Source organism: Mycobacterium sp. NGS54 (assembly GCF_059812465.1).
Genome location: NZ_JCALCS010000004.1, coordinates 228653 through 283126, shown reverse-complemented (window position 1 = coordinate 283126; position 54474 = coordinate 228653). Strand labels below are relative to the sequence as shown.

At 68.9% G+C, this 54474-nt stretch carries 58 protein-coding genes, 2 pseudogenes and 1 riboswitch (2 of these 61 only partly in view); of the genes and pseudogenes, 34 read left to right on the top strand and 26 right to left on the bottom strand.

Translation table 11 applies throughout. The features are described from left to right. The 4 genes in view from AC5Y5E_RS13760 to AC5Y5E_RS13745 are tightly spaced (at most 10 nt apart) and all read left to right on the top strand, a layout consistent with a single transcriptional unit that may run on beyond the window. Positions 1-787: the 3' portion of an Rv1363c family protein gene (locus AC5Y5E_RS13760; protein WP_499903538.1), read on the top strand. Its footprint begins 86 nt before the window's first position; 787 of the gene's 873 nt are visible here — the last part of the coding sequence; its start codon lies off the left edge, out of view; it ends in the stop codon at positions 785-787. Next, positions 784-1443 carry a twin-arginine translocation pathway signal gene (locus AC5Y5E_RS13755; protein WP_499903537.1) on the top strand — a complete coding sequence of 220 codons (660 nt, stop codon included), beginning with the start codon at positions 784-786 and terminating at the stop codon, positions 1441-1443. The genes AC5Y5E_RS13760 and AC5Y5E_RS13755 overlap by 4 nt, the downstream gene beginning before the upstream one ends. Positions 1444-1453: 10 nt before the next feature. After that, on the top strand, positions 1454-2080 hold the full coding sequence (locus AC5Y5E_RS13750) for a fatty-acid--CoA ligase (protein ID WP_499903536.1): 627 nt from the start codon (positions 1454-1456) through the stop codon (positions 2078-2080). A gap of 9 nt (positions 2081-2089) precedes the next feature. After that, positions 2090-2275: a (2Fe-2S)-binding protein gene (locus AC5Y5E_RS13745; RefSeq protein WP_499903535.1), complete on the top strand. Its 186-nt coding sequence runs from the start codon at positions 2090-2092 to the stop codon at positions 2273-2275. On the opposite strand, the gene AC5Y5E_RS13740 is transcribed toward AC5Y5E_RS13745, so the two are convergent. Next, a complete protein-coding gene (locus AC5Y5E_RS13740) occupies positions 2272-3972 on the bottom strand; it encodes an alpha-keto acid decarboxylase family protein (RefSeq protein WP_499903924.1) in 1701 nt (566 codons plus the stop codon). The two genes, AC5Y5E_RS13745 and AC5Y5E_RS13740, sit on opposite strands and share 4 nt — an antisense overlap. A 35-nt stretch (positions 3973-4007) precedes the next feature. Here AC5Y5E_RS13740 and AC5Y5E_RS13735 point away from each other — a divergent pair, with 35 nt between their 5' ends. The 4 genes from AC5Y5E_RS13735 to AC5Y5E_RS13720 are packed head-to-tail and all read left to right on the top strand — an operon-like array spanning position 4008 to position 6507. Continuing rightward, positions 4008-4451, top strand: coding sequence for an SRPBCC family protein (locus AC5Y5E_RS13735; protein WP_499903534.1), 444 nt, complete (start codon positions 4008-4010; stop codon positions 4449-4451). A 5-nt stretch (positions 4452-4456) separates the two neighbouring features. After that, entirely contained in the window at positions 4457-5536 is a 1080-nt protein-coding gene (locus AC5Y5E_RS13730; protein ID WP_499903533.1) for a CaiB/BaiF CoA transferase family protein, read from the top strand. A 59-nt stretch (positions 5537-5595) separates the two neighbouring features. Further along, positions 5596-6051 carry an SRPBCC family protein gene (locus AC5Y5E_RS13725; RefSeq protein ID WP_499903532.1) on the top strand — a complete coding sequence of 152 codons (456 nt, stop codon included), beginning with the start codon at positions 5596-5598 and terminating at the stop codon, positions 6049-6051. Positions 6052-6054: 3 nt separating this feature from the next. Next, positions 6055-6507 carry an SRPBCC family protein gene (locus tag AC5Y5E_RS13720; RefSeq protein ID WP_499903531.1) on the top strand — a complete coding sequence of 151 codons (453 nt, stop codon included), beginning with the start codon at positions 6055-6057 and terminating at the stop codon, positions 6505-6507. On the opposite strand, the gene AC5Y5E_RS13715 is transcribed toward AC5Y5E_RS13720, so the two are convergent. Next, positions 6476-7657 carry a pyridoxal phosphate-dependent aminotransferase gene (locus tag AC5Y5E_RS13715; RefSeq protein ID WP_499903530.1) on the bottom strand — a complete coding sequence of 394 codons (1182 nt, stop codon included), beginning with the start codon at positions 7655-7657 and terminating at the stop codon, positions 6476-6478. The genes AC5Y5E_RS13720 and AC5Y5E_RS13715 overlap by 32 nt on opposite strands. Before the next feature lie 176 nt (positions 7658-7833). On the opposite strand from AC5Y5E_RS13715, the gene AC5Y5E_RS13710 reads away from it, so the two are divergent. Together AC5Y5E_RS13710 and AC5Y5E_RS13705 are read left to right on the top strand one after the other, a co-directional pair. After that, positions 7834-9045: an acetyl-CoA C-acetyltransferase gene (locus AC5Y5E_RS13710; protein ID WP_499903529.1), complete on the top strand. Its 1212-nt coding sequence runs from the start codon at positions 7834-7836 to the stop codon at positions 9043-9045. 4 nt (positions 9046-9049) lie between these two features. Continuing rightward, positions 9050-11194: a 3-hydroxyacyl-CoA dehydrogenase NAD-binding domain-containing protein gene (locus AC5Y5E_RS13705; RefSeq protein WP_499903528.1), complete on the top strand. Its 2145-nt coding sequence runs from the start codon at positions 9050-9052 to the stop codon at positions 11192-11194. Positions 11195-11261: 67 nt separating this feature from the next. On the opposite strand, the gene AC5Y5E_RS13700 is transcribed toward AC5Y5E_RS13705, so the two are convergent. Genes AC5Y5E_RS13700 through AC5Y5E_RS13690 form a run of 3 tightly spaced genes read right to left on the bottom strand, consistent with a single transcriptional unit; the run spans position 11262 to position 13629 of the window. Continuing rightward, the gene (locus AC5Y5E_RS13700) at positions 11262-12119 is read right to left on the bottom strand and encodes an LLM class F420-dependent oxidoreductase (RefSeq protein WP_499903527.1); all 858 of its coding nucleotides are present in this window, start codon (positions 12117-12119) and stop codon (positions 11262-11264) included. Positions 12120-12139: 20 nt separating this feature from the next. Then, positions 12140-13348 (bottom strand): FAD-dependent monooxygenase, encoded by a 1209-nt coding sequence (locus AC5Y5E_RS13695; protein WP_499903526.1) that lies wholly within the window; start codon positions 13346-13348, stop codon positions 12140-12142. 41 nt (positions 13349-13389) lie between these two features. Then, on the bottom strand, positions 13390-13629 hold the full coding sequence (locus AC5Y5E_RS13690) for a hypothetical protein (protein WP_499903525.1): 240 nt from the start codon (positions 13627-13629) through the stop codon (positions 13390-13392). Positions 13630-13767: 138 nt separating this feature from the next. Between AC5Y5E_RS13690 and AC5Y5E_RS13685 the strand changes: the two genes are divergently transcribed. Continuing rightward, the gene (locus tag AC5Y5E_RS13685; protein WP_499903524.1) at positions 13768-14757 is read left to right on the top strand and encodes an LLM class F420-dependent oxidoreductase; all 990 of its coding nucleotides are present in this window, start codon (positions 13768-13770) and stop codon (positions 14755-14757) included. Here the strand turns inward: AC5Y5E_RS13685 and AC5Y5E_RS13680 are convergent. Continuing rightward, positions 14754-15047: a putative quinol monooxygenase gene (locus AC5Y5E_RS13680; protein ID WP_499903523.1), complete on the bottom strand. Its 294-nt coding sequence runs from the start codon at positions 15045-15047 to the stop codon at positions 14754-14756. The two genes, AC5Y5E_RS13685 and AC5Y5E_RS13680, sit on opposite strands and share 4 nt — an antisense overlap. A 170-nt stretch (positions 15048-15217) precedes the next feature. On the opposite strand from AC5Y5E_RS13680, the gene AC5Y5E_RS13675 reads away from it, so the two are divergent. Together AC5Y5E_RS13675 and AC5Y5E_RS13670 are read left to right on the top strand one after the other, a co-directional pair. Then, positions 15218-15643 (top strand): Zn-ribbon domain-containing OB-fold protein, encoded by a 426-nt coding sequence (locus AC5Y5E_RS13675; RefSeq protein WP_499903522.1) that lies wholly within the window; start codon positions 15218-15220, stop codon positions 15641-15643. A 1-nt stretch (position 15644) separates the two neighbouring features. Beyond that, positions 15645-16790 carry a thiolase family protein gene (locus AC5Y5E_RS13670; RefSeq protein ID WP_499903521.1) on the top strand — a complete coding sequence of 382 codons (1146 nt, stop codon included), beginning with the start codon at positions 15645-15647 and terminating at the stop codon, positions 16788-16790. A 20-nt stretch (positions 16791-16810) separates the two neighbouring features. Here AC5Y5E_RS13670 and AC5Y5E_RS13665 read toward each other — a convergent pair whose 3' ends face one another. Both AC5Y5E_RS13665 and AC5Y5E_RS13660 read right to left on the bottom strand, forming a co-directional pair. After that, positions 16811-18460: a DNA repair helicase XPB gene (locus tag AC5Y5E_RS13665; RefSeq protein WP_499882919.1), complete on the bottom strand. Its 1650-nt coding sequence runs from the start codon at positions 18458-18460 to the stop codon at positions 16811-16813. 11 nt (positions 18461-18471) lie between these two features. Further along, positions 18472-20721 (bottom strand): helicase-associated domain-containing protein, encoded by a 2250-nt coding sequence (locus AC5Y5E_RS13660; RefSeq protein WP_499903520.1) that lies wholly within the window; start codon positions 20719-20721, stop codon positions 18472-18474. Between the two features lie 105 nt (positions 20722-20826). Here AC5Y5E_RS13660 and AC5Y5E_RS13655 point away from each other — a divergent pair, with 105 nt between their 5' ends. From AC5Y5E_RS13655 to AC5Y5E_RS13640, 4 genes are read left to right on the top strand one after another with little or no spacing between them, the layout of a single operon-like run. Then, entirely contained in the window at positions 20827-21027 is a 201-nt protein-coding gene (locus tag AC5Y5E_RS13655; protein WP_173817347.1) for a hypothetical protein, read from the top strand. 3 nt (positions 21028-21030) lie between these two features. Next, positions 21031-21531: a cyclic pyranopterin monophosphate synthase MoaC gene (gene moaC / locus AC5Y5E_RS13650; RefSeq protein WP_499903519.1), complete on the top strand. Its 501-nt coding sequence runs from the start codon at positions 21031-21033 to the stop codon at positions 21529-21531. Continuing rightward, positions 21531-22013 (top strand): MogA/MoaB family molybdenum cofactor biosynthesis protein, encoded by a 483-nt coding sequence (locus tag AC5Y5E_RS13645; protein WP_499903518.1) that lies wholly within the window; start codon positions 21531-21533, stop codon positions 22011-22013. The genes moaC and AC5Y5E_RS13645 overlap by 1 nt, the downstream gene beginning before the upstream one ends. Beyond that, a complete protein-coding gene (locus tag AC5Y5E_RS13640) occupies positions 22010-22435 on the top strand; it encodes a molybdenum cofactor biosynthesis protein MoaE (protein ID WP_499882924.1) in 426 nt (141 codons plus the stop codon). Before AC5Y5E_RS13645 ends, AC5Y5E_RS13640 begins: the two co-directional genes overlap by 4 nt. Positions 22436-22472: 37 nt before the next feature. Here the strand turns inward: AC5Y5E_RS13640 and AC5Y5E_RS13635 are convergent, their stop codons facing one another. The 3 genes from AC5Y5E_RS13635 to moaA all read right to left on the bottom strand — a co-directional run bounded on the left by AC5Y5E_RS13635 (position 22473) and on the right by moaA (position 25063). Next, positions 22473-23270 (bottom strand): transglycosylase family protein, encoded by a 798-nt coding sequence (locus AC5Y5E_RS13635; RefSeq protein WP_499903517.1) that lies wholly within the window; start codon positions 23268-23270, stop codon positions 22473-22475. Positions 23271-23281: 11 nt separating this feature from the next. Next, a riboswitch (cyclic di-AMP (ydaO/yuaA leader) is annotated at positions 23282-23491 on the bottom strand. A gap of 209 nt (positions 23492-23700) precedes the next feature. After that, on the bottom strand, positions 23701-23991 hold the full coding sequence (locus tag AC5Y5E_RS13630; protein ID WP_499903516.1) for a MoaD/ThiS family protein: 291 nt from the start codon (positions 23989-23991) through the stop codon (positions 23701-23703). Next, on the bottom strand, positions 23984-25063 hold the full coding sequence (moaA, locus tag AC5Y5E_RS13625; protein ID WP_499903515.1) for a GTP 3',8-cyclase MoaA: 1080 nt from the start codon (positions 25061-25063) through the stop codon (positions 23984-23986). The genes AC5Y5E_RS13630 and moaA overlap by 8 nt, the downstream gene beginning before the upstream one ends. Before the next feature lie 263 nt (positions 25064-25326). On the opposite strand from moaA, the gene AC5Y5E_RS13620 reads away from it, so the two are divergent. From AC5Y5E_RS13620 to AC5Y5E_RS13610, 3 genes are all read left to right on the top strand, one after another. Then, a complete protein-coding gene (locus tag AC5Y5E_RS13620) occupies positions 25327-25737 on the top strand; it encodes a cold-shock protein (RefSeq protein ID WP_499903514.1) in 411 nt (136 codons plus the stop codon). 133 nt (positions 25738-25870) lie between these two features. After that, a complete protein-coding gene (locus tag AC5Y5E_RS13615; RefSeq protein ID WP_499903513.1) occupies positions 25871-27832 on the top strand; it encodes an acyl-CoA dehydrogenase family protein in 1962 nt (653 codons plus the stop codon). A gap of 32 nt (positions 27833-27864) precedes the next feature. Further along, positions 27865-28869 (top strand): glutathione S-transferase family protein, encoded by a 1005-nt coding sequence (locus tag AC5Y5E_RS13610; RefSeq protein ID WP_499903512.1) that lies wholly within the window; start codon positions 27865-27867, stop codon positions 28867-28869. A 71-nt stretch (positions 28870-28940) separates the two neighbouring features. Here AC5Y5E_RS13610 and AC5Y5E_RS13605 read toward each other — a convergent pair whose 3' ends face one another. The 3 genes from AC5Y5E_RS13605 to AC5Y5E_RS13595 form a co-directional block, all read right to left on the bottom strand. Beyond that, entirely contained in the window at positions 28941-29807 is an 867-nt protein-coding gene (locus AC5Y5E_RS13605; RefSeq protein ID WP_499903923.1) for an endonuclease domain-containing protein, read from the bottom strand. 99 nt (positions 29808-29906) lie between these two features. After that, positions 29907-30407, bottom strand: a complete 501-nt coding sequence (locus AC5Y5E_RS13600) for a DUF2771 domain-containing protein (protein ID WP_499903511.1) — start codon at positions 30405-30407, stop codon at positions 29907-29909. Further along, entirely contained in the window at positions 30404-32068 is a 1665-nt protein-coding gene (locus AC5Y5E_RS13595) for an MFS transporter (RefSeq protein WP_499903922.1), read from the bottom strand. The genes AC5Y5E_RS13600 and AC5Y5E_RS13595 overlap by 4 nt, the downstream gene beginning before the upstream one ends. 131 nt (positions 32069-32199) lie before the next feature. Between AC5Y5E_RS13595 and AC5Y5E_RS13590 the strand changes: the two genes are divergently transcribed. After that, positions 32200-33117: a DUF3027 domain-containing protein gene (locus AC5Y5E_RS13590; protein WP_499903510.1), complete on the top strand. Its 918-nt coding sequence runs from the start codon at positions 32200-32202 to the stop codon at positions 33115-33117. Here AC5Y5E_RS13590 and AC5Y5E_RS13585 read toward each other — a convergent pair. Further along, positions 33114-33569, bottom strand: a complete 456-nt coding sequence (locus AC5Y5E_RS13585) for an SRPBCC family protein (protein WP_499903509.1) — start codon at positions 33567-33569, stop codon at positions 33114-33116. The two genes, AC5Y5E_RS13590 and AC5Y5E_RS13585, sit on opposite strands and share 4 nt — an antisense overlap. Before the next feature lie 22 nt (positions 33570-33591). Continuing rightward, a complete protein-coding gene (locus AC5Y5E_RS13580; protein WP_499903508.1) occupies positions 33592-33867 on the bottom strand; it encodes a DUF2530 domain-containing protein in 276 nt (91 codons plus the stop codon). A gap of 122 nt (positions 33868-33989) precedes the next feature. Between AC5Y5E_RS13580 and AC5Y5E_RS13575 the strand changes: the two genes are divergently transcribed. From AC5Y5E_RS13575 to AC5Y5E_RS13565, 3 genes are read left to right on the top strand one after another with little or no spacing between them, the layout of a single operon-like run. Next, on the top strand, positions 33990-34421 hold the full coding sequence (locus tag AC5Y5E_RS13575; protein WP_499882196.1) for an Rv0880 family HTH-type transcriptional regulator: 432 nt from the start codon (positions 33990-33992) through the stop codon (positions 34419-34421). Further along, entirely contained in the window at positions 34418-35242 is an 825-nt protein-coding gene (locus AC5Y5E_RS13570) for a TrmH family RNA methyltransferase (protein WP_499903507.1), read from the top strand. The genes AC5Y5E_RS13575 and AC5Y5E_RS13570 overlap by 4 nt, the downstream gene beginning before the upstream one ends. Beyond that, positions 35239-35511: a DUF2537 domain-containing protein gene (locus AC5Y5E_RS13565; RefSeq protein WP_499903506.1), complete on the top strand. Its 273-nt coding sequence runs from the start codon at positions 35239-35241 to the stop codon at positions 35509-35511. Before AC5Y5E_RS13570 ends, AC5Y5E_RS13565 begins: the two co-directional genes overlap by 4 nt. 152 nt (positions 35512-35663) lie before the next feature. Here the strand turns inward: AC5Y5E_RS13565 and sepH are convergent, their stop codons facing one another. Beyond that, a complete protein-coding gene (gene sepH / locus AC5Y5E_RS13560) occupies positions 35664-36419 on the bottom strand; it encodes a septation protein SepH (RefSeq protein WP_499903505.1) in 756 nt (251 codons plus the stop codon). A gap of 121 nt (positions 36420-36540) precedes the next feature. Next, positions 36541-37659: a phosphoserine transaminase gene (gene serC / locus AC5Y5E_RS13555; RefSeq protein ID WP_499903504.1), complete on the bottom strand. Its 1119-nt coding sequence runs from the start codon at positions 37657-37659 to the stop codon at positions 36541-36543. Positions 37660-37868: 209 nt separating this feature from the next. On the opposite strand from serC, the gene AC5Y5E_RS13550 reads away from it, so the two are divergent. Both AC5Y5E_RS13550 and AC5Y5E_RS13545 read left to right on the top strand, forming a co-directional pair. Then, on the top strand, positions 37869-38894 hold the full coding sequence (locus tag AC5Y5E_RS13550; RefSeq protein ID WP_499903503.1) for an AurF N-oxygenase family protein: 1026 nt from the start codon (positions 37869-37871) through the stop codon (positions 38892-38894). 16 nt (positions 38895-38910) lie between these two features. Further along, entirely contained in the window at positions 38911-40599 is a 1689-nt protein-coding gene (locus AC5Y5E_RS13545) for an FAD-dependent oxidoreductase (RefSeq protein WP_499903502.1), read from the top strand. On the opposite strand, the gene AC5Y5E_RS13540 is transcribed toward AC5Y5E_RS13545, so the two are convergent. Then, positions 40596-41054, bottom strand: coding sequence for a VOC family protein (locus AC5Y5E_RS13540; protein WP_499903501.1), 459 nt, complete (start codon positions 41052-41054; stop codon positions 40596-40598). The genes AC5Y5E_RS13545 and AC5Y5E_RS13540 overlap by 4 nt on opposite strands. 141 nt (positions 41055-41195) lie before the next feature. Beyond that, positions 41196-42317, bottom strand: a complete 1122-nt coding sequence (locus AC5Y5E_RS13535) for a citrate synthase 2 (RefSeq protein ID WP_499903500.1) — start codon at positions 42315-42317, stop codon at positions 41196-41198. A 72-nt stretch (positions 42318-42389) separates the two neighbouring features. On the opposite strand from AC5Y5E_RS13535, the gene pdxH reads away from it, so the two are divergent. Continuing rightward, complete coding sequence (gene pdxH / locus AC5Y5E_RS13530; protein WP_499903499.1) at positions 42390-43049, top strand: pyridoxamine 5'-phosphate oxidase; 660 nt, start codon at positions 42390-42392, stop codon at positions 43047-43049. A 177-nt stretch (positions 43050-43226) separates the two neighbouring features. Continuing rightward, positions 43227-44522, top strand: a complete 1296-nt coding sequence (locus tag AC5Y5E_RS13525; protein WP_499903498.1) for a citrate synthase — start codon at positions 43227-43229, stop codon at positions 44520-44522. Here the strand turns inward: AC5Y5E_RS13525 and AC5Y5E_RS13520 are convergent. After that, the gene (locus tag AC5Y5E_RS13520; protein WP_499903497.1) at positions 44519-46090 is read right to left on the bottom strand and encodes a phytoene desaturase family protein; all 1572 of its coding nucleotides are present in this window, start codon (positions 46088-46090) and stop codon (positions 44519-44521) included. The two genes, AC5Y5E_RS13525 and AC5Y5E_RS13520, sit on opposite strands and share 4 nt — an antisense overlap. A 2-nt stretch (positions 46091-46092) precedes the next feature. Further along, on the bottom strand, positions 46093-46356 hold the full coding sequence (locus tag AC5Y5E_RS13515) for a DUF2630 family protein (RefSeq protein ID WP_499903496.1): 264 nt from the start codon (positions 46354-46356) through the stop codon (positions 46093-46095). A 107-nt stretch (positions 46357-46463) separates the two neighbouring features. Here AC5Y5E_RS13515 and arfA point away from each other — a divergent pair, with 107 nt between their 5' ends. From arfA to arfC (AC5Y5E_RS13495), 4 genes and pseudogenes are all read left to right on the top strand, one after another. After that, complete coding sequence (gene arfA / locus AC5Y5E_RS13510; protein WP_499903495.1) at positions 46464-47426, top strand: channel-forming protein ArfA/OmpATb; 963 nt, start codon at positions 46464-46466, stop codon at positions 47424-47426. An 11-nt stretch (positions 47427-47437) separates the two neighbouring features. Next, the gene (gene arfB, locus AC5Y5E_RS13505) at positions 47438-47590 is read left to right on the top strand and encodes a channel accessory protein ArfB (protein ID WP_499903494.1); all 153 of its coding nucleotides are present in this window, start codon (positions 47438-47440) and stop codon (positions 47588-47590) included. Next, positions 47587-47670, top strand: a pseudogene (gene arfC, locus AC5Y5E_RS13500) (channel accessory protein ArfC); the annotation flags it as partial. The gene arfB and the pseudogene arfC (AC5Y5E_RS13500), both read left to right, overlap by 4 nt. A 747-nt stretch (positions 47671-48417) precedes the next feature. Further along, positions 48418-48861: pseudogene (arfC, locus tag AC5Y5E_RS13495) on the top strand (channel accessory protein ArfC, sunset domain variant); the annotation flags it as partial. 4 nt (positions 48862-48865) lie between these two features. Here arfC (AC5Y5E_RS13495) and AC5Y5E_RS13490 read toward each other — a convergent pair. The 3 genes from AC5Y5E_RS13490 to AC5Y5E_RS13480 are packed head-to-tail and all read right to left on the bottom strand — an operon-like array spanning position 48866 to position 52141. Beyond that, positions 48866-50206: a HAMP domain-containing sensor histidine kinase gene (locus AC5Y5E_RS13490; protein WP_499903493.1), complete on the bottom strand. Its 1341-nt coding sequence runs from the start codon at positions 50204-50206 to the stop codon at positions 48866-48868. A 26-nt stretch (positions 50207-50232) separates the two neighbouring features. Continuing rightward, positions 50233-50943 (bottom strand): two-component system response regulator PrrA, encoded by a 711-nt coding sequence (gene prrA / locus AC5Y5E_RS13485; protein WP_142276448.1) that lies wholly within the window; start codon positions 50941-50943, stop codon positions 50233-50235. Positions 50944-51001: 58 nt separating this feature from the next. Next, positions 51002-52141 (bottom strand): FAD-dependent monooxygenase, encoded by a 1140-nt coding sequence (locus AC5Y5E_RS13480; protein ID WP_499903492.1) that lies wholly within the window; start codon positions 52139-52141, stop codon positions 51002-51004. A 101-nt stretch (positions 52142-52242) separates the two neighbouring features. On the opposite strand from AC5Y5E_RS13480, the gene AC5Y5E_RS13475 reads away from it, so the two are divergent. Beyond that, positions 52243-52803 (top strand): TetR/AcrR family transcriptional regulator, encoded by a 561-nt coding sequence (locus AC5Y5E_RS13475; RefSeq protein ID WP_499903491.1) that lies wholly within the window; start codon positions 52243-52245, stop codon positions 52801-52803. Positions 52804-52840: 37 nt separating this feature from the next. Here the strand turns inward: AC5Y5E_RS13475 and AC5Y5E_RS13470 are convergent, their stop codons facing one another. Next, positions 52841-54337: a carboxyl transferase domain-containing protein gene (locus tag AC5Y5E_RS13470; protein WP_499903490.1), complete on the bottom strand. Its 1497-nt coding sequence runs from the start codon at positions 54335-54337 to the stop codon at positions 52841-52843. 26 nt (positions 54338-54363) lie between these two features. Between AC5Y5E_RS13470 and AC5Y5E_RS13465 the strand changes: the two genes are divergently transcribed. Beyond that, positions 54364-54474: the start of an enoyl-CoA hydratase gene (locus tag AC5Y5E_RS13465; protein ID WP_499903489.1), read on the top strand. Its footprint extends 624 nt past the window's final position; the window shows 111 of its 735 coding nt (coding positions 1-111); its start codon is at positions 54364-54366; its stop codon lies beyond the right edge, outside the window.

Sequence of the window (54474 nt, the reverse complement as noted above, 5' to 3'; positions counted from 1 at the left end):
CCTTGCTGCCGCCGCCCGCGCCCGGGCGCGCGCCATTCAGTTGCGCCGCGAGGCCCAGCTCGCCGCAGCCAAGCAACAAGCCTCCGAAGAAGCCGTCGCGGCAGAAGACGAAGCGGAGGCAACGGAATCCGCGGAGACCGAGGCGGCCGACTCGGCGCCCGAGGTCACGGCGGACGAGACGGAAGCCGTGGAAGACGCGGAGGCCGAAGAGCTGGCCGCCGAAACTGACGCCGCCGGCGACGAGGCCGAGGCGCCGAAGCCGGCCGGCCGGCTCCGCCTTGCCGGGCGGCTTCGCCGCCCGAAGTGGTCCACGCTCGCCGCCGCCCTGGCGATCATCGTTACCGTCCTCGCGCTGGGCGGCAGCGGCTACATGATCAAGGAACATCGCGATGCGGTCCAGCAGCGACAGCGCGCCGCCGAGTTCGTCGCCGCGGCACGCCAGGGTGTCATCACGTTGACGTCGCTGGACTTCAACAACGCCAAGCAGGGCGTGCAGCGCATCGTGGAGAACTCCACGGGCAGCTTCAAGGACGACTTCCTCAAGATGGCCGACGATTTCACCAAGGTGGTGGAGCAGTCGAAGGTGGTCTCGCAGGGCACCGTTCAGGCCGCGGCGGTGGAACTGGACTCGATGACGAAGGATTCGGCGGTGGTGTTGGTGGCCTCCACGTCCGAGGTCACCAATGCGGCCGGGGCCAAGCAGGATCCGCGTAACTACCGGCTCATCGTCACGGTCGCTCGCGACGGTGGCCAGCTCAAGATATCGAAAGTCGAGTTTGTGCCGTGACCGCAGACGACAAATCGGTCAAAGATACCGCCGAGGTCGAGGAGACCACGGAGGCCGAGGAGACGGCGGACGCCGAAGAGTCGGCGAAGGCCGGGCCCGCCGAGGACATCGACGACCACGGCGAAGCGCCCGGACGTTGGAAACGCCTTACCGCCCAGGCGAAGAAGCGGTCGACCGGCAAGGTCGTCCCGGCCGTGCTGGCGTTGTTCGTGGTCGCCTCGCTGGCATTGCTGGGTGGGCTTTACTGGTTCTCCTACCGGCCGGACCGGGCGACGGATGCGTCGGCCGCGAAGTCGGCGATCTCGGCCGCCAGCGACGGAACGGTGGCGGTGCTGTCGTATTCGCCCGACACCCTCGACCGTGATTTTTCTTCCGCGAAGTCGCACCTAACTGGCGACTTCTTGTCCTACTACGACCAATTCACCCAGCAGATCGTCGCCCCCGCCGCCAAACAGAAGTCGGTGAAGACCACCGCCGTGGTGCTGCGCGCCGCGGTGTCGGAACTGCATCCGGATTCGGCCGTCGTGCTGCTGTTCGTCAACCAGAGCACGCAGAGCAAAGATCGGCCGGAACCGACGTTCACCAACAGCAGCGTGACCGTGACGCTGACGAAAGCCAGCGGGAAGTGGCTCATCTCGTCGTTCAACCCGGTCTAGGACAACGACATTGAGCACCGGCGACATTCACTCGATGGTGATCGCATCGGACTATCGCATCCCCGACCCGACCCGGGTGTGGCCGCTGCTCGAGCGCAACAAGGCGGCGCTCGCCGACATCGGCGCCCACCATGTGCTGGTGTACACGTCCACCCACGACCACGGGCGCGTGCTGGTGATGATCGGGTTGCACAGCCGCGAGCCGATCGTGGAGCTGCTGCGCTCGCGGGTGTTCTTCGACTGGTTCGATGCCGCGGGCGTCGAGGACATACCCGCCGTCTTTGCCGGCGAGATCATCGACAGGTTTGTTCCGGGCACGTCGCCCAAACCGGCCGCGCCCGGCGTGGTGGTGTGCGCGATCGCGTCCGTCGAGGACGTGGCGACCCTCACCGCGGGATTCCGCTCGGCCATGGACGGGCTCACCGCGGCCGGTGTCCGAAAGGCCTCGGTCTTCCAGGCTTTCGACGATGAACACGAGGTCCTGATCCTGTCGGAGTTTCCCGACGAGCTCGCCGCGCAGCGTTGGATCGACCATCCCGACGCCGCGGCGCAATGGATGTCGGGCGTCGGCGTCGGCGCCCACCCGCCGCTGTTCGTCGGCCGGCTTTTCGACACGATGCGCATCGAGGGCGACTGAGCGCGGCTCATGTTCGTCTGCCTGTGCAACGGCGTCACCAGCCACACCGTCGCCGAATGCGTCGCCGCCGGGGCATCCACGACCAACGAGGTCGCCCAGGCGTGTGGGGCAGGCGCCGATTGCGGGCGCTGCCGGCGCACCGTGCAGGCGATGCTGCGCTCGTCGACCCCGGACCGGACGGGGCGCCCGCGCTAGCCTCTGCCCTCGGGCGACATGGGTCCGACGAGCTGGCCGAGCAGGTGCGGGATCTCGAGGCGCGGCAGGACCACCTCGACGAAGACCATGCGGTCCTGATGCTTCGCCGCCGCGGTGAACGCGTCGTCGAGTTCGCCGTAGGTTTGCGCCCGGAACGCCAGGTGGTTGGCGACCCCCAGCGCGCGCGGGACGTCGGTCCAACTCCAGCTCACGATGTCGTTGTACGGGGCCGTCTTTCCGTGAATGGCCCGCTCGACGGTGTAGCCGTCGTTGTTGACCACCACGATGACCGGGGACAGCCCTTCGCGGGAGAAGATGCCGAGTTCCTGCACGGTCAGCTGTGCGGCGCCATCGCCGATCAGCAGCACCGTCCGGCGGTCCGGATGCGCCACCGCGGCCCCGACGGCCGCGGGCAGCGTGTAACCGATTGAACCCCAGAGCGGTTGGCCGATGAAGGTTACGCCGTGTGGCAACCGGTGATCCGCCATTCCGTAAAACGAGGTGCCCTGATCGGCCAGCACCACGTTCCCCGGCGTGAGCGCGACACACAGCCGGTCCCAGACCATCTGCTGGGTGAGTGGTTGATCGCGCGGCGGGGGCGGCGGCAGGGGCTCGGCCGGCGGGGACTCAACCGGGGGCGAAGCGATCCCGCGCCGGACCAGGATGTCGGCCAGCGCCTCCAGCGCGGCGCCCATCTCCATCGGCGCGAAAACCTCACCGGCCACGCTGCTTTGGTACTGCCCGACGTCGATGGTCCGCGCCGGATCGATGCGCTGGCTGAAGAAGCCGCTGACCATGTCGGTGAAGACCACCCCCGCCGTCACCAGCACGGGCGCCTCCTCGATCGCGGTGCGCACCCGTGCGGCGCTGGCCGAACCGGCGTAGATGCCAAGGAAATTGGGGGAGCTCTCGTCGAGCAGGCTCTTTCCCCACATCAAGGTGGCGTGCGGCACCACGTCCGCCGCCAGCAACGCCTCGAGCTCCTTGACCGCCTGCAGGCGGTGGACCAGCAGGTCGGCGAGCACGGTCAGCTGATGATCGCCGATGAGTTCGGCCGCGGCGTCGATGAACAGCGACAGCGCGCGGGGGCTGGTCCCGCCGGTGTAGCGCGGCAGCGGCGCGTCGGGCGGTTCGGTGGGGAAGCGGGCCACGTCGGTGGACAGCAGCAGGTACCCGGGCCGCTTTTGTTCGCGCACCTCCGACAGCACCCGATCGATCTCTCTGCACGCGGTGGCCGGCATGAGATTGGCTTGGGCGCAAGTGATTTCGCGGCTGATCCGAAAGAAGTGCTCGAAGTCGCCGTCGCCGAGCGAATGGTGCAGCGCGCGCCTGGTGCCCTGCGCGTCCTTCGAGGGTCCGCCGACGATGTGCACGACGGGCACGTGCTCGGCGTAGCTGCCCGCGATCGCATTGGTCGCCGAGAGCTCGCCCACCCCGAATGTCGTTACCACGGCCGACATTCCGCGCAGCCGCCCGTACCCATCGGCGGCGTAGCCGGCGTTGAGCTCGTTGGCGCTGCCCACCCACCGAATGGTCGGATGGGCGACGATGTGGTCCAGGAATTCCAGGTTGTAGTCGCCGGGGACGCCGAAGATCTCGGAGACACCGAGTTCGGCGAGGCGGTCCAACAGGTAGTCACCGACGGTGTAGACGAGGGGATCAGTCACAAGCACGACGGTACGCCCGGTCCAAACCATTCCGGCCGACACGCCGGTTCGCCTATTGTGCGGGCATGGCAATCAAAGAATCCCGCGACATCGTCATCGAAGCCAGTCCCGAGGAGATTCTGGACGTCATCGCCGACTTCGAAGCGATGCCCGAATGGTCGGAGCCTCACCAGAGTGCGGAGATCCTCGAGACCGGGGACGACGGGCGGCCCAGCAAGGTGAAGATGAGGGTCAGGACCGCGGGCATCACCGACGAACAGGTGGTGGCCTACACCTGGAGCGGCAACGACGTGAGCTGGACGCTGGTCAGCTCGGGTCAGCAGAAATCGCAGGACGGCAAGTACACGCTGGTTCCCCAGGGCGAAGCGACCCTGGTCAAGATGGAGATCAGCGTCGACCCCAACGTGCCGCTGCCCGGCTTCGTGCTGAAACGGGCCGTCAAGGGCACGATCGATTCCGCGACCAAGGCTTTGCGCGAGCGGGTGCTTCAGCTGAAGAAGGGCAGCTAGTCCCGGTGACGAGCGCTGGTCCCCTGGCCGGGGTGCGGGTGATCGAACTCGGCGGCATCGGGCCGGGCCCGCACGCCGGGATGATGCTCGCCGACCTCGGCGCCGACGTGGTGCGCGTCCGGCGGCCCGGCGGACTGACGATGCCGCCCGAGGACCGCGACTTGCTGCACCGCGGAAAGCGGATCGTCGACCTCGACGTCAAGTCGCAGCCTCAGGCGCTGCTGGAGCTGGCCGCCAAGGCCGACGTGCTGCTCGACTGCTTCCGGCCCGGCACCTGCGAGCGGCTCGGCATCGGGCCCGACGACTGCGCGGCGGTCAACCCGCGGCTGATCTTCGCGCGGATCACCGGCTGGGGGCAGCACGGCCCGGTGGCCCAGACGGCCGGCCACGACATCAACTATCTGTCGCAGACCGGTGCGCTTTCGGCGCTCGGCTATTCCGACCGGCCGCCGATGCCGCCGCTGAACCTGGTCGCCGACTTCGGTGGCGGCTCGATGCTGGTGCTGCTGGGCATCGCGGTCGCACTCTACGAGCGGGAGCGGTCGGGCAAGGGCCAGGTGATCGACGCCGCGATGGTCGACGGCGTCAGCCTGCTCGCCCAGATGATGTGGACCATGAAGTCAACCGGTTCGCTGCGCGACGAGCGCGAATCGTTCCTGCTCGACGGCGGCGCCCCGTTCTACCGGTGCTACGAGACCTCCGACGGCAAGTACGTCGCCGTCGGCGCCATCGAGCCGCAATTTTTCGCGGCCCTGCTGAGCGGGCTCGGGCTGTCCGCCGATGAGGTGCCCGGCCAGCTCGACATCGCTTCGTATCCACGGATGTACGACACCTTCGCGAAGCGCTTCGCCAGCCGGACCCGCGACGAATGGACGGAAGTTTTCGCGGGCACCGACGCGTGCGTCACCCCGGTGCTGACCTGGAGTGAGGCCGCTGCCAATGACCATTTGAACGCCCGGTCGACGGTGATCACCGCGCACGGCGTCGAGCAAGCCGCTCCCGCGCCGCGCTTCTCCCGGACACCGGCCGGCCCGGTGGGGCCGCCGCCCGCGACCACCACACCGCTCGACGAAATCGGCTGGTAAGTATCGATTTACGGCGAACCCCACCCACGCGTGGGGCGCTGGGGTTAGTTTGTTCTTCAGTGGCCGTAAAAGCATCACGGGAATTTGTCGTTGACGCGCCGCCGGAAGTGGTCATGGAGGCGCTGACAGATGTCGGCGTCCTTTCATCGTGGTCGCCGCTGCACAAACACATCGAGGTGATCGACCGTTATCCCGACGGCCGGCCCCATCACGTCAAGACCAAGATCAAGATTCTCGGGATCGTCGACAAGGAGATCCTGGAATATCACTGGGGCCCCGACTGGGTCGTCTACGACGCCAAGCGGACCGCCCAACAACACGGCCAGCACATCGAGTACAACCTCAAGCCCGAGGGCCTCGACAAGACGCGCGTGCGTTTCGACATCACCGTCGAACCGGCCGGGCCCATCCCGGCGTTCGTCGTCAAGCGCGCTACCGAAAAGGTTCTCGACGCCTCGGTGAAGGGGCTCAGCGAGCTGTTGACGGGCGGCCGGGAATCGGGCGGTGCGACTTAGCCAGTGGCCGTACAAGCATCGTCGGAGATCGTCATCGACGCGCCGCCGGAAGTCATCATGGACGCGCTCGCCGACATGGACAACGTGCCGTCATGGTCCGCGGTGCACAAGAAGGCCGACGTGATCGACACCTATCCCGACGGGCGACCGTGCCACGTGAAGATGACGATCAGGGTGATGGGCATCTTCGACACGCAGTTGCTGGAGTACCACTGGGGTCCGGATTGGATGGTGTGGGACGCCGAGAAGACCATCCACCAACACGGCCAGCACGGCGAGTACAACCTGACCCGTGAGGGCGACGACAAGACCCGCGTGCGATTTGGCATCACGCTCGAACCGTCGGCGCCACTGCCTGAGTTCTTCATCAACCGGGTCCGCAAGAAGATCCTGCATGCCGCGCTGGAGGGACTCCGCAAGCGGGTTATGGGCCCCCCAGCGCCGCCAGTCGCCTGATCGCCTCGTCGAGGGTCTCGTCACGTTTGCAGAATGTGAAGCGCACCAAGTGATTCCACACGTCGGCGTGGGGGGCGGCCGGATCGCAGAACGCCGACATCGGGATGGCGGCCACGCCGACCTTCTCCGGGAGTGCCGCGCAGAAGGCGGTGCTGTCGTCGTACCCGAGCGGGCGGGGGTCGGCGCACAGGAAGTAGGTGCCGTCGCTGTCGTGCACGGCAAAGCCGATCTCGGTCAGCCCGGCGGACAGCCGGTCCCGCCTGGCCTGCAGGGAGCGGCGAAGTTCGGCGACCCAGGCGTCCTCGGTGTCCAGCGCGAGAGCCACCGCGGGCTGGAACGGTGCGCCGCCGACATAGCTCAGATACTGCTTGGCCGCCCGCACCCCGGCGATGAGTTGCGCTGGACCGCAGGCCCATCCGATCTTCCATCCGGTGCAGTTGAACATCTTGGCCGCGCTCGAGATGGTGATCGTGCGCTCGGCCATGCCGTCGAAGCCGGCCAGCGGGAGGTGCCGATTGCCTTTGGGGGAGGGGTACACCAGGTGCTCGTACACCTCGTCGGTGATCACCAAAAGATCGGCGGCCACCGCGATCTCGGCGATGGCGGTGAGATCCGTCGCGCTCAGCACCGTGCCGGTGGGGTTGTGCGGCGAGTTGACGATCAGCGCGCGGGTCCGGGGCGTCACCGCGCGCCGCAGGGCGTCGGCGTCCAGCGCGAAGCCACGGCCGTCGGGCACCAGCGGCACCGCCACCCGGTGTGCGCCGGCCATCGCCACCACCGGCGAGTAGGAGTCGTAGAAGGGTTCGATGAGGATTACCTCCGAGCCCGGCTCGACCAGCCCGAGCACCGCCGCGGCGATGGCCTCGGTGGCCCCGACCGTCACCAATATCTCGGTGTCGGGGTCGTAGTCGATGCCGAAGTGCCGCCGGCGTTGCGACGCGATGGCCTGGCGCAGCGGCGCGATGCCGATGCCGGGCGGATATTGGTTGGCGCCCGCGGCGATGGCATCTTGGGCGGCCTTCAGCAACGCCGCCGGCCCGTCCTCGTCGGGGAAGCCTTGGCCCAGGTTCACCGCGCCGATCCGCGCGGCCAGCGCCGACATCTCGGCGAACACCGTCGTCGCGTAGGGCCGCAGCCGCGACACCGTCATGGTCGTCGAGCTTAAGGCCGGCACTCCCACCGAGCGTGCGGCTGGCCGCACGTTCGGCGCCGAGCGTGCGGCTGGCCGCACATTCGCCGTTCTGACCAGCGCCATTACTCCCAACCAACAGGTTGGTTTAGTGTGTAATCCGGATCCGAACCCCCATTTGTGAAGAGGAAACCGACATGTCCGAAGAAGCCTTCATCTACGAGGCCATCCGCACGCCACGCGGGAAGCAGCGCAACGGGTCGCTGAACGAGGTCACACCGCTCAACCTGGTCGTCGGCCTGATCGAGGAGCTGCGGCGCCGCTTTCCCGACCTCGACGAGACACTGATCAGCGACGTCGTCCTCGGCTGCGTCTCACCGGTCGGGGACCAGGGCGCCGACATCGCCCGCACCGCGGTGCTGGCCGCCGGCCTGCCCGACACCGTCGGCGGCGTGCAGCTCAACCGCTTCTGCGCCTCGGGGCTGGAGGCCGTCAACACCGCCGCGCAGAAGGTGCGCTCCGGCTGGGATGACCTGGTGCTGGCCGGCGGTGTCGAATCGATGAGCCGCGTGCCCATGGGCTCGGACGGCGGAGCGATGTTCACCGACATCGCCTTCACCTACGACAACTACATCGCCCCGCAGGGGATCGGCGCCGACCTCATCGCCACCATGGAGGGCTTCAGCCGCGAGGACGTCGACACCTACGCGTTGCGCAGCCAGGAGCGCGCGGCCGCGGCCTGGTCGGGAGGTTACTTCGCCAAATCCGTCGTGCCGGTGCGCGATCAGAACGGTCTGATGATCCTCGACCACGACGAGCACATGCGTCCCGAGACCACGCTGGAGGGCCTGGCCAAGCTGAAGCCGGCCTTCGAGGGCATCGGCGCGATGGGCGGCTTCGACGACGTGGCGCTGCAGAAGTACCACTGGGTCGAGAAGATCAACCACGTCCACACCGGCGGCAACAGTTCGGGCATCGTCGACGGCGCGGCGCTGCTGCTCATCGGTAACGAGAAGGCGGGCCAGTCGCAGGGTCTGACCCCGAAGGCGCGCATCGTGGCCACCGCGACGAGCGGCGCGGACGCGACGATCATGCTCACCGGTCCGGCCCCGGCCACCCGCAAGGTCCTCGACCGGGCGGGTCTGACGGTCGAGGACATCGACCTGTTCGAGCTCAACGAAGCGTTCGCCTCGGTGGTGCTGAAGTTCCAGAAGGAACTGAACATTCCCGACGAGATCCTCAACGTCAACGGTGGCGCCATCGCGATGGGCCACCCGCTGGGCGCCACCGGCGCGATGATCACCGGCACCATGGTCGACGAGCTCGAGCGCCGCAACGCCCGTCGCGCCCTGATCACGCTGTGCATCGGCGGCGGCATGGGCGTCGCCACCATTATCGAGAGGGTTTAAGACCATGCCAGAGAACACGATTCAGTGGGACAAGGACGCCGACGGCATCGTCACGCTGACGCTGGACGACCCGACCGGGTCGGCCAACGTGATGAACGAGCACTACGCCGAGTCGATGCACAACACGGTCGAACGCCTTGTCGCAGAGAAGGATTCGATCAGCGGTGTGGTCATCACCAGCGCCAAGAAGACCTTCTTCGCCGGCGGTGACCTCAAGGGCATGATCAAGCTCGGCCCGGAGGACGCCGGCGAGGCCTTCGACACCGTCGAGGCCGTCAAGCGTGACCTGCGCGCACTCGAGACGCTCGGCAAGCCGGTGGTGGCCGCGATCAACGGCGCCGCGCTGGGCGGCGGCCTGGAGATCGCGCTCGCGTGTCACCACCGCATCGCGGCCAACGTCAAGGGGCTTGTCGTCGGTCTGCCCGAGGTCACGCTGGGCCTGTTGCCGGGCGGGGGCGGGGTGACCCGCACCGTGCGGATGTTCGGCATCCAGAAGGCGTTCATGGAGGTGCTCTCGCAGGGCACTCGCTTCAAGCCGGACCAGGCCAAGGACACCGGTTTGGTCGACGAGTTGGTGGGCTCGGTCGAGGAGCTGGTGCCCGCCGCCAAAGCATGGATCAAGGCCAATCCGGATTCGCACACCCAGCCCTGGGATGTCAAGGGCTACAAGATGCCCGGCGGCACCCCGTCGTCACCGTCGCTGGCGGCCATCCTGCCGTCGTTTCCGGCCCTGCTCCGCAAGCAGCTAAAGGGCGCGCCGATGCCGGCACCGCGGGCGATCCTGGCCGCGGCGGTCGAGGGCGCGCAGGTCGACTTCGACACCGCCAGCCGCATCGAGAGCCGCTACTTCGCCTCGCTGGTCACCGGTCAGGTCGCCAAGAACATGATCCAGGCGTTCTTCTTCGATCTGCAGCACATCAACGGCGGCGGCTCGCGGCCGGAGGGCATCGGAAAGACCCCGATCAACAAGATCGGCGTGCTCGGTGCGGGCATGATGGGCGCCGGCATCGCCTACGTGTCGGCCAAGGCCGGGTACGACGTGGTGCTCAAGGACGTCAGCATCGAGGCCGCCGAGAAGGGCAAGAACTACTCGGAAAAGCTTGAGGTCAAGGCGCTCGAGCGTGGCAAGACCACCGAGGAGAAGAGCAAGGCGCTGCTGGACCGCATCACGCCGACGGCCGACCCCGCGGACTTCAAGGGCGTCGACTTCGTGATCGAGGCGGTGTTCGAGAGCCAGGACCTCAAGCACAAGGTGTTCCAGGAGATCGAGGACATCGTCGAGCCGAACGCGCTGCTCGGGTCGAACACCTCCACCCTGCCGATCACCGGTCTGGCGACCGGCGTGAAGCGGCAGGAGGACTTCATCGGGATCCACTTCTTCAGCCCGGTCGACAAGATGCCGCTGGTGGAAATCATCAAGGGCGAGAAGACATCCGACGAGGCGCTGGCCCGGGTGTTCGACTACACGCTGGCCATCGGCAAGACCCCGATCGTCGTCAACGACAGCCGCGGGTTCTTCACCAGCCGCGTCATCGGCACGTTCGTCAACGAGGCGTTGGCGATGCTCGGTGAGGGCGTGGAGCCGGCGTCGATCGAGCACGCCGGTACCCAGGCCGGCTACCCGGCGCCGCCGCTGCAGCTGTCCGACGAGCTCAACCTGGAGCTGATGCACAAGATCGCGACCGCCACCCGCAAGGGCGTCGAGGACGCCGGCGGCACCTACGAGCCGCACCCGGCGGAAGCCGTGGTGGAGAAGATGATCGAGCTCGGCCGCCCGTCGCGGTTGAAGGGCGCGGGCTTCTACGAGTACGTCGACGGCAAGCGCACCGGCCTCTGGCCGGGCCTGCGCGAGACGTTCAAGTCCGGTTCCTCGCAGCCTCCGCTGCAGGACATGATCGACCGGATGCTGTTCGCCGAGGCGCTGGAGACCCAGAAGTGCCTCGACGAGGGCGTGCTGACGTCGACGGCCGACGCCAACATCGGCTCGATTATGGGCATCGGGTATCCGCCGTACACCGGTGGTAGCGCGCAGTTCATCGTCGGCTACTCCGGTGCCGGCGGGACGGGCAAGGACGCCTTCGTGGCCCGGGCCGGGGAGCTGGCCGCCAAGTACGGCGACCGCTTCCTGCCGCCGGCCTCGCTGACCTAGTTCCGGCCACCAGACGCAGAATCGCGTAACGCGGGGCCCCCGCGTGCGATTCTGCGTCTGCTGGCGCTTAGAGGGCCGCGGCGATTCGGCGCCATTGCTCGCGCGGGAATTCCGTCGGGTCGGCGGTCAGCACCTGGATGCAGACGTGGTCGGCGCCGGCCGCTTGATGCTCGGCGACCCGGCGCATCACGGCCGCTTCGTCGCCCCACGCAATGATCGCGTTGAGCAGCCGATCGCTGACCTGAGCCAGGTCGTCCTCGGAGAACCCGGTGCGCAGCAGGTTGTTCGCGTAGTTGGGCAGCGCCAAATACGCGCGTAGCCAATCGGTTCCGATGCGGCGCGCCTCGTCGGCGCTGTCACACAGGATCACAGTCTGCTCCGGCAGCAGCAACGGGCCCTCACCCAAAGTCGAACGGGCAGAAGCGGTGTGCTCGGGGGTGACGAGGTAGGGGTGGGCACCGCGGGCGCGCGTCGCCGACAGTTCGAGCATCTTCGGGCCGAGCGCGGCAAGGACGCGGGCTTCGGCGGGCACGGGCCGTGGCGCGGCGTCCAGCCCGTCCAGGAACGACGCCGTCGCAGCCAGCGGCTTGCGGTATCGCCCGGGCTGGCCGGCATCGATCAGCGGGGCGTGGCTGACGCCGATCCCCAGCAGGAACCGGTCACCGTGCTCGGCGGTCAGGGCGGCATACGATTCGGCGACGTCACCGGCCGAGTGCATCCAGAGATTCAGGATCCCCGTCGCGATCACGGTCTTTGCCGTCGCGGCGAGCAGCTGCCCCACCGCGTCGAACACCGGCCCGCCCACGTCGGGGATCCACAGCGCCGTGAAGCCAAGCTCGTCCAATTCCGCGGCGGCGTCGGCGATTTCGGACGCATCGCCGTAGCGCAGTTGACTGCTCCAGATACCCACACCGGCGAGGTCCACGGGCCGTCATCCCCTTTGCGTCAAACTTCGACTTCGCTGTAGTCAGGCACCCGCATCGAGTCGTACACGCGCACACCCTTCGTGTTCAGCCTCGCCAGCGCCCTGGAGAGCGACCCCGGCATCAAGGAGACTAGCTGGACCCCACGGGTCAACGCCCAGACGCCCGCCCGGGAGCCCGGGATGATGGTCCTGGCGGCGCCCCGCGCGAAGGTCCGGCTGAGATGCACCGGCTCGTGCATCTGCAATTCGTAGGCCGCGAACGCGCGCAGGTGATCGCCGCCCGCCCGGGCCAGCTCCCCGGCCAGCACGTAGGCGCCGAGCACGGCCAGGCTGGTGCTGCCGCCGACCGCGGGGCCGGGGCAATACCCGGCGTCGCCGACGAGGGTGACCCGTCGCCGCGACCAGATGTTCATCCGCAGCTGGGTGATCGCATCGAAGTAGAACGCCGGAGTCCGGTCGATTTCGCCCAGCCAGTCGTCCACCTGGGGGTGCATGCCCGCGAAGGCGTCCCGCAGTAATTCCTTCTGCCGCAACGAATCCCAATAGTCGTAGTCGAGCTCCTGCTTGCTACCGAACAGAAACACCGCGCGGGCGTCGTCCAAATGCGCTGCGCTGTAAATCGCCGCGAGGCGCCCGACGCCGATGTAGCCGACGGTCTCGCCGGGCTTGGCCAGCGATTTGGGCGCGGACACCACCGCCAGGTATCCACCGAGGAAACGGGTCAGGCTGTCCTCGGCGCCGAAGGTCAGGCGCCGGACGTTGGAATGCAGCCCGTCGGCGCCCACGATGACGTCGAAACGGCGCGCTGGGGCGCGCTCGAATGTCACCTCGCCGTCGTGGTCGATCTCCGTGATCGAGTCGCCGAACACGTACTCGACGTCGTCGCGCCCGGCGTCGTAGTAGATCTCGCTGAGGTCGTCCCGCATGATCTCCACGTGGCGGTCGGAGGCGGCGCCGTAGATCTTGGTGAGGTCGACCTCGATGGGCTGCTCCCGGCCCTCGCGATGCATTGTCATGCGATCGGTTTGGGTGCTCAGTGCCTCGATGCGGGGCAAGACGCCCATCTGCTCCGAGATTTCCATCGCCGGGCGGAACAGGTCCACGGCGTGGCCCCCGGTCTTGCGGAGCGTCGGCGCGCGCTCGACGACGGTGACGTCGAAGCCGTGTCGCGTGAGCCAGTACGCCAGTACCGGCCCGGCGATGCTGGCGCCGGAGATCAGAACCCGCATAGCGGGTAAGCCTAACCGCCGGTTTTGGCGCGGAAGCAGCGCTAGTTCTGGTCCTGCGCGTTCTGGGTGAAGATGTCGCCGGAGGTCTGGCCGTTGTCGTTGACGAAGTTGGTGTCATCGGTGGCGAACGGCGCGGTGGTGACGCTGGTCGCGGTGTCAGACGGCGGCGAGGCGTTGAACAGTGCTAGCGCCGCGACGGCCGCGGCCCCGGCAAAGAACAGTTGCGCCGCGCGGATGGTTCGACGGCGAGCGTCGGTGGTCTGGTCCCCGAGGTTTGTCATGGATTCTGTTTAAGGCGTCCTTGTCGGTGGCCGCTTTGGCCTAGCTATTGATCCGCTGTGAGCCGGGCTGGGTTTGATTGCCCGGTTCCCCCTCGGTCCGTTCCGGGCCGCATCGTCACCGGGCTAAAGTCCCTTGCTATGCGCTTCGGTCTCTTCATCCCGCAAGGCTGGCGAATGGATCTCGTCGGCATCGACCCGGAAAAACACTGGGCGGTGATGCGCGACCTGGCCGGCCACGCCGACGACGGCGCGTGGGACTCGTTGTGGGTCTACGACCACTTCCACACGGTCCCGATGCCGACGGGCGAGGCGACCCACGAGGCGTGGTCGCTGATGGCGGCGTACGCGGCGACGACGTCGCGGATCAAGCTCGGCCAGATGTGCACGGCGATGAGCTACCGCAACCCGGTGTACCTGGCCAAGGTCGCCGCGACCGCCGACATCATCTCGGGCGGCCGCATTCAGATGGGCATCGGCGGCGGCTGGTACGAACACGAGTGGCGCGCTTACGGTTACGGGTTCCCGTCGGCCAAGGTGCGGTTGGGCCGGCTGGACGAGGGGGTCCAGATCATGCGGGACGCGTGGCGCGACGGCAGAGTCAGCTTCGACGGCGAGCACTACCAGGTCGACGGCGCGATCGTCGCTCCGAAGCCCTTGCAGGACAATGGCATACCGCTGTGGATCGCCGGTGGTGGGGAGAAGGTGACGCTGCGCATCGCGGCGAAATACGCGCAGTACACCAACTTCACGCCGGAGGCCGAGGCGTTCGCCCACAAGTCGGAGGTGCTGGCGCGGCATTGCCGCGATGTTGGCACCGACTTCGACGCGATCGTGCGTTCGGTCAACATCAACGCGATCGTCGGAACCTCGGACGCCGACGTCAAGAATCGGCTCCAACGGGTGCGCGACCGGCTGATCGGGTGCGTGCCCGAGGCGGCGGCCGATGCGATGCTCGCCGGCACCACCGGACCGGACTCGGCGGTGGGCACAACGGAACAGGCGATCGAGCGGCTCGAGAAGATCCGCGCGCTCGGGTGTGAGTACGCGATCTGCTATTTCCCGGAGGCCGCGTACGACCGTTCGGGCGTCGAACTGTTCGAGCGGGAAGTCATTCCCGCGCTCAGCTAGACGTCGGTGGTGGCGTATCGCGTCTTGACGGGCGGCGCGGCCAGCAGGGGAGGAAGCTCGGTCACCTTTCCCGGGCCGGCGCGAAATGCGCGGTAGGCCTCGTCGTGCTCGACGGTGTCCCAGAGTTCGTAAATGATCCAGTGCGCTTCGTCGTCCTCGTTGACGAGCACGTCGGTCCGCAGGTTGCCCTCGAACGCCCGGGTGTCTTGCAGAGTTCGGCGCATGAGCTCGCGCGCCGCGGCCACCGCGTCGGGCTTCAGCCTGAGTTCGAGTAGCACGGTGACTGGCATGGGTCATCTCCTCGCATCGCGTCGGGGTTGGGCGCTTGGACACGATAACCCGTGGTGAGTTGCCTGCCGCTGGGTGGACAAGCGCCGATGAGAATGTGGTTTCCACTTTTCGGAAACCTGTTATACGGTTCAGTGAGCATTGTTCTGTTCGGACGCTGGAGGATCCTTTAATGCAGAAGGCGCTCGCCCCCGAAATCTCCACCTGGCCCGACGAGAGCCCGCAGCTGATCGGGAGTCGCTGCGGCAACTGCGGGGCCACGACGTTCCCGGTGCAGCAGTGGTGTCCGCGCTGCAGCGGGGGCGAGATGACCGAGTCGTTGTTGCCGCGCCGCGGAACACTGGTGGCGTGGACCACCCAGGGCTTCCCGCCCGGCGCCCCCTACGCCGGCCCGACCGGCGACGATTTCGTGCCATTCGGCGTCGGCCTGGTGCAGCTGGGCGACGTCATCCGGGTCGAGGCGCGGCTGACCGAAAACGACCCGGCCAAGCTGCAATTCGGCCAAGAGGTCGAGCTGACCATGGTGCCGCTGACCACCGACGACGAGGGCGCCGAGGTCATGACGTTCGCTTTCCAGCCGATTGAGAAGGGAGCCTGAGATGACCAATGATGTGGCCATCATCGGCGTGGGCCTGCACCCATTCGGCAGGTTCGACAAGACCGCGATGCAGATGGGGGCGGAGGCCATCCAGTTTGCGCTGGCCGACGCCCACCTGGAGTGGAAGGACATTCAGTTCGGCTTCGGCGGCAGCCATGAGGTGTCCAACCCCGACGCCGTGACCCGCCTGGTCGGCCTGACCGGCATCACGTTCACCAACGTGTTCAACGCCTGCGCCACCGCCGCCAGCGCAATTCAGCAGACCGCCGACACCATCCGGCTGGGCAAGTACGACATCGGCATCGCCATCGGCTTGGACAAGCACCCGCGCGGCGCGTTCACCGACGACCCCGCCAAGCTGGCGCTGCCGCAGTGGTACGCGCAGAACGGGCAGTTCGTCACCACCAAGTTCTTCGGCATGAAGGCGAACAAGTACCTCCACGACCACAACATCTCCCAGGCCACGCTGGCCAAGGTCGCGGCGAAGAACTTCCGCAACGGGGCGCTGAACCCGAACGCGTTCCGCCGCAAGCCGATTCCCGAGGAGGAGATCCTCAACTCGCCGGTGCTCAACTACCCGCTGACGCAGTACATGTTCTGCGCGCCCGACGAGGGCGCCGCGGCCGTCGTCATGTGCCGGGCCGACATCGCGCACAAGTACACCGACAAGCCGGTATATGTGCGGGCCTGCGAGATCCGTACCCGCCGCTACGGCGCCTACGAGGTGCACGCCACCTTCGCGCCCCTGGACGAGGATGTCTCCCCGACGGTGTATGCGGCCAAGGCGGCCTACGAGGCCGCCGGCATCGGACCCGAGGACGTCGACGTGGCCCAGCTGCAGGACACCGACGCCGGCAACGAGGTGATCCACATGGCCGAGACCGGCCTGTGCGCCGACGGTGAGCAGGAGAAGCTGCTGGCCGACGGCGCCACCGAGATCCACGGGTCGATGCCGGTGAACACCGACGGCGGGTTGATCGCCAACGGCGAGCCGATCGGCGCGTCGGGCCTGCGGCAGATGCACGAGCTGGTGCGCCAGCTGCGCGGCGAGGCGGGCGAACGTCAGGTGCCCGGCAACCCGCGCGTCGGGCTGGCCCAGGTGTACGGCGCGCCGGGAACCGCGTCGGCGACGATCCTGTCCCTGTAGTCCGCGAGCGGTGATGACCCTTAGATCGCCGGGCCCAGGAGGTCGTCGGCGTCGCGGATGATGTAGCCGTAGCCCTGCTCCGCGAGGAAGCGCTGCCGGTGCGCGGCGTAGTCGGCGTCCAGGCTGTCGCGGGCCACCACCGAGTAGAACATGGCGCCGCCGCCGTCGTGCTTGGGCCGCAGCAGCCGGCCCAGCCGCTGGGCCTCTTCCTGGCGCGAGCCGAATGTTCCCGAAACCTGCACGGCCACTGATGCTTCCGGCAGGTCGATGGAGAAGTTGGCCACCTTGGACACCACCAGGGTCGACACCTCGCCACGGCGGAAGGCGTCGAACAGCGCCTCCCGCTCCTTGGTTCGCGTCGAGCCCTGGATCACCGGGGCGTTCAGCTCGGCGCCGAGTTCGTCGAGCTGATCCAGGTAGGCGCCGATCACCAACGTCTGCTCGCCGGGATGTTTTTCCAAGATCGATTTGACCACAGCGATTTTGGTGTGCACCGTCGAGCACAGCCGGTATCGCTCCTCGGGCTCGGCGGTGGCGTACATCATCCGCTCGTTGTCGGTCATGGTGACCCGCACCTCGACGCACTCCGCCGGCGCGATCCAGCCCTGTGCCTCGATGTCCTTCCACGGCGCGTCGTAGCGCTTCGGGCCGATCAGGGAGAACACGTCGCCCTCGCGACCGTCTTCGCGAATCAACGTGGCGGTCAGGCCAAGTCGACGTTTGGACTGCAGGTCGGCGGTCATCCGGAACACCGGCGCCGGCAGCAGGTGCACCTCGTCATAGATGATGAGCCCCCAGTCGCGGCTGTCGAAGAGCTCCAGGTGCCGGTATTCGCCCTTGGTGCGGCGGGTGATCATCTGGTACGTCGAGATGGTCACCGGCCGGATCTCCTTGCGCTCACCGGAGTATTCGCCGATCTCGTCCTCGGTCAGCGAGGTGCGCGCGACCAGCTCGCGCTTCCACTGCCGGGCCGCGACGATGTTGGTGACCAGAATCAGCGTCGTCGCGCCGGCTTTGGCCATCGCGGCCGCGCCGACGAGCGTCTTGCCGGCACCGCACGGGAGCACCACCACCCCGGAACCGCCCGCCCAGAACGAGTCCGTGGCCAGCTGCTGGTAGTCCCGCAGGTGCCAGCCGTCCTGCGCCAGGCTGATCGGGTGCGCCTCACCGTCGACGTAACCGGCGAGATCCTCCGCGGGCCAGCCGATCTTGAGAAGCATCTGCTTGACCCGTCCCCGCTCGCTGGGATGCACGAGGACGGTGTCGTCGTCGATCCGCGCGCCCAACATCGGCGCGATCTTCTTGTTGCGCAGCACTTCCTCGAGCACCGCGCGGTCGAAGCTCACGAGCGTCAGGCCGTGCGCCGGGTGCTTGACGAGCTGCAGCCGCCCGTAGCGGGCCATGGTGTCGACGATGTCGACCAGCAGCGGCTGGGGCACCGCGTAGCGGGAGAAGCTGACCAGCGCGTCGACGACCTGCTCGGCGTCGTGGCCGGCGGCGCGGGCATTCCACAGCGCCAGCGGCGTGATGCGGTAGGTGTGCACGTGCTCGGGAGCGCGTTCCAGCTCGGCGAACGGCGCGATGGCGGCGCGCGCCGCGCCGGCCAGCTCGTGATCCACTTCGAGCAGCACCGTCTTGTCGGACTGCACGATCAACGGTCCGTCGGTCATCTCACCATTATTCAGTCGTCCCCCGACACCACTGACGTGATGCGGTGGATGGCGAAGTCACGCAGGCGCCCGGACGCCGAATCGAACGCCACCAGCTGCCCGCCCCGCACGGAGATCGGCGACACAACCCGCTGGGTCGCCACGCCGGCGGCGTCGAGGTAGCCGATCACCAGCGTGTCCTGGTCCCTGGCCGCGCGCTGCAACATCGACATAGTGACGGCGGGGTCGACGCGGATATTCCCGAACGGCGCTGCGGTCACCTTGCGCAGCACCGAGACGACGGCGTTCAGCGTCTCGCCGCTGGGGCGCGGCGCGGGCCGGTAGGGCCGGCGCTGCTGCGGGGTGGGCACCCTGGCCCCGCGGGGCCGGACGTCGACGATCGAACCGGAGGAGTCCTCGGCGGCCGGGGCGAAACCCGCGTGGCGCAGCCTGACGAGCACCTCGGCGATCGGCGCCGGCGACACCGCCACCGTCGGCGCCAGCGCGCGCAACTGCAGGTCCTCCGCGGCCGCCACCGCCTGCGCCAGCAGCACCGGGTCCTCGCACCGCACGAACGACGCGGCCATGCCGATCCGGAGCTGGCCATGGCGACGGGCGACGTCGTCGATGAGGTATGTGAGCCCTTGCGGCACCGGGGTTTTGGAGTGCTTGGTGAACAGCTCATGCATCCAGTCACGAGTCTTGCCGATGTCGAGGGCGTGCCGGATGGACTGCTCGCTGATGCGGTACACCATCGCCGTGCCGGCCGATTCGACGGTGGCGACGGCGGCCAGATCCTCGGCGAGTTCGCGTCGCAGGGGGCCCGGCACCACGACGGTGAGGTCGGCCTGCAGCAGGAAGTGGTCGATGGGGGCGGGCATCGCCCGCGTCATCGCGTGCACGGCGGCCTCCGGATCGCCGCCGTCGTCCAGCAGCGCTCGCCCGGGAGTGCTGATCGCCCCGCGACCGACCAGACCCAGCGCATGGCATTCGGCCAGCAGATCGGAGACGGGTTGCGGCTGCAGCCGCCTGGACCAGCGGGGGCGCCGCCAGATCAACGCCGCCGAGGCGGTGACGGCATCGACACCCGCCCCGGGCGCCAGCCCGGACAGCATGCCCAGCAGCAGTCGGCGGTCCAGCGGTGCGGCCGTCGAGTACAGCGAATCGGTCAGGGCGCCATAGGGTTTGGCGTCAGGACCCCGGGTGCCGATCAACGCCGGGCGGCCGGGCAGATCAAGCCAGGTGCCGGCCAGCAGGTGCCAACGCTCGGCCGAGGACATCGCGGCGAACCGCTCAATCGCCGCCGTCGGCGCCCAATACGGTCCCTCACCCTCGACGGGTTCCGGGTCGGGCATGCCGCTGGCGATCAATCCGGCCGCGGCGGCGATTTCGAGGATCAGGCCCAGCCGTGTCTCGTCGATGCCGGTCGTCTTGGCCAGCCGCTTGAGGTCGCGAATCCCCAGCCCGCCGCTGCGCAGCTCGGAAACCGGTGCGGCGCCCAGGGTTTGAAGCAGCACGTCGAACTCGCGGAGCAGATCGATGACGGCTCCCGCCGCCACCGCATCCACGTCGTCGGCGGTGGTGACCGACACCACCGGGTCGGGGGCCGTCAGCTGCATGGGACCGGGGTCCTCGCCCCGCAGCACCTGCCCGACGTGCCGGGGCAGGATCACGGTCTCGGCATCGATGCGCCGCAGCAGGCCCAGCGCCAGCAGCTGCGGCACCGGCCGATCCGCCGGGGCGCCGGGAGCGGCGTCGCGGGTGCGGCCCATCGGCGAACCCTCGAGCAGTTTGTTCAGCACATCGAGCTGGGATGGGTCGAGACCGTCGATCAGGCCGGCGATTTCCTCGCCCGTGCGGGAGCTGTCCTCGAGCGTGACCTGCCCCGGGTGCCACGGCAAAGCCGTGCCGGCATCGGCGGCCACCCGGATCGCGGCGTCGCCCCAGACCAGCGCGCGCTGCCGCAGGTCGTCCAGCGCGCCGAGCACGTCGGCCTCGGGGGCGCGGTCAGCGATGAGCGCGAGCAGCTTGGCGACCTGCACCGGGGCGGAATCGGCCTGCAGCACCAGCAGCGCGTCGAGCACCGCCAGCCGCAGGAAGTCGAGGTCGTCGGTGGCCGCCTTGACCGACTGGCGCGCCTGGGCGCGCGCGGCCAGCGCCGCGATGCTGCCAGGCGGGGGCTGGGCGAGGTCCGGCCGTAGTTCCAGCAGTCGGATCAGCCGCTCGTCGGGCAAGTCGGCCAGCCAGGACCCCAGCGGGATGTCCGGGGTGTTGTCGGTCATTGCTGACCAGCGTAAAGCAGTCTTCCCGACCGGTCCGTACGCAAAGCCCACGGTCAGCCCGGGCTTGCGCCACGGGCGCGGGCGCGACCTGTCAGAATGGACCCCGTGGCTGACTCTGCTGAAGGCAAGGCGCGCAAGACCAACTACGTCGACAACGGCTGGCCGACGACGGACCCGGATGACCACGCCGTGAGCGAACTGGTCAGTGATCGGACGGGTGCGCTGTCGCCCTTCGGTGAGCTGGTCTTCCCGTTGCCCGCGACCGACCTGCCCTACGTCCACCCGGTCACGGTCGTCAACCGCTAACCGATGGCTAGGGCCCCAGAGGCCGCCAAGGCCTCGGCAGGCACGCTCTCGCACCTGGACGAGCGGGGTGCGGCGCACATGGTCGACGTCACGGAAAAGAGCGCCACCCGGCGCACCGCCGTCGCGGCGGGTGCGTTGCGCACCTCGCCGGAGGTGGTCGCGCTCGTCTCGACCGGCGGCCTGCCCAAGGGGGACGCGCTGGCCACCGCGCGGGTGGCCGGAATCCTGGCGGCAAAGCGCACCAGCGACCTGATCCCCCTGTGTCATCAGCTCGCGCTCACCGGGGTCGACGTCGACTTCGCCGTCGGCGATTCGGACATCGAGATCACCGCGACCGTGCGCAGCACGGACCGCACGGGCGTGGAGATGGAGGCGCTGACCGCCGTCAGCGTGGCCGGGCTCACGCTGTACGACATGATCAAAGCCGTCGACCCGGCCGCTCGCCTCGATGACATTCGGGTGCTGCGCAAGCAGGGCGGCAAAACCGGAAACTGGGAGCGGTGATGGGCGAGCGATCCGCACGAATAATTATCGCGTCGACCCGTGCGTCGTCCGGCGTGTACGACGACCGAAGCGGGCCGATCATTGCGGAATGGCTTGAACAGCATGGGTTTTCGCCCGTGCAGCCCGAGGTGGTGGCCGACGGGGAGCCCGTGGGCCAGGCGCTGCGTGGGGCGCTCGACGCCGACGTCGACCTGATCATCACCTCGGGTGGCACCGGCATCTCGCCCAGCGACGCCACCCCGGACCAGACCGTGGCCGTGCTGGACTACATGATCCCCGGGCTGGCCGACGCGATCCGCCGCTCCGGGCTGCCTAAGGTGCCGACGTCGGTGCTGTCGCGCGGCGTCTGCGGTGTGGCGGGCCGCACGCTGATCGTGAATCTGCCGGGATCACCCGGCGGGGTGCGCGACGGGCTCGGCGTGCTTGCCGACGTGCTCGATCACGCGCTCGACCAACTCGCCGGCGGAGATCACCAGGGATGACCCGCGTTCTGCGCGCCGCCATGACCGAAGAGCCGATCGTTTTGGCGGAGCACGAAGAGCTGGTGGGCCATCAGTCGGCCGGGGCGGTCGTCGGATTCGTCGGCATGATCCGCGACCACGACGGCGGCCGGCGGGTGGTGCGGTTGGAGTACTCCGCGCACCCCTCGGCCGAGCAGGTCCTGGCCCAAGTCGTCGGCGAGGTCGCCGAGTCGTCCAGCGGGGTCCGCGCGATCGCGGCCAGCCACCGCATCGGCGCGCTGCACATCGGCGAGGCGGCGCTGGTGGCCGCGGTGGCCGCCGACCATCGGCAGGCGGCCTTCGACACCTGCGCCCGGCTGGTGGACACCATCAAGGCACGGTTACCGGTGTGGAAGCACCAGTTCTTCGACGATGGAACCGAAGAATGGGTGGGCTCCGCCTAAAGACGTGCGCACTGCGCGCTTGAGATAAGTGGAGGCGTCAGCCGGCCTGCGGCGGCTGCGCCAGGGCATCCAGCGCGTCGTTCCCGTGGATGTCCGCACTCTGGATCGCGTCCCAGAGTTTTCGGGTGTAGCCCACGGTCGAAGCGTGCTGCGGTTCGGCCGGCGCATCCGCGGGAGGCGCGGGCGGCAGGGCATCCGCGGGAGGCGCGGGCGGCAGGGCGTCCGCGGGAGGCGCGGGCGGCAGGGCGTCCGCGGGAGGCGCGGGCGGCACCATGTCCGGCGCAGGTTGCCCGGCCGCCGTCAGCGTCACCGGCGGGGCCGGGTCGGCGGGCGGCGGGGGAGGCGGCGGCGGGGCGTCCGGTGGCGGAGCGTCCGCCGGCGGTGGCGCCAGCGGCGGCAGGCCGTTGAGCCCGGGCGCGTCCAGCGGGGCGTCCATACCCACGGGAGCGGGCGCGGGAACCTCGCGCGGAGTGGGGCCCGAGAGCGGACCGCCGCAGACCGGCCAGGCGCCCCGGCCCTGGGTCGCGAGCACGCGCTCGGCGACCGCGATCTGCTGTTCCTTGGTTGCCATCTCGGCCGACGGGGCGAATTCGCCGCCGCCGTGCGCGGCCCAGGTGCTCGAACTGAACTGGACACCGCCGTGATAGCCGTTGCCCGTGTTGATGCCCCAGTTGCCGCCGGACTCGCAACGGGCTACCTGATCCCATTCGCCGTCGGTGGCCGCGGCGGCCTGGGCGGCCATGGCGATGCTGCCGCCACCAAGAACTGCCCCCGTGAAGGCGATCTTGGCGACGCTGATGCTGGATGTTGTGGGCTTGCGGTGACGTCCACTCATACGCGCCGAAATATTCCTCTCGTGTGACGCGCCTACGAGGTCAGCTGTCGGGTTCGGGTTGGAGAGGCCACCCGGCCGCCGCCGTACTCCGCATGGGAGCCGGCGTCGGCTTCACCCCAAGGAGTCGCAAGCGACTCCAGTCCGATCACGGTGGACCGGTGGGTCCCCCGCCTCCATCCGCTTCGGTCACCCCCGCCCATTGGATGGAGCTCGGCGCGATAGGCGGGGTGGAACGCCGTTCGGTAGATTGACGAACCGTCGGTGACGCTAGCGGGTTCTGTTCGTCCCGTCACGTCTTGTGAAACCCGGCGTTTCCCTCACGGCCATGTCCGAAAAGCCCAGGAACACTAGGGATTCCCGCTGGTCATTCGACCGATATCGGAGCGTGATTTCACCGTTATCGTTCCGTTACGTGAGGTATCTCACAATTTCAGCCGCCGGCGAAAGGCGGCAGAACGTCGATCGTGTCACCGGTGCGTAACGGCGTGGTTTCGTCGCGCACGGCGATGCCGTCGCACAGGTAGGAGCATCGGTCCAACACGGTCGCGAGGCGAGATCCACGAACGGCGAGCCGCTCCACCAATTCGGCCACCGTGGTGCCCGGGTGCACCACCAAGGCCTCCGATTCGGCACCGGCCGCGGCGCGCGCGGCGGCGAAGTAGCGGACCGTCACCTGGATTCCCTCCCCGTCGGCCGGGGCCTGACCCGTCGGGCTAGCCACCGATCGCGCTCATCGGGCGGGCGGGCTGGATGAAGTCGGGATCGTTGATGCCATGGCCGGCGGGCTTGCGCCACATCGCGGCGCGCCACGCCGCCTCGATCGCGTCGTCGTCGGCCCCACCGCGCAGCAGTCCCCGAAGGTCGGTCTCCTCGGCCGAGAAGAGGCAGCTGCGGACCTGGCCGTCGGCGGTGAGGCGGGTGCGGTCGCAGGTCGAGCAGAAGGCGTGCGACACCGACGCGATGACTCCGAACTTCGCGCTCGGAGTGCCCGAGCCAGTGTCGACCAGCCAGAGCTCCGCCGGAGCCGAACCGCGGGGCGCCGGGTCCGGGCGCAACCGGAAGTGCGTGCGCAGCACCCCCAGCACGTCGTCCGCCGTCAGTGCGGCGCCACGGCGCCATTGATGTCCGGCGTCCAGCGGCATCTGCTCGATGACCCGCAACTGATAGCCGTGCTCGAGGCAGAACCGCAGCAGGCCGACGACGTCGTCACGCCCGGTCGCGGGATCGAGCACGGCGTTGACCTTGACCGGAGTCAGGCCCGCCGCGTTGGCGGCCGCCAGGCCCTCGAGGACGTCGTCGAGCCGGTCCCGGCGGGTGATGGCCGCGAAGTGGTCGCGGTCCACGCTGTCCATCGACACGTTGACCCGATCCAGGCCGGCCTCGGCGAGAGCGGCGGCGCGGCGCGCCAGCCCAACACCGTTGGTGGTCAACGAGATCTCGGGGCGGGGCTGCAGACCGGCCGCCGCGGCGATCACCTCTTCGAGATGGCGGGACAGCAGGGGTTCCCCACCGGTGAACCGCACGCTGGTGATGCCCAGCCGGGTGACGGCGATATGCATCAGCCTGGCCAGCTCGTCGGGGCTCAGCAATTGTTCGCCGGGCAGCCAGTCCAGCCCCTCGGCCGGCATGCAGTAGCTGCACCGCAGATTGCAACGATCGGTCAGCGACACCCGCAGGTCGGTCGCGGCGCGCCCGTAGGTGTCCAGCAGCGGGCCGCTGCCGGGAAAGTTCTGGGCGTCGGGGTCGCCCGCGCGGCCTCGCACAGTCGGTAAGCCCAATGCGGTCAGCGTCATGCGGCCACCGGCACGAATCGGGTCGGCGAGGCGGACGGGTTCACGGCGGCCGTCCACAGGCCACCGAATGCGAGCCAGATGACGTTCGGGATCAGGCGCATATCTCCTCCAGCGGTACCGCCCAGACTACCGAGTAGCGCTTAACGGGGGTGCTCGTCGGGCGGGCATCCGAGTAGGATCAGAATCCAACATGCGTCCTGCGCAGGCGGGACGCTTCTTGCGTTACCCATCCTAGTGATCCGTCAGACAAGCAGGTGAGACCAGTGCCGACCGGCAAGGTTAAGTGGTACGACGCCGAAAAGGGGTTTGGCTTTCTGTCACAGGAGGACGGGGAGGACGTCTACGTCCGCTCGTCGGCGTTGCCCGAAGGGGTCGAGGGGCTCAAGTCGGGGCAGCGGGTGGAATTCGGCGTCGCCTCCGGCCGGCGCGGTCCGCAGGCGTTGAGCCTCAAGCTGATCGATCCCCCGCCCAGCCTTGCCAAGACGCGTCGCGAGGCCACGCCGGTCGAACACAAGCACAGCCCCGACGAGCTGCACGGGATGGTCGAGGACATGATCACCCTGCTGGAAGGCGCCGTGCAGCCCGAGTTGCGCAAGGGGCGATACCCGGACCGCAAGACCGCCCGTCGGGTCTCCGAGGTGGTCAAGGCGGTGGCCAGGGAGCTCGACTCCTAACCGCGCGATTGCTCGCGACGAACCGGTGCGCCGGGAAGCTACTCGGTGGTAACTTCGACATTCGTAGGTCGTGATATTCCGCCCACCAGCGGGTACTCCGGCCTCGATGTGAGTCGTTAGCGAGGAGGCGGCGATGGCACAGCAAGCGCAGGTCACCGAGGAGCAAGCGAGGGCCCTCGCCGAGGAATCCCGCGAAAGCGGTTGGGAAAAACCGTCATTCGCCAAGGAGCTCTTTCTCGGTCACTTTCCGTTGGAGCTGATCCACCCGTTCCCCAAGCCGTCCGACGACGACAAGGCGCGCACCCGCGCCTTTCTCGGCAAGGTGCGCGAGTTCCTCGACACCGTCGACGGCAGCGTCATCGAGCGGGACTCGGTAATCCCCGACGAATACGTGAAGGGCCTGGCCGCGCTGGGCTGCTTCGGCATGAAGATACCCACCGAATATGGCGGCCTGGGCATGTCGCAGGTGGCCTACAACCGGGCGCTGGTGATGATCTCGTCGGTTCATCCCAGCCTCGGCGCGCTGCTGTCGGCCCACCAGTCGATCGGGGTACCCGAGCCGCTCAAACTCGCCGGGACGCCCGAACAGAAGCGGAAGTTCTTGCCACGCTGCGCCGCCGGCGCCATATCGGCGTTCCTGCTCACCGAACCGGACGTGGGCTCGGATCCGGCGCGCCTGGCGTCGACGGCGACACCGGTCGAGGACGGCAAGGCGTACGAACTCGAGGGCGTGAAGTTGTGGACCACCAACGGCGTGGTCGCCGAACTGCTGGTGGTGATGGCCCGGGTGCCCAAGAGTGAGGGGCACCGCGGCGGAATCAGCGCCTTCGTCGTCGAGGCCGATTCGCCCGGGATCACCGTGGAGCGGCGCAACAAGTTCATGGGACTGCGCGGCATCGAGAACGGCGTCACCCGGCTGCACCGGGTGCGGGTGCCCGCCGAAAACCTGGTCGGCCGGGAAGGCGACGGTCTGAAGATCGCGCTGACCACGCTCAACGCCGGGCGGCTGTCGATTCCCGCGAGCGCGACGGGGTCGTCGAAGTGGGCGCTGAAGATAGTCCGCGAATGGTCGGGGGAGCGCGTGCAGTGGGGTAAGCCGCTCGCCAAACACGAAGCGGTCGCGAGCAAGATCTCCTTCATCGCCGCCACCACTTACGCGCTTGACGCGGTGCTGGAGCTGTCCGCTCAGATGGCCGACGAAGGCCGCAACGACATCAGGATCGAGGCGGCGCTGGCCAAGTTGTGGTCCAGCGAGATGGCCTGCCTGATCGCCGACGAACTCCTGCAGATCCGCGGTGGGCGGGGCTACGAGACCGCCGAGTCGCTGGCCGCGCGCGGGGAGCGCGCGGTGCCGGCCGAGCAGGTGGTGCGCGACCTGCGGATCAACCGCATCTTCGAGGGATCCAGCGAGATCATGCGGCTGCTCATCGCGCGCGAGGCGGTCGACGCCCACCTGACCGCGGCCGGTGACCTCGCCAAGCCCGACACGGGTTTGCGGCAGAAGGCGGCCGCGGCCGTCGGCGCCAGCGGGTTCTACGCAAAGTGGTTGCCGCAGTTGGTATTCGGCGAGGGACAGCGGCCCCGGGCATACAGCGAGTTCGGCACGCTGGCGTCGCACCTGCGGTACGTCGAACGCTCCACCCGCAAGCTGGCCCGCAACACCTTCTACGGGATGGCGCGCTGGCAGGCCAAACTCGAGCAGCGGCAGGGATTTCTCGGGCGCATCGTCGACATCGGGGCGGAACTGTTCGCGATGTCCGCGGCGTGCGTGCGCGCCGAGGGGCAACGCGCGGCGGACCCGGCCGTCGGCCGGCAGGCATACGAGCTCGCCGACACGTTCTGCCAGCAAGCGACCCTGCGGGTCGAGGCCCTGTTCCAGGCGTTGTGGGCCAACACCGACAGCAGCGACGTCCGGCTGACCCACGACGTGCTGGACGGCCGGTTCACCTGGCTCGAGGACGGGATCGTCGATCAGTCCGAGGGCACCGGGCCGTGGATCGCGCACTGGGAGCCGGCCGAATCGACCGAGACCAACCTGGCCCGCCGGTTCCTGACGGGCGCGCAGGCCGACGTGATGGGCGGAATCGCCGATTAGTTGAGGCCGGGCGAAGGGGCAGAATTGGCGTCATGGCCTCTTACGTCGCCCCCGCGGGCGAATTCACCCGGGACACCAACTACATCAACACGCGCATCACCGCCGACGGGCGCGACGGCTACCCGGTAGAGCCCGGCCGGTATCGGCTCATCGTGGCCCGCGCCTGCCCGTGGGCCAACCGCGCGATCATCGTCCGGCGGCTACTAGGCCTGGAAGGCGCTCTCTCCATTGGGTTTTGCGGCCCCACCCACGACGAGCGCAGCTGGACCTTCGACCTGGACCCCGGCGGCGTCGACCCGGTGCTGAAGATCCCGCGGCTGCAGGATGCCTACTTCAAACGCTTCCCCGACTACCCCAAGGGCATCACGGTCCCGGCGATCGTCGACGTCCCGACCGGTGCGGTCGTCACCAACGACTTCGCGCAGATGACGCTGGATCTCTCCACCGAGTGGACGGCTTACCACCGCGAGGGCGCGCCGCAGCTATACCCGGAGCCGCTGCGCGCCGAGATCGACGAGGTGAGTAAGAGGATCTACACCGAGATCAACAACGGCGTCTACCGCTGTGGCTTCGCCGGCTCACAGCAGGCCTACGAGGCGGCCTACGACCGGCTGTTCACCGCGCTGGATTGGGTGAGCGATCGCCTTGCCAACCAGCGATACCTGGTGGGCGACACCATCACCGAGGCCGACGTGCGGCTGTTCACCACGTTGGCCCGCTTCGACCCGGTCTATCAGGGACACTTCAAGTGCAACCGATCCAAGCTCAGCGAAATGCCGGTGCTGTGGGCCTACGCGCGCGACCTGTTCCAGACTCCGGGCTTCGGCGACACCGTCGACTTCGTCCAGATCAAGCAGCACTACTACATCGTGCACGCCGACATCAACCCGACGCGCATCGTGCCCAAGGGCCCGGACCTGGCCGGCTGGCTGGCACCACATAGCCGGGAAACCTTGGGCGGCAGGCCTTTCGGGAATGGAACGCCCCCGGGGCCGCCGGTCGACGGCGAGCGGGTGCCGGCCGGCCACGGAGCGTAATCGTTTCTGCCGAGCGTCGAGTTGTTGCGCGAAACTGCGGAGTTTTCGCGCAACAACTCGACGCTCGGCGGTCATAGTGGGCAACCGGCCGCCAACAGCGCACTTCGGGTGCGTGCAACCACGACGTGGGGTCGGTATCGGAGCAGGTCGGTGCTGACCCGGATGATCGCCCAGCCGCGTGCTTCGAGTTCCGCCACTCGATCGATATCCCAGGTGCGGCGCACGGGATCAGTCCAATGTCGTGCGCCGTCGAATTCGACGCCGACCTTCCACTCCTCCCACCCCATGTCGATCCGTGCCAGCACCGCACCCCATTCGTTGAGCACCACGATCTGGGTCTGGGGTCGCGGCAAACCGCCGCCGACGAGGACCAGGCGGGTCCTAGTCTCCTGCGGTGACTCCGAGCCGCCGTCGGCCAGATGCAGAACCTGCCGCAACTGGACCAACCCGCGCGCACCTCGATGGCGGTCGGCGAGCAGCTCGATGTCAGCCGCCTTCAGCTCGGTCGCACGCATGAGTGCATCGAGCCGAATCACCGCCGTAGTCAAGCCCTTTCGCCTGCCCAGGTCGAATGCCGTGCGGGCGGGCGTGGTCATGCGCATCTCGTCGCGCACACATGTTTCGTCGTCGCCGAGGGTGTCGCTGTGCAAAATGATGCCGCGCGCCTTATCGCGGCTGGGCCGGTTCAGCTCGGCTGGCAGCCAGTTGTCGATCCATTCGCTGCGGTGCAACGCCGCGGCGGACAGACCTGCCACCGTCGCGGTCCGTCCAGACCACAGCCACGCGGCCACTGCCCTCGTCACGGGCGTCAACTTCTGGCCGCGAGGGATGTAGACGTCGCGATGAACCATCTCGAAATCGGTCCGCAACCGATGCCGGGTGATGACGCCGGCGGCGAGAGCGTCGGTGCCCTTAAACGGCCAGTCCAGGATTTCCATGCGCACACGGCGCCGGTCCACACTGACACGTTCGGCCCAACGTCGAGTTGTGGTGCGAAATCTGCCCGCTTCGGCGCAACAAGTCGACGCTCGGCCGCGTTAAGTCAGTCGCACTGACCATTCCGCGTGCGGGACGGCGCGAACGGTGGCGATGTCGTTGAGTTGGCCGTCGTCGACCACCAACGTCAGCAGTTGCACGACGATCCCGGTCAGCTTCCCGCGTTGCGGGTCCACCGCCGGGATGGTGACCGCCAGACGCGCGCCCGGCCGAAACACGGTCGCGGTCGTGTTGGCGGGATCCTCATACACCTGAAGCAGCCGCCAGGGTGCTCGTGCGATGGCGTCGGGTACCGAAAGTTGCACCGGGTAATGCTCATTGAGCGGCAGCTCGCCCTGGGTCTGCGGCGTCTGGCAGTTGTTGAGGTTGAGCACATCGCAGTACAGGTAGGGCCCCACCCGGATCAGGTGCCCGTGCGAGTAGGCGCTGATCTCGGGTTGCTGCGGGCCGGTGCGGCGCACCAGCAGCCACGTTGCGACCCCCGCCCCGACGCACGCCAGTGCCACCACGACCGCGACGAGCGCGGCCACGCCGCGTTTCACTCCGGCACCGCCGCCGGCCTACCGGCGCCCCGGCGCATCCCCTCCTGCTCGACCATGACGGGCCGGTTGCCTCCCAGGCCGGGGATCAGCGAGTCGCCGCGGAAGCTGACCAGGGTCTGGGCCAGGCCGAGGATGAGCAGGGCGCTGACCGCGGTGAAGCCGACCCACAATTCGGTGTACACCAGGACGCCGAGCGCCCCACCCAGCACCCAGGCCAGCTGCAGGGTCGATTCCGATCGCCCGAATCCCGACGCCCGCGACTCCTCGGGCAGATCGTGTTGCAGCGAGGCGTCGAGCGAGGCCTTCGCGATGGCGCTGGAGCCCGACGTGATCAGGGTCGCGATCACCGTCACCATCAGGGTTCCCGCCACGGCGGCCGCCAGGGCGACGGAGCACACCGCCACAGCGCAGCGCACCACCAGCACGGCAGGCCGGCCCAGCCGCAGGCGCGCGCTGGTGAAGTTTCCGGCGAAGTTGCCGATCGCGGCCGCGGCCCCGATCATGCCCAACATCGCCAGCTGGGCCCATCCGTTGGCCTGATGCGCCTTGGCGACGAACGCCGGGTACAAGAACAGGAAGCCGACCATCACCTTGATGGTGCAGTTACCCCACAGCGAGGTGATGATGTTGCGTCCCAGCGGTTGTCGAAGCGTTCCCCCGACCCTTTTGACCTCGTCGGGCCATCGGCGCGGTTGGTCCCTGTCGCGCCGGTAGCTCAGGGTGGCCGGGACTTCACCCGCGGTCACCTCGACCCAGCGCGGGATCCGCATCGACAGGAAAGCGCCCGCGATCGTGACCGCGACAACGACGAACAACGCGCCGGGGAGCTTGAAGAGGTGGGTGCAGACGAACTCGACGCCGCCCGCGATGGCACCGCCGGCGATGGTGCCGCCGAGGAGGCCGAACACGGTCAGCCTGGAATTGACCCGTACCAGGTCGATGGACGGCGGCATCACCCTGGGCGTCACCGCACTGCGCAGCACGCTGAACGACTTCGACAGCACCATCATCGCCAGCGCGCACGGATAGAGCACCATCGACGGGAAGCTGCCGGTGGCACCGTCGTAGTTCATGATCAGCAGTACCGCCAGCAGGGTGCGCAGCGCGAACGACAGCGCCAGCGCGACGCGCCGGCCGTGCTGCAGGCGGTCCAGCGCCGGGCCGATCAGCGGCGCGATCACCGCGAACGGCGCGATCGTAATCAGCAGGTACAGAGCCACTTTGGACTTGCTCTCCCCGCTCGCCGCGGCGAAGAACAGGGTGTTGGCCAGCGCGACCGCCATCGCCGAGTCGACCGCGAAGTTGGCGACCACCGGCCACGTCAGCGCGGTCAGGCCCGACTTGTCGGCGCCGTCGGCGGTGGCGGCCCGCTGCACCATCCAGTACATGCGGGACCCCATTTCGCGGCTGCGCATCGCGGCCGCGCGGGTAACGGTGATGCGTTCGCTGGCGGCGGCAGTCCGTGGGGGCGGACCGCTGGTGCGGTCCGGTTCGGACTGCTCGCCCAGCGGTGGGAGGTAGCGGTTCGCGCTCGGCATTGGCGGCGGCCGACGCGACCGGCGATCGTCGGAGCCGCCGGCCGGGTAGTTGGCCATGCCGGGATGCTGGGTGGCCGACCTCTTGGCGTCGGGACGGGGCCGGCGGCCCGGGTTCGAGGCCACCCGGCTCCGGGGATCACGCCGCCGTCCAGACACAGGTCAATTCTGTCCTATGCGGGCAGGCAACAGGGCGTGGCTCGCCAACCTAGTATGGAGACGCACTGTAGTCCGATCGACACTGGAGAGGGGGCAGCGTGACCGGACCCACTGAAGAGTCAGTGGAGCCCGCCGTGACGACCGTGGCCGAGTGGCCCGACGAGTTGGCGGCGCTGCTCTCCGGTGCGGCTGACCAGGCCAGGGCCGCCGTCGAGGAGTTCGCCGGTCCGGAGGCCGTCGGGGACTACTTGGGCGTCAGCTTCGAGGACCCGAACGCCGCGACCCACCGGTTCCTGGCGCATTTGCCCGGCTACCAGGGCTGGCAGTGGGCGGCCGTGGTCGCCGCCTACCGCGGCGCGGACCACGCCACGATCAGCGAAGTCGCGCTGATCCCGGGTCCGACGGCGTTGCTGGCGCCGGAATGGGTGCCCTGGGAAGAGCGGGTGCGACCGGGGGATCTAGGACCCGGCGACCTGCTGGCGCCCGCGGCGGACGATCCTCGATTGGTCCCGGGCTACGCCGCCAGCGGCGATCCGCAGGTCGACGAGACCGCCGCCGAGGTCGGGTTGGGCCGGCGCTGGGTGTTGGGCCCCGTGGGCCGCGCCGAGGCGGCCGAGCGATGGCACACCGGCGACTACGGTCCTGATTCGGCGATGGCGCGTTCGACCAAGCGGGTGTGCCGCGACTGCGGCTTTTTCCTGCCGCTGTCCGGAGCGCTGGGTGTGATGTTCGGGGTGTGCGGCAACGAGCTGTCCGCCGACGGGCACATTGTCGACAAGCAGTACGGCTGCGGCGCCCATTCGGACACCCCGGCCCCGGCCGGCGCCGGCTCGCCCATGTACGACCCCTACGACGACGGCGTGCTGGACGTGGCTGAGAACCCGCCGCCGGCCCAGGCCGAGGCGCCGGAGTCGGTTCAGGCCGAGGCGGTGGAGCCGGTGGAGCCGCCGCTCGAAGCGCCCGAGTCGCCGCAGGAAGCGCCGGAGTCTCCCGAGCTCACCGAACCGGGCGACTAGCCTTTCTCGGCGGCGGCCTTGATCCGCGCCAGCGAGGTGTTCATTCCCTCGAGCAACTCGCGCTCGAAGTTCGCGGTGCCGCCCATGAGCGCGTTGACCGACAGGTTCGAGAACGCGGTGACGCCGTTCTCGGCGTGGCGGCTCTCCACCACGCGGGTGCCCTCGCCGTTGGGCTCGAGTTCGTAGCTCCAAACTGTGTGGTTGGTGTTGACCCGGAACGCCAGCTTCTTCTCGGGAACCACCTCGACCACCGTGCTCGTGGTGGGCCAGAACATGCGGTTGCGGCGGTTGAGGTTGACCGTGCGGGCGCCGGGGCGAACCGGGCCGATGGGCCGCATCCAGCGACACTGGGGACTCCACTGCGGCATCCTCCGGAAGTCGGAGATCAGGGCCCAGACCTTCGAGGCCGGCGCGTCGATGTCGATTTGTGCTTGCAGTAGCGGGGCGACCATTGCTTCTCCCGGTTCGGCGAATTTACTTGCGGTCCAGGTAGGTTTCGAGGCCGGTCTGCGCGCCGCGTGCGCCGCGGCGCGCGGCGGCGAGCTGCAACACGAAGATGCTGGTGCCGATCAGCGAGACGCCCAGCCCGCCCAGCGTCACCGGGCGCCAACTCTGCAGCGCGGGCACGACGAACGCGAGGACGGCGCCGATCAGCCAACCCGCGAACCCGACCGCGATGACGGGCCACACCTGGAGCAGCGCGGCCGGCAGCGGCGGCGCCTCGCGGCCGTGGCCGGGTTCGACAGTCATCGCGATCAACATAGCCCGGCGACAATGGACACCGGAAGCTGCTGGAGCGCGAGCAAAGGACCAAAGTCCGTCGTTGGCCGTTTCGTGTCCCGTGCTTCTTGCGTTGCGTGTACCCTCGCGCCATGCCTGACAGCGATGCGCGGCTGGCCAGCGACTTGTCGCTGGCGGTCATGCGGCTGGCCCGCCAACTGCGGTTCCGCAACCCGTCGTCGCCGGTGTCGCTGTCTCAGCTGTCGGCGCTGGCCACGCTGGCCAATGAGGGCGCGATGACCCCCGGCGCGTTGGCGATTCGCGAGCGCGTCCGGCCGCCGTCGATGACCCGGGTGATCGCTTCGCTGGCCGAGATGGGTCTGGTCGATCGCACCCCGCACCCCGTCGACGGCCGCCAGGTGCTGGTCTCGGTGTCCGAGGCCGGCGCGGAGCTGGTCAAGGCGAACCGTCGGGCCCGCCAGGAGTGGTTGGCAAAGCGGCTGGCGACCCTGGACGTCGAGCAACGCGACACCCTGCGCGAGGCCGCCGACATGATGTTGGCCCTCGTCGACGAAGGCCCGTGACCGACGGCCCGGACGTTCAGGACGTCACCGATCCCGACGACCCCCGCCTCGACGATTTCCGCGACCTCAACAGTGTCGATCGCCGTCCCGATCTGCCGACCGGCAAGGGGCTGGTGATCGCCGAAGGCGTGCTGGTGGTGCAGCGCATGCTGGCGTCGCGATTCACGCCGCACGCCCTGCTGGGCACCGAACGCAGGCTGGCCGAACTCGCGGACGATCTGGCCGGCGCCGCGGCACCGTACTACCGGGCCTCGGCCGAGGTGATGGCCAAAGTGGTCGGCTTCCACCTGAATCGCGGCGTGCTCGCGGCCGCGCGCCGGGTGCCGGAGCCCAGTGTCGTGGAGGTGGTGGAGAGCGCCCGCACCGTCGCGGTGCTCGAGGGCGTCAACGACCACGAGAACCTCGGCTCGATATTTCGCAACGCCGCGGGATTGGGCGTGGACGCGGTGGTGTTCGGCGCCGGCTGCGCGGACCCGCTGTATCGTCGCGCCGTGCGGGTGTCCATGGGCCACGCCCTGCTGGTGCCGTTTGCGCGAGCCTTCGAGTGGCCCAACGACCTTATGTTGTTGAAAGAGAGCGGATTTCGGCTGCTTGCCATGACCCCGCAGCGTGAGGCCTCCGCGCTGGCCGAGGCGATGGCTGCGGCGGTGGACGAACGCGTCGCGGTGGTGGTGGGCGCCGAGGGGCCGGGACTGACGAGGGCCACCCTGCGGCTCAGCGATGTGTGGGTCCGCATCCCGATGTCGCGGGGTACCGACTCGCTCAACGTCGCGACGGCGGCGGCCCTGGCCTTCTACGAGCGGGCTAGGCTCACGTGGTGAGCGACGAGTCCGTCCCCTGGGCAACGGGTTTGACGGTGTCCGCGTTCGTCGCCGCGGTGACCGGGATCGCCATCGTCGTGCTCAGTCTGGGGCTGATCCGGGTGCATCCGCTGTTGGCGGTCGGGCTGAACGTCGTGGCGGCGGGGGGTTTGGCGCCGACGCTGTGGGGTTGGCGGCGCACCTTGATACTGCGCTGGTTTGTGCTCGGCGCGGCGGTGGGTGTGGCGGGCGCCTGGCTGACGCTGCTGGCGCTGACGGTTTCGGGCTAGCGGTGGTCCGCTGCTCGCGCGTCGAGTGTGAATCGTGGGCCTTGTGCGTGAGCCCTAGGCGCAAAAATCGGCCAACTCCCGCCGTCGCTTCACACCGAAAGCCCTGAGCTCACAGTCAAAGCCCCGAATGCACTTCGGGCGTCACCGTCCGGCTAGCGGTGGCCGCCTGAGCGCACCCCGAGCAGCACGTCTTCCCAGGCCGGGATGACCGGCTTGCCACGCCGGGTGTGCACCGGCTGTTCGGGCGGGGCAGGCGGCGCCGGCTTCGGCTCTTCTTCGCGATCGATGGGGGCCACCCGCGCGAGCGGCCGCAGGGGGCGCTCGAAGGTCGGGTCGATCAGCTCGCTGGCCGAGTCGTCGGTCGCCGTGACCGTGCCGCCGTGGGCGCCGGGGGTGAAGCAGAAGTGCGCGATGTTGTCGGTGCGGCCGGCCTTCCAGGCGAGCTGCACGGTCCAGCGGCTGTCCTCGTTGCGCCAGGCGTCCCAGCTGAGCCGGTCGGGTTCGAGGCCGCGGGCCACCAGCGCGGTGCTGATGGTCTCCAGCAGCGTCAGCACCGACGGCCCGTCGGCGAGCATCGGGTGCGCGGCCGTTGCCAGTTCCGCGGCGCGGGCGCGTTCCAGCAACACCGGGTGTGCGAACCGGCGCACGCGCACGATATCCGAGCCGGAGGCGGCGGCCACCTGCTCGACGGACGCGCCGGCGCGGATCCTGGCCTGAATTTCCTTGGGGCTCAGCATGTTGGTGACTTGCATGTCGAGCGGCGGCTGCTCGAGCGGTGGCGCCTCGCCGCGGAGGGCGGCCCGGAGTCTGTCGTCGGCCGCCAGCTTGAACCGGTCCGCGGGGTCATCACCCTCACAGATGATGTATTTGCCGTCGTCGTCGAGACCAACCACTTTGAGTACCCGCATGGCTTCTCCTCGCAGGCTCCGTCCCGTTGCGCAACGGACCCGTCAGGTGCGCACTCTAATGCAGCTAACGCCGGTAACCCGCTCTGACACGCTGGCGGGTTGCCGGCCGATGACAGTCCGGTTAAAGCCGTTCGACCACCCAGTCGACGCACCGGGTCAGGGCGCTGACGTCCTCGGGGTCGACCGCGGGGAACATCGCGACCCGCAACTGGTTGCGGCCCAGCTTCCGGTACGGCTCGGTGTCGACGATGCCGTTGGCCCGCAAAGTCTTGGCGACGGCCGCGGCGTCGACTTCGTCGGCGAGGTCGATCGTGCCCACCACCTGAGACCGCAACGCGGGATCGGCGACGAACGGTGTCGTGTAGGGCCGCTCCTCGGCCCAGGAGTACAACCGCTGCGACGAGTCCGCCGTGCGCTTGACCGCCCAGTCGAGCCCGCCGTTGCCCAGCATCCAGTCCAGCTGTTCGGCCATCAGCGCCAGGGTGCCGATCGCCGGGGTGTTGTACGTCTGGTTCTTCAGGCTGTTCTCCACCGCGATGGGCAGCGACAGGAAGTCGGGCACCCAGCGGCCGGACGCGGCGATCGACTCGACGCGCGCCAGCGCGGCGGGGCTCATGACGGCCAGCCACAGCCCGCCGTCGCTGGCGAAGTTTTTCTGCGGCGAGAAGTAGTAGACGTCGGCCTGGGTGATGTCGACCGGCAGACCGCCGGCGCCCGAGGTCGCGTCGATGAGGATCAGCGCGTCGTCCGCGCCGGCGGGGCGGCGGACCGCAACCGCGACCCCGGTCGAGGTCTCGTTGTGTGCCCATCCGATCGCGTCGACCGACGGGTCGCTCTGCGGCTCGGGGGCGCTGCCGGCGTCCGACTTGATGATGATCGGGTCGCCGACGAACGGATTCTTGGCGACGCAGGAGGCGAACTTCGAGCTGAACTCGCCGAAAGACAGGTGCAGCGAGCGCTTGTCGATCAGCCCGAAGGCGGCGGCGTCCCAGAACGCCGTCGCGCCGCCATTGCCCAGGATGACCTCGTAACCGTCCGGCACCGAGAACAGCTCTCGGACGCCGGACCGGACCCGGCCCACCAGATCCTTGACGGGCGCTTGCCGGTGCGACGTGCCGAACAGCGGCGACGCGGTGGTGGTCAACGCCTTCAGTTGTTCGGGCCGGACCTTCGAGGGGCCGGACCCGAAGCGGCCGTCGCGGGGTTTGATGTCGGAGGGGATCTCGAGCTGGTCAGCCATGTCAGCCAGCCTAGTAAGCCTCCGGGGGTGCCGACGTCGTGGGCCGAGCTAGCCCAGGCGGGGCCCCACGGGATGTGAGCCACGCCACACCACCCGCGTGACCACCGGTCAGGCCACAGCGCGTCGGGGCGGTCTAGAAAATACCCGGTACCTGCGGTACTGTCTGGACATTGCACGTCCGAATGTAAACCTCGGCGGGGAGGCTTGGAATGGACAGGACGCGAATGGTCCGGCGCTGGCGGCGCAACATGGAAGTCCGCGACGACGCCGAGTACGTGAACATGCTTGCCACACTGTCCGAGGGGTCGGTGCGGCGAAACTTCAACCCGTATACCGACATCGACTGGGACTCACCGGAATTCGCGGTCACCGAGAACGACCCCCGGTGGATCTTGCCGTCGACCGACCCGCTGGGGCGCCATCCCTGGTATCAGGCGCAGTCCGAGGCGCGCAAGATCAAGATCGGCATGTGGCGCCAGGCCAACGTCGCCAAGGTCGGCCTGCACTTCGAGTCGATCCTGATTCGCGGACTGATGAACTACACGTTCTGGATGCCCAACGGGTCGCCGGAATACCGGTATTGCCTGCACGAATCGGTCGAAGAGTGCAACCACACCATGATGTTCCAGGAGATGGTGAACCGCGTCGGCGCCGACGTTCCCGGCATGCCGCGGATGCTGCGCTGGGTCTCCCCGCTGGTGCCGTTGGTCGCCGGCCCGCTGCCGGTCGCGTTCTTCATCGGGGTGCTGGCCGGTGAGGAGCCCATCGACCACACGCAGAAAAACGTTCTGCGCGAAGGCAAGTCGCTGCACCCGATCATGGAGCGGGTGATGGCCATTCACGTCGCCGAGGAGGCCCGGCACATCTCGTTCGCGCACGAATTCCTGCGCAAGCGGCTGCCGGAGTTGACCAAGCGCCAGCGCTTCTGGACGGCGTTGTACCTGCCGTTGACGATGCGGGTGCTGTGCCAGGCGATCACGGTGCCGCCCAAGTCGTTCTGGCGGGAGTTCGACATCCCGCGCGCGGTGAAGAAGGAACTCTTCTTCCGGTCGCCGGAATCGCGAAAGTGGTTGAGCGACATGTTCGCCGACGTCCGGATGCTCGCCCACGACACCGGTCTGATGGAAACCCGTTCCGCGCGGCTGATGTGGCGGCTCTGCAAGATCAACGGCAAGCCGTCGCGCTACCGCAGCGAGCCGCAGCGCCGGCACCTGGCCGCCGCGCCGGCCGCGTAGGACTTTTCGGAGTCATATGCCGCACGTTATTACCCAGTCGTGCTGCAACGACGGGTCCTGTGTTTTCGCGTGCCCGGTGAATTGCATTCACCCCACGCCGGACGAGCCGGGCTTCGCGACGTCGGAGATGCTCTACATCGATCCGGTGGCCTGCGTGGACTGCGGCGCGTGCGTGAGCGCGTGCCCGGTCGGCGCGATCGCGCCCGACACCCGGCTGGAGCCCAAGCAGCTGCCCTTCGTCGAGATCAACGCCTCCTTTTATCCCGAGCGGCCCCCCGGCGTGAAGCTTCCGCCGACGTCGAAGCTGGCCCCGGTGATCCCGGCCGCCGAGGTGCGCCCGCGCCGGCGGCCGTTGACCGTGGCCATCGTGGGATCCGGCCCGGCCGCGATGTACGCCGCCGACGAACTGCTCACCCAACACGGGGTGCGGGTCAACGTCTTCGAGAAGCTGCCCACGCCCTACGGGTTGGTGCGCGCCGGGGTGGCGCCGGACCACCAGAACACCAAGAGGGTCACGCGGCTGTTCGACCGGGTGTCCGGCCACCGCCGCTTCCGGTTCTACCTCAACGTCGAGGTCGGCGAGCATGTCAGCCACGCCGATCTGTTGGCCCACCATCACGCCGTGCTGTACGCGGTGGGCGCGCCAGACGATCGCCGGCTGGACATCGACGGCATGGGGCTGCCGGGGACAGGTACCGCCACCGAGTTGGTCGCGTGGATCAACGGGCATCCCGACTTCACCGATCTGCCAGTCGATCTCGGTCACGAACGCGCGGTGGTCATCGGCAACGGCAATGTCGCCCTCGATGTGGCCCGGGTGCTGACGGCGGACCCCGAGGACCTCGCCCGCACCGACATCTCCGACCACGCGCTCGAGGCGCTTCGCCGCTCGGCGGTGCGGGAGGTGGTGATCGCCGCCCGCCGCGGGCCCGCCCACTCGGCGTTCACCCTGCCCGAACTGATCGGGCTGACGGGCGCCTCCGAGGTCGTGCTCGACGCCTCCGACCACCAGCGCGTGGCGAGCGATCTGGCGGGCGTTTCGGATCCGCTGACCAAGACCAAGCTGGAGATCCTGAGCAAGCTCGGCGATGCTTCGGCGCCCGTGTCGCGCCCGCGAATCCGGCTCGCGTATCAGCTCACGCCCGAGCGGGTGCTGGGCGAGCGGCGCGCGACCGGCGTGGAATTCTCCGTCACGGGCACCGAGCAGGCGCGCCGGCTCGACGCGGGCCTGGTGCTGACGTCGATCGGCTACCGCGGGAAGGCGATTCGCGATCTTCCGTTCGACGAATCCGCGGCCGTCGTGCCCAATGACGACGGCCGCGTCGTCGACCCCGGCTCCGGCCGGCCGGTGCCCGGCGCCTACGTGGCGGGCTGGATCAAGCGTGGGCCGACGGGGTTCATCGGCACCAACAAATCCTGCTCGGTGCAAACCGTCCATGCCCTGGTGGCCGACTTCAACGCCGACCGGCTCACCGATCCGGTGGCCGGGCCGGAGGCGCTGGGCAGGCTCGTGCGCGCGCGCCGACCCGACGTCGTCGACTCGGCGGGATGGCGCGCGATCGATGCCGCGGAGATCGAGCGCGGCGGCCACGACGGGCGGCCCCGCAACAAGTTCACCTCCGTCGCCGACATGCTCGCCGCGGCGGCCACCGCACCGCCGGCGCCGCCGCTGCGACGCCGGCTGGTGGAGCGGCTGCGCGGTTAGCCGGCGCCCTGCCCGGCCATTGCGGCCGCGATCTCCTCGGGGCTGACCTCACGCACCGGCTGTCCCAGCGACCAGTGGTGGCCGAACGGGTCGGCGACCACGCCGTAGCGGTCTCCCCAGAACTGGTCGTCCAGCGGGGCCACCACGGTGGCACCCGCGTCCAGCGCCCGCTGGAACTTGGCGTCGACGTCGGTGACCGTCAGGTGAATGGTGACCGGGGTGCCGCCCAGTGACGTGGGCGTCATCGACTTGCCGCCGCAGGTTTCCGGGAAGTCGTCGTTGAGCATCACCGTGAAGCCGTTGATGCGCAGCGCGGCGTGGACCAGCCTGCCGTCGGGGCCGGGCACGCGGCCCAGTTCCTCGGCGCCAAAAGCCTTGACGTAGAAGTCGATCGCCGCGGAGGCGTTATCAACCACGAGGTGCGGGGACAGTGCGGGTTCGACGTTGATCGCCATGGTGTTCTCCTTGTTGTCGGTCTCGGATGCCGGCCCAGGCGGGGGCCGGCTCACGGTTACTGACTCGGCACGCGACCCAAACTCATCGCGGTGCGGGACCATTCAACCGCCGGGCACCGACAACTAATCAACCGCGCGGAATCAGGCGTGGGTGAGGACCCGGTCCCAGCCTTCGACTTGTTCCGGGGTGCGCGGGCCCGGTCCCACATAGATGGCCGACGGGCGGACCAGCTTGCCGAGCCGCTTCTGCTCGAGGATGTGGGCGCACCACCCCGCGGTGCGTCCACAGGTGAACATCGCCGGCATCATGTTGGCCGGCACGCGGGCGAAGTCCAGGATGACGGCGGCCCAGAACTCGACGTTGGTCTCGATGGCCCGGTCCGGACGCCGCTCCCGCAGTTCGGCCAGCGCGGCCTGCTCCAGCGCGACCGCGACCTCGTGGCGCGGGGCGCCGAGTCGTTCCGCCGCCGCCCGCAGCACGCGCGCCCGGGGGTCCTCGGCGCGGTAAACCCGGTGGCCGAAGCCCATCAACTTGTCGCCGCGGTCCAGGATCGACTTGACCAGGCCGCGGGCGTCGCCGGTGCGCTCGACCTCCTCGAGCATCGGCAGCACCCGAGCCGGCGCGCCGCCATGTAGCGGGCCGCTCATCGCCCCGATCGCGCCCGACAGCGACGCCGCGACGTCGGCGCCGGTCGAGGCGATCACCCGCGCGGTGAACGTCGAGGCGTTCATGCCGTGCTCGGCGGCCGACACCCAGTAGGCGTCGATGGCCTCGACGTGCCGCGGATCGGGCTCGCCCTGCCATCGGGTCATGAATCGGGCTGTGACGGTTGGGCATTCATCGATGACTCGCTGCGGAACGGCCGGCTGATAGATTCCGCGCGCCGACTGCGCGACGTAGGACAGGGCCATCACCGAGGCCCGGGCCAGCTGGTCGCGGGCGGTGGCGTCGTCGGTGTCCAGCAGCGGCTTGTAGCCCCAGATGGGCGCCAGCATCGCCAGGCCCGCCTGCACGTCGACCCGCACGTCGCCGGTGTGAATGGGCAGCGGGAACGGTTCGGCGGGCGGCAGCCCGTGGCCGAACTTGCCGTCGACCAGCAACGCCCAGACGTCGCCGAAGGTGACCTGCTGAGTGACCAGATCTTCGATGTCGACGCCGCGGTAGCGCAGCGCGCCGCCGTCTTTATCCGGTTCGGCAATTTCGGTGGTGAAGGCCACCACGCCTTCCAGGCCGGGGACAAAGTTTTCGGGGACAACAGTCATGGGAGAAATTCTTGCACCCCCCGTCCCGGCGGACGCTACCGGCCGGTAGCAACCGCCGGTAGCGTGGGCGCAATGGCTGGACCAGCAGAGGAACACCTGCAGCGGATGCGCGTGGAATACGGGTCGGTGGAGAAGGACGGCAGCCCGGACCTGGATGCGGATTGGCTGGCCGACGGCTGGCTTGCCTTGTTCCGCAAGTGGATTGAGGACGCCGAGCGCGCCGGGGTGGCCGAGCCCAACGCGTTCGTGTTGGCCACCGTCGCCGAAGGCAGGCCGGTCAGCCGATCGGTGTTGTGCAAGAGCGCCGACGAGACCGGAATCACTTTTTTCACCAACTACGACTCGGCCAAGGGCTTCGAGTTGGCGGCCACGCCCCACGCGTCGGCCACTTTCCCCTGGTACCTGCTGGGCCGGCAGGTGCACATCCGCGGCCCGGTAAGCAAGGTCGACCCGCAGGTCACGCAGGACTACTGGGCCCAGCGGCCGCGCGGTTCGCAACTGGGCGCGTGGGCGTCGCACCAATCGCGGCCGATCGCCTCGCGCGCGGCGCTGCTCGAGCAGCTCGACGAGGTCACGGAGCGCTTCGCCGACTCGGAGCGTGTCCCGGTTCCGCCCAACTGGGGCGGCTACCTCCTCGCGCCCGAGGTGGTCGAATTCTGGCAGGGCCGGGAAAACCGGGTGCACAACCGGATTCGCGTCGTCGGCGCGCGGGTCGAGCGCCTTCAGCCCTGAACGCCGACGCGGGCTATGAGGCCGGTCACATCCCGAATTCACCCCGGCTTGACCGCCGGACGGCCGCACGACCAGCGGACTCGACCCCGGGCAGGCGCGCCGCCGCCGCAACGACTACCTTCAGCAGTAAGCACCTAGTCAGGGCAGCCATACCAGCCAGAGCGCAAAGGGGTTCTCGTGGCCGACACCGACGACACCGCAACTCTGAAGTACCCGGGGGGCGAGATCGACCTGGAGGTCGTTCACGCCACCGAAGGAGCTGACGGCATCGCGCTTGGCCCGCTGTTGTCCAAGACCGGCTACACGACGTTCGACAACGGCTTCGTCAACACCGCCTCTTGCAAGAGCTCCATCACCTACATCGACGGCGACGCCGGGATTCTGCGCTATCGCGGCTACCCGATCGAGCAGCTCGCGGAGAAGTCGACCTTCATCGAGGTCAGCTACCTGCTCATCTACGGCGAGCTGCCGAACAAGCAGCAGCTGGACGAGTTCACCAACCGGATCCAGCGGCACACCATGCTGCACGAGGACCTGAAGCGCTTCTTCGACGGCTTCCCGCCCAACGCCCACCCGATGCCGGTGCTGTCGAGCGTGGTGAACGCCCTGAGCTCGTACTACCCCGACGCGCTGGACCCGGTGGACAACGGCCAGGTCGAGCTGTCGACCACCCGCCTGCTGGCGAAGCTGCCCACGATCGCCGCGTACGCCTACAAGAAGTCGATCGGGCAACCGTTCCTCTACCCGGACAACTCGCTTTCCCTGGTGGAGAACTTCCTGCGGATGACGTTCGGGCTGCCGGCCGAGCCCTACCACGCCGATCCGGAGATCGTCCGGGCGCTGGACATGCTGTTCATCCTGCACGCCGACCACGAGCAGAACTGCTCGACGTCGACGGTTCGGCTGGTGGGCTCGTCGCGGGCCAACCTGTTCACCTCTATCTCCGGCGGCATCAATGCGCTGTGGGGGCCGCTGCACGGCGGCGCCAACCAGGCGGTGCTCGAAATGCTCGAAGACATCCGCCAGAGCGACGACGACGTCACCGAATTCGTCCGCAAGGTGAAGAACCGCGAGGCCGGCGTCAAGCTGATGGGCTTCGGCCACCGCGTCTACAAGAACTACGACCCGCGGGCGCGCATCGTCAAGGAACAGGCCGACAAGATCCTGTCCAAGCTCGGCGGCGACGACGACCTGCTCAGCATCGCCAAGGAACTCGAAGAGGCGGCGCTGACCGATGACTACTTCATCGAGCGCAAGCTCTACCCCAACGTCGACTTCTACACCGGCCTGATCTACCGGGCGCTCGGGTTCCCGACCCGGATGTTCACCGTGCTGTTCGCGTTGGGCCGGCTGCCCGGGTGGATCGCGCACTGGCGCGAGATGCACGACGAGGGCGACAGCAAGATCGGGCGTCCGCGCCAGATCTACACCGGGTACACCGAGCGCGACTACGCGACCATTAACGACCGCTAGCTTTTCGCGAGGGACGCCAGCACGGCCATCGCGGCGTTGTGGCCGCCGATGCCCGATACCGCCCCTCCGCGGCGGGAGCCCGAGCCGCACAACATGATTCGTTCGTAAGCCGTTGCGACGCCCCATTGCCGCGCGGGGGTGTCCAGCGGGTCGTCGTCGTCGGCGAACGGCCACGACAGCCCGCCGTGAAAGATGTTGCCGGCCGTCATGCCCAGCGTGCGGTGCAGGTCCAGGGTGGTGGTGGTCTCGATGCAGGGGCGACCGTGGGCGTCGCTCATTAGGACGTCCTGAATTGGTTCGCCCAGAACGGAATTCAGCGAGTCCAGCACCGATTCGGTCAGCCGGTCGCGCAGTGCGCCGGAGTAGTTGCCGTCGAACAGCGCGTGCGGGGTGTGCAGGCCGAAGACCGTCATCGTGTGGGCGCCCGAGTCGCGCAGGGCGGCCGACAAGATGCTGGGGTCCGTCAGTGAATGGCAATAGGCCTCGCACGGCAGCGGATTCGGGATCTGCCCGCCGGCCGCGCGTTCATAGGCGGCGGCCAGCTGGGTCCAGGTCTCGTTGACGTGGAACGTCCCGGCGAACGCCTGCTCGGGTGTGACGGCGGCGTCGCGCAACCGGGGCAGGCGGCGTAGCACCATGTTGACCTTGACCTGCGCGCCCTGGCCCGGGGCCGCCGGCCGTTCGCCGAGCAGGCGGGCCAGGACCGTCGGTGTGACGCCGGCCAGAACGAACCGGCCCCGCACGGCGTGCTCTTTCTCGGCGCGGCGGTAGCGCACCAGGCCGTCCGGTTCGACGCCGAAAACCTCGGCACCGGTGATGATTTCGGCGCCATGGCCAATGGCCGTCGCCGCTAGTGCCGCCGTCAGTGCGCCCATCCCGCCGACGGGGACGTCCCAGTCGCCGGTGCCGCCGCCGAGCACGTGATAGAGGAAGCAGACGTTCTGCCGCAGCGACGGGTCGTCGAGGCGGGCGAAGGTGCCGATCAGCGCGTCGGTCGCGATCACGCCGCGCACCAGGTCGCTGCCGACCGCCTCGGCGATGGCATGGCCGATCGGCTCGTCGACCATGGCGCGCCACGCGGCCGCCGCGCCGGGGTCGCCGGCGTCGGTCACGTGCCGGCGGGCCTGTTCGCGGGTGCGCAGCGGGTCGAGCAGCGTCGGCCACAGCCGCTGGGTGACCAGCCGGCAGCGTTGGTAGAACGCGGCGAAACGGGGCTCGTCTTCGGCGGCGCCGATGGCGGCGAACTGGCCGGGGCGCCCGATCAGCAGCCCGCGGCGGCCGTCGGTGGCGGGGTCGGGGGTGTACGACGAGAACCGCCGGCCGGCCAACCGCACGCCGAGTCCGAGGTCCTCGACGATCCGGGACGGCAACAGGCTGACCAGATACGAATAGCGCGACAGCCGAACGTCGACGCCGTCGAAGGCCCGCACGGACACCGCCGCCCCGCCGACCTGCGCCAGCCGTTCCAGCAACCGCACCCGAAGGCCGGCCCGGGCCAGGTAACCGGCTGCGACCAGCCCGTTGTGGCCCCCGCCGACGATGACGACGTCGACCTCCGAAGGGGGCACGCTCAGCCCAGGTAGCCCTCGACCTCGTCGGGCGGGCGCACCTGCGCCTCGCGCGGGTCACCGCCCGTCTCGCGCAGCGCCCGGCGCTGCCGCAGCAGGTCCCAGCACTGGTCGAGTTCGACCTCCAGCCGGCGCAGGCGATCGTGCTCCTCCGACGTGCTGATCTCGCCGTGCTGCAGCTGCGCCCGCAGGGTCTTCTCCTCGGCGACCAGCCCGCGGATGTGTGCCAGCGTTTCGCTGTCGGTCGGTTTGTTGCCGTTGGCCATGGCACCAGTGTGCCCGACTTGACAGGCGTTGCCGCGCCGACTGGGTAGGCTGCATATCGCCTGCAAGATGCAAACGTCGGGGGAGCGAACCGAGGGGAGAAGCAAAAGTGGGGGTAGGCGCGGGTTTGCGGCATCCGTCCGCAAGCACCGACTCGGTGCCGGCGCCGGAGATGCACCGGCCTTCGGCCGGCCTTCCCTGGCTGATCGCGGCGGCGGTAATTCCGTTGCTGATAGCTGCGATCGGCTACTGCGCGTTCGATCAACCGCGGCCCGCCCACGGGCCGGGCGGCCCGGCGCCGTCGACCACGACCGCCGCCCCCAAGTTGTCCCTGGCGCCGCTGTCAATCACCCGCAACGGCAACGACTTCACGCTTGCCGGCGACTTTCCCGACGACTCCGCCAAGGCGGCCCTGCTGAAGGCGGTCAGCGGCTCCCTCCCGCCGGGCGTCAACATCGTCGACCAGATCCGCATCAACCCCAGCATCGACGCGCTCGATTTCTCCAAGGCCGCACCGATATTCAAAGCCGGCGCCTCGATTCCCGATTTCAGTCTCGTGGTCAGCGGGGACACGATCACCCTGGCGGGCACCGCGGCGTCGCAAGACCAAAAGAACACCGTCAGCCAGGAGGCGATGCGCACCTGGTCCTCCTTGAACGTCGTTGACAAGCTTGCGGTCAACGGGCCGATTCCGCCGGCGCCCGCGGCGCAATGCGCCGACCTGCAATCGGCGATCAATGCCCTGACGGGCGGGCCGATTGTGTTTGCGAACGACGGGTTCAGCCTGACCCCGGCCGACAACCAGATCCTGATCCAGGTGTCGGGCCGGCTCAAGGCATGCCCGACCGCGCATGCGACGATCAACGGCTTCAGCGACAATTCCGGCGTCGAGTCGATCAACGTCGCCTTGAGCAGCCAGCGGGCCCAACGGGTGGCCGACTTCCTGGTTGCGAATGGCGTCGCGGGCGCGGTGCTGGTCGTCAAGGGTCTCGGTTCGGTCAATCCCGTCGCCTCCAACGACACGGTCGACGGTCGCACCAAGAACCGCCGCGTCGAAATCGTTGTGAGCTAAGGAGACCGGGCATGGATTTCGTGATCCAGTGGTTGTGGTACCTGCTCGCTTTCCTGGCGGGCTCGGCTGTCGCCCGCGTGATCGCCAACATCTTGAACAAGCGCATCGTCGTTGAGGAAGTCCCCGTCGCCGCGAACCGGCATGAGATGGGCGACGACGGATGACCCACGTGCACTGGTGGATGTTCGCCCTGGCATTCGTGATGGGCGTGGTGTTGACGCTCGCGTTGGCGGTGCGCCCCGTCAAACGTCAAGTGCAGGTGGTGGTGCCGATTGACCGCGAGCCGACGCCGGAGGCCGAGCCCGAGCGGCCCACGACCGTGCTCGACGTCGAGCAAGAGGTGGTTCCGGTTGCGCAAGAGCGGCCGACGACGATCTCGGTCCCGCATGATTTGTTGATGACGAAGCCCCCCGCCGCCGAAGAGCCTGAGACGAGGAACATTCCGGCCGCGGAAGAGCCTGAGACGAAGAACATTCCGGCCGCGGAAGAGCCTGAGACGACGAACATTCCGGTCGCGGAAGAGGCGCCGACCGCGATGGTTTCCGTCGAGCAGCCGTCTGGCGCGCCGGAGGATCCGCCCGCGGACGAGCCGCCGACCACAGCCCCGACCGCGCAGGAATCGCCCGAGCCGGGCCGGTCCTTCCGGCGGAGGTTCCTGCCAAGGCGGGCGCGGACCGTCGAAGACCCGCCGACGGAAATCATCCCGATCGAGCGACTGGCTGAGCTCGCGGAGCTTCCCGTCGAGCCGGAGTCCACGGCGACGGAGATTCCCGCCGACCAACAGCCGACCGTCATGATCCCGGTCGAGCCGGAGCCCGAGACGACGCAGATTCCCGTCGAGCCGGAACCGCCGACGACCATGATCCCGGTCGAGCCGGAACCCGCGACCACGGAGATTCCCGTCGCCCCCGAGCCGCCGGCCGCCGCCCCGGAAGAGCCACCCAAGACCGGGTTTTCGTTCCTGCAGAGATTTTTCCCAAAGCGGGAACCTGCCCCCGAAAAGCCGCCTACGGGCAAGCGGCCGGCCGCGAAAAGGGCCTCCGCGAAGACGGCCCGTCCGCCCGCCAAGGGATCGCCGACGAAGAAGACACCGGCCGGCAAGAGGCCGCCGCCGCGCAAGGTTCCGCCGGGTAAGCGGCCGCCGGGCGCCAAGGCGCGGCCCGCGAAGCAGGCCCCCGTCGCCAAGCCGCACGAGTCGCCCACCAAGTGGATCCCCGTGTTGCCGTACGAGCCCTACGGCCCGGGCTCCGCGCGCGCTACGCCGGATGGCGGCGGGCCGGCGGGATGGCTGGTGAAGGGGCGTTCGGATACCCGGCTCTACTACACGCCCGATGATCCGACCTACGACCCGACCGTCGCGCAAGTGTGGTTCAAGGACGAGGAAGCCGCCGCGCGAGCCTGTTTCACCCCGTGGCGCAAGAGCTCGAGAAAGTAGCCGTTTAGGTCGGGGCGGGGATGCGCAGCAGTAGCCGCGCGCCGCCCAGCGGGCTGTCTTCGAGCGAGGCCGTCCCACCGTGCAAGTGCGCCTGCTGGGCCACCAACGCCAGCCCCAGGCCCGATCCCGAATGCGAGGCCGTCGACCCGCGCGAGAACCGTTCGAACACCACCTGGCGCTCGGACTCCGGTACCCCGCAGCCGTTGTCGTCGACGGCGATTTCCACCCCGGCGCGCGAGCTGACCGCCGACAGCCGGACCCGGGTGGCGCCGCCGTGTTTGACGGCGTTGGCGATCGCGTTGTCGACGGCGAGGCGCAACCCGGCAGGCAGGCCGACGATGATGCAGGTCGGCGAGGGCACCAGCGACACGTCGAGGTCGGGGTAGACCCGCATGGCGTCGTGCGCGGCCCGGTCGAGCAACTCGGTGATGTCGACCGGTACCTGATCGTCCGACGTGGACAGCTGGCCCTGGGCCAACCGCTCCAGCGCGCTCAGGGTGGACTCGATCCGCGACTGGGTGCGGATGACGTCGTTGAGCACTTCTTTGCGTTGATCGTCGGCCAGGTCCAGGGTGGACAGCACCTCGAGGTTGGTGCGCATCGCCGTCAGCGGGGTGCGCAGCTCGTGGGAGGACACCGCCGCGAAGTCGCGGGCGGATTCGAGCGCCTCCTTGGTCCGGTTCTGCTCGTCCCAGATGCGTTGCAGCATCCCGCGCATCGCCTCGGCGATCTCGACGGCCTCGCTGGCGCCGTGCACTTCGACTCGCGGCGCCTCGTCCCCCGCATCGATCGATCGGGTCTGCTGGGCCAGCTGTTTGAACGGGCGCACCGCGAATACGGCGAGCAGCCAGGCGAACACAGCCGCCGCGCCGATGGCGAATCCGCAGATCAGCATCACCCGCCGGTGCAGGTTGTTGGTCTCGGCGAGGGTGGCGTCGTACGTGGCGCCGACGGCGAGCGAACTTGGTCCCGGGCCGGGTATCTCCACCGTCCGGACCCGGTAGCGCACGCCGTGGACATAGGCGTCGCCGTAGTCGACGTCGAGTTTGGGCAGCGTGACGTCGGAATTGGACTTGACCAGGTTGCCGCGGCGGATCGTCATGATCGCGTCGCGGTCGTTCGGTGACCGCGGGATTTCGTCGAGACCGCGCGGCAGGAACGGGATCGCGAAACCCGCGGCCTCGTCGAGCCGGCGATCCAGCCGTTCCTTGCGGTCGTTGGTGATTCCGACCCAGACGACGGCGCCGACGATGAGCACCGGAATCGCCGCGCCGATGGCCGTCGCAAGCACCACCCGGGTGCGCAGCGAGGGCGTACGGGCAAAGATCCGGGACAGGATGTTCATGACTGTGTCACCTGTTCACAGCATGGCTATTGCATTCGCAGCACGAACCCGACTCCGCGGACGGTGTGCAGCAGCCGGGGACCGCCGTTGGCTTCCAGCTTGCGACGCAGGTACCCGATGAACACGTCGACGACGTTGGTGTCGGCCGCGAAGTCGTAGCCCCACACCAGCTCGAGCAGCTGCGCGCGGGACAGCACCGCGGTCTTGTGCTCGGCCAGCACGGCGAGCAGGTCGAACTCGCGCTTGGTCAGGTCGACGTCGACGCCGTTGACCCGTGCGCGCCGCCCGGGGATGTCCACCTCCAGCGGCCCGACCGTGATGGTTTCGGAGGAAGAGGTCGCGGTGGAGCCGCGGCGGCGCAGCAGCGCCTTCACCCGCGCGACCAGCTCGGCCAGCACGAACGGCTTGACCAGGTAATCGTCGGCGCCGGCCTCCAGTCCGGCCACCCGGTCGTCGACCGAGCTGCGGGCGGACAGCACGCAGACCGGCACGTCGTTGTCCATGGCCCGCAGCGCCGTGACGACGCTGACGCCGTCCAGCACGGGCATGTTGATGTCGAGCACGATCGCGTCGGGGCGCGTCTCGGTGGCGCTGCGCAAAGCCTCGGCGCCGTCGACCGCCGTGGATACCTCGAACCCGGACAGGCGCAGGCCACGTTCCAGCGATGCGAGTACGTCGGAGTCGTCGTCGACGACCAAGACCCGGGGCGAGGTGGGACCAGTGTCCATGCCGCCCATCTTGCCTGATTGTCCGCGGTGGCGGTGGGAGGCGCGGCTCAGCCGCGAGCGTCCGCGATCACCGGCGGCTCAGGCCGCTGAGCTGGACCGCGAGCTGCCGCCGCACGGCGGGGACCTGCGCGGCCAGGCGTATCCCCGAGTTGCGGATCGGGCGCAACGGGCGCGGCAGGGTGGACATCCGGGTTAGGCGTCCGGTCAGCGTGAGCACCTGCTCGGCCCATCGCCGCTGGGTGGCGGCGTAGGTGTCCAGGGCCGTATCGGGGCTGCCGCCCAGCACTTCGGTGAGCGCGCCGGCCAGTGCGATCGCGTCGGTGATGCCGAGGTTCATGCCCTGGCCCCCGGCGGGGCTGTGCACGTGGGCGGCGTCGCCGGCCAGCAGCAGCCGGCCGGCCCGGTAGGTGTCGGCGACCCGGTGGTGGATGTGGAACCGCGTGCCCCACAGCAGTTCGGTGACCGCCAACTCGCCGCGTCCGAAGGTGCGGGAATCCAGCAGCGCCTGCACGAACTCGACCGTCGGCGTCTTCGGTGCGTCCGCGGTCGGCGCGACGATGCGGAAGATGTCGCCGGGCAGCGGCGCCACCACGGTCAGGCCTTCCTTGGCGTAGAACAGGATCACCTCGTCGCGGGGCGCCCCGCCCGCCAGGCGGACGTCGGCGAGCGCGAACGACTCGGCGAATTCGCTTCCCGTGAAACCGATTCCGGCCTGTTCGCGCACCGTACTGTGCATGCCGTCGGCGCCGACGACGTAGCCGGCCCGAATGGTGTCGCCGTCGTCGAAGGTGGCGGTGACGCCGTTTTCGTCCGGGGTGAGGTGGCGCAGGGTCTTGGGCCTCAGGACTGCGCCGCCCAGTTCGTGCAGCCGCTCCAGCAGCAGCCGTTCGGTGTCGGCCTGGGAGAGCATCAGGCTGTACGGATACTTCGTCGGGAGCTCGCTGAAGTCGACTGGGATCAGGATTTGCCGGCCCGCGCGCATGGTGAACCGCCGCGCGATCAGCCCTTGTTTGACCATCCGCCGGGCCACGTCGAGCTCCTCGAGCGCCTCGAGCGTGCGGGCGTTCACCACGGCCGCGCGGGTGGTGTTCTGCCCCTCGGCCAGCGCGTCCACCACGACCGCGTGGACCCCCTTGGCGATCAGGGAAGCGCCCAGTGCGAGGCCGGTGGGGCCGGCGCCTACCACCAGGATGTCGGTGTCGTTCATGGTTGGCTCCTCTCATTTCTTATGTCAACGCTTGTTGACCTGACTCCATGGTGGCGCGTCGAAGGTCGGATGTCAACAGTTGTTGGCCTACAATCGTTGACATGAAGAGGTCTTCGGAGCGGACCAAGGCCGCGATCCTGGCGGCGGCTCGCGAGAGGTTCGGCGCATCGGGTTTCCAGGCCGCCACGATTCGGGCGATCGCCGGGGACGCCGGGGTGGACCCCGCGATGGTGATGCGCTACTACGGCAGCAAGGACAAGCTGTTCGCGGCCGCGGCGGATTTCGACCTCAGGTTCCCGGAATTCGCGGAGGGGGAGCGCGCGCAGGTCGGGCGGGCGGTGGTCCGGCACTTTCTGGAACGCTGGGAGGGCGACGAGGCGCTGGTCATCCTGCTGCGGTCCAGCGCCACCAATGGTGAAGCCGCGCAACGGATGCAGGAAATCTTCGGGACCCAACTGGAGCCGCTGGTCGCCACGCTGGTGCCGGCCGGGGAATCCGGAGTTCGGGCCGGCCTGATCGCCACCCAGATCTTGGGTATGGCGTTGTGCCGCTTCGTGTTACGGCTGCCGCCGGTCGTCGCGATGAGCCGCGACGAGATCGTCGACTGGCTGGGGCCGACGATCCAGCGTTACCTCGGGGTGGCGGCGGACGCCGAGACTTAAACGGCTGCGACGCGCGCCGGCGTGTCGTGTGCGCGAGTTAAGTGTCGCGTTGGCGGGCGGTGCGGGGCAGGCCGATGCGCCGGTAGCGTCCCAGGCGCGCGGTCAGCCGCTCGGCGGCGGGGACCTCACGCAGCGCGCATACCTCGGCCGCGATGGCGCGCGAAAGCCGTTGGGAAAACTCGACCGGTTCGTCGGCGGCGTCGGGATGCTCGGGCACGATGGCGTCGACGATCCCGGACTCCAAAAGGTCACGCGACCGAATGCCTTGGGCCCCAGCGAGTTCCGGGGCATGCGCGGTGTCGCGGTACACGATCGCGCTGGCGCCCTCCGGCGGCAGTGGCGCCAGCCAGCCGTGCAGTGCGGCCAGCACCCGGTCGGCGGGCACCATCGCCAGCGCCGGCCCGCCGCTGCCCTGGCCCAACAGCACCGACACCGTCGGCGTCTCCAGCGTGACGAGCTCGGCCAGGCACTGCGCGATCTGGCCGGCCAGCCCGCCCTCCTCGGCCTCGGTCGACAGCGCGGGTCCGGCCGCGTCGATGAGCAGCACCAGCGGCAGCCGCAGCTCGGCGGCCAACGCCATGCCGCGCCGGGCCTCACGCAGCGAGGCGGGCCCGACGAGCCCCCCGCTAACCCGCTGCTGTCCCAGGACCACCGCGGGCTGGCCGTTGAAGCGGGCCAGCGCCAGCAGCGTGGTCGCCGCTTCACCGCGACCCGTGCCGGATAGCAGCACGCAGTCGGTGGCGCCGTGCCGCAGCAGGTGGCCGACGCCCGGCCGGTCGGGCCGCCGTGACGCCACGACGGAGTCCCACGCCGACACGTCGGGCGTCGGCTCGGGTGGCGACGCCTCGGGCAGCTCGCCGGGCGGATCGGCGATCACCCTCAGCGCGCGATCCAGCATCGGGCGCAGCTCGTCGAGCGCAACCACACCGTCGATCACCCCGTGCCGCTGCAGGTTCTCCGCGGTCTGGACGCCGGCCGGGAACGGTTCGCCATAGAGCTGCTGGTAGACGCGGGGCCCGAGGAACCCGATCAGGGCGCCCGGTTCGGCGATCGTGATGTGGCCCAGCGAGCCCCACGACGCGAACACCCCGCCGGTGGTCGGGTGGCGCAGGTAGACCAAGTACGGCAGGTGTTCTCGCTTGTGCAGCGTGACGGCGGCGGCGATCTTCACCATTTGCAGGAACGCGACCGTGCCCTCCTGCATGCGGGTGCCGCCGGAACTCGGCGAGGCCAGCAGCGGCAGCCGCTCGGCGGTCGCGCGTTCCACGGCGGCGGTGATCCGTTCGGCCGCGGCGACGCCGATCGAGCCGCCGAGGAAGTCGAACTCGCACACCACGACCGCGACGCGGCGCCCGCATATGCGGCCCTCGCCGGTCAGCACCGCTTCGTCCCGGCCGGTGGCGGCCCGGGCGTCGGCGAGCTCGCGCGTATAGGACTCCGACGCCGGCACGGCCATCGGCTCGCTGTCCCAGCTCACGAAAGAGCCCTCGTCGAGGACGGCATCCCGCAGTTGTTCGGTCGTGATACGAGTCACCCGTCGAGGCTATATAGGCTGGGTGAATGATCGGCGTCACCCAGACCGAAGCCGTTATGACCATCGAGCTGCAGCGCCCCGAGCGCCGCAATGCGCTGAATTCCCAGCTCGTCGACGAGTTGCGCGAGGCCATCCAG

Excerpts from the sequence above, each read along its gene's own strand:
- AC5Y5E_RS13745 (WP_499903535.1), top strand. The coding sequence starts at position 2,090 with ATGTTCGTCTGCCTGTGCAACGGCGTCACCAGCCACACCGTCGCCGAA.
- AC5Y5E_RS13740 (WP_499903924.1), bottom strand. The coding sequence starts at position 3,972 with ATGGTTTGGACCGGGCGTACCGTCGTGCTTGTGACTGATCCCCTCGTC.
- AC5Y5E_RS13735 (WP_499903534.1), top strand. The coding sequence starts at position 4,008 with ATGGCAATCAAAGAATCCCGCGACATCGTCATCGAAGCCAGTCCCGAG.
- AC5Y5E_RS13715 (WP_499903530.1), bottom strand. The coding sequence starts at position 7,657 with ATGACGGTGTCGCGGCTGCGGCCCTACGCGACGACGGTGTTCGCCGAG.
- AC5Y5E_RS13710 (WP_499903529.1), top strand. The coding sequence starts at position 7,834 with ATGTCCGAAGAAGCCTTCATCTACGAGGCCATCCGCACGCCACGCGGG.
- AC5Y5E_RS13705 (WP_499903528.1), top strand. The coding sequence starts at position 9,050 with ATGCCAGAGAACACGATTCAGTGGGACAAGGACGCCGACGGCATCGTC.
- AC5Y5E_RS13695 (WP_499903526.1), bottom strand. The coding sequence starts at position 13,348 with ATGCGGGTTCTGATCTCCGGCGCCAGCATCGCCGGGCCGGTACTGGCG.
- AC5Y5E_RS13690 (WP_499903525.1), bottom strand. The coding sequence starts at position 13,629 with ATGACAAACCTCGGGGACCAGACCACCGACGCTCGCCGTCGAACCATC.
- AC5Y5E_RS13685 (WP_499903524.1), top strand. The coding sequence starts at position 13,768 with ATGCGCTTCGGTCTCTTCATCCCGCAAGGCTGGCGAATGGATCTCGTC.
- AC5Y5E_RS13680 (WP_499903523.1), bottom strand. The coding sequence starts at position 15,047 with ATGCCAGTCACCGTGCTACTCGAACTCAGGCTGAAGCCCGACGCGGTG.
- AC5Y5E_RS13675 (WP_499903522.1), top strand. The coding sequence starts at position 15,218 with ATGCAGAAGGCGCTCGCCCCCGAAATCTCCACCTGGCCCGACGAGAGC.
- AC5Y5E_RS13670 (WP_499903521.1), top strand. The coding sequence starts at position 15,645 with ATGACCAATGATGTGGCCATCATCGGCGTGGGCCTGCACCCATTCGGC.
- AC5Y5E_RS13665 (WP_499882919.1), bottom strand. The coding sequence starts at position 18,460 with ATGACCGACGGACCGTTGATCGTGCAGTCCGACAAGACGGTGCTGCTC.
- AC5Y5E_RS13660 (WP_499903520.1), bottom strand. The coding sequence starts at position 20,721 with ATGACCGACAACACCCCGGACATCCCGCTGGGGTCCTGGCTGGCCGAC.
- moaC (WP_499903519.1), top strand. The coding sequence starts at position 21,031 with ATGGCTAGGGCCCCAGAGGCCGCCAAGGCCTCGGCAGGCACGCTCTCG.
- AC5Y5E_RS13645 (WP_499903518.1), top strand. The coding sequence starts at position 21,531 with ATGGGCGAGCGATCCGCACGAATAATTATCGCGTCGACCCGTGCGTCG.
- AC5Y5E_RS13640 (WP_499882924.1), top strand. The coding sequence starts at position 22,010 with ATGACCCGCGTTCTGCGCGCCGCCATGACCGAAGAGCCGATCGTTTTG.
- AC5Y5E_RS13635 (WP_499903517.1), bottom strand. The coding sequence starts at position 23,270 with ATGAGTGGACGTCACCGCAAGCCCACAACATCCAGCATCAGCGTCGCC.
- moaA (WP_499903515.1), bottom strand. The coding sequence starts at position 25,063 with ATGACGCTGACCGCATTGGGCTTACCGACTGTGCGAGGCCGCGCGGGC.
- AC5Y5E_RS13615 (WP_499903513.1), top strand. The coding sequence starts at position 25,871 with ATGGCACAGCAAGCGCAGGTCACCGAGGAGCAAGCGAGGGCCCTCGCC.
- AC5Y5E_RS13610 (WP_499903512.1), top strand. The coding sequence starts at position 27,865 with ATGGCCTCTTACGTCGCCCCCGCGGGCGAATTCACCCGGGACACCAAC.
- AC5Y5E_RS13605 (WP_499903923.1), bottom strand. The coding sequence starts at position 29,807 with ATGGAAATCCTGGACTGGCCGTTTAAGGGCACCGACGCTCTCGCCGCC.
- AC5Y5E_RS13585 (WP_499903509.1), bottom strand. The coding sequence starts at position 33,569 with ATGGTCGCCCCGCTACTGCAAGCACAAATCGACATCGACGCGCCGGCC.
- AC5Y5E_RS13580 (WP_499903508.1), bottom strand. The coding sequence starts at position 33,867 with ATGACTGTCGAACCCGGCCACGGCCGCGAGGCGCCGCCGCTGCCGGCC.
- AC5Y5E_RS13575 (WP_499882196.1), top strand. The coding sequence starts at position 33,990 with ATGCCTGACAGCGATGCGCGGCTGGCCAGCGACTTGTCGCTGGCGGTC.
- sepH (WP_499903505.1), bottom strand. The coding sequence starts at position 36,419 with ATGCGGGTACTCAAAGTGGTTGGTCTCGACGACGACGGCAAATACATC.
- serC (WP_499903504.1), bottom strand. The coding sequence starts at position 37,659 with ATGGCTGACCAGCTCGAGATCCCCTCCGACATCAAACCCCGCGACGGC.
- AC5Y5E_RS13550 (WP_499903503.1), top strand. The coding sequence starts at position 37,869 with ATGGACAGGACGCGAATGGTCCGGCGCTGGCGGCGCAACATGGAAGTC.
- AC5Y5E_RS13545 (WP_499903502.1), top strand. The coding sequence starts at position 38,911 with ATGCCGCACGTTATTACCCAGTCGTGCTGCAACGACGGGTCCTGTGTT.
- AC5Y5E_RS13540 (WP_499903501.1), bottom strand. The coding sequence starts at position 41,054 with ATGGCGATCAACGTCGAACCCGCACTGTCCCCGCACCTCGTGGTTGAT.
- AC5Y5E_RS13535 (WP_499903500.1), bottom strand. The coding sequence starts at position 42,317 with ATGACTGTTGTCCCCGAAAACTTTGTCCCCGGCCTGGAAGGCGTGGTG.
- pdxH (WP_499903499.1), top strand. The coding sequence starts at position 42,390 with ATGGCTGGACCAGCAGAGGAACACCTGCAGCGGATGCGCGTGGAATAC.
- AC5Y5E_RS13515 (WP_499903496.1), bottom strand. The coding sequence starts at position 46,356 with ATGGCCAACGGCAACAAACCGACCGACAGCGAAACGCTGGCACACATC.
- arfB (WP_499903494.1), top strand. The coding sequence starts at position 47,438 with ATGGATTTCGTGATCCAGTGGTTGTGGTACCTGCTCGCTTTCCTGGCG.
- AC5Y5E_RS13490 (WP_499903493.1), bottom strand. The coding sequence starts at position 50,206 with ATGAACATCCTGTCCCGGATCTTTGCCCGTACGCCCTCGCTGCGCACC.
- prrA (WP_142276448.1), bottom strand. The coding sequence starts at position 50,943 with ATGGGCGGCATGGACACTGGTCCCACCTCGCCCCGGGTCTTGGTCGTC.
- AC5Y5E_RS13480 (WP_499903492.1), bottom strand. The coding sequence starts at position 52,141 with ATGAACGACACCGACATCCTGGTGGTAGGCGCCGGCCCCACCGGCCTC.
- AC5Y5E_RS13475 (WP_499903491.1), top strand. The coding sequence starts at position 52,243 with ATGAAGAGGTCTTCGGAGCGGACCAAGGCCGCGATCCTGGCGGCGGCT.